The 55,313-nt window shown below is 42.2% G+C and carries 69 protein-coding genes and 3 tRNA genes (2 of these 72 only partly in view); 50 read left to right on the top strand and 22 right to left on the bottom strand.

The genetic code is table 11. From position 1 onward, the window contains the following. Window positions 1-288: the 3' portion of a CBS domain-containing protein gene (locus FGU46_RS02695; protein WP_286476260.1), read on the top strand. The gene continues 114 nt to the left of window position 1, outside the view; the window shows 288 of its 402 coding nt (coding positions 115-402); the start codon falls outside the window, past its left edge; its stop codon occupies window positions 286-288. A 167-nt stretch (window positions 289-455) separates the two neighbouring features. On the opposite strand, the gene FGU46_RS02690 is transcribed toward FGU46_RS02695, so the two are convergent. Continuing rightward, window positions 456-529: transfer RNA gene (locus FGU46_RS02690), tRNA-Gly, on the bottom strand. A 2-nt stretch (window positions 530-531) separates the two neighbouring features. Continuing rightward, window positions 532-605, bottom strand: a tRNA-Gly gene (locus FGU46_RS02685). A gap of 246 nt (window positions 606-851) precedes the next feature. On the opposite strand from FGU46_RS02685, the gene FGU46_RS02680 reads away from it, so the two are divergent. The 4 genes from FGU46_RS02680 to FGU46_RS02665 all read left to right on the top strand — a co-directional run bounded on the left by FGU46_RS02680 (window position 852) and on the right by FGU46_RS02665 (window position 4,590). Then, window positions 852-1,868 (top strand): calcium/sodium antiporter, encoded by a 1,017-nt coding sequence (locus tag FGU46_RS02680; RefSeq protein ID WP_286476257.1) that lies wholly within the window; start codon window positions 852-854, stop codon window positions 1,866-1,868. 13 nt (window positions 1,869-1,881) lie between these two features. Further along, window positions 1,882-2,313 carry a universal stress protein gene (locus FGU46_RS02675; RefSeq protein WP_286476255.1) on the top strand — a complete coding sequence of 144 codons (432 nt, stop codon included), beginning with the start codon at window positions 1,882-1,884 and terminating at the stop codon, window positions 2,311-2,313. Between the two features lie 3 nt (window positions 2,314-2,316). Then, window positions 2,317-3,732, top strand: coding sequence for a DASS family sodium-coupled anion symporter (locus tag FGU46_RS02670; protein WP_353619909.1), 1,416 nt, complete (start codon window positions 2,317-2,319; stop codon window positions 3,730-3,732). A 207-nt stretch (window positions 3,733-3,939) separates the two neighbouring features. After that, window positions 3,940-4,590 carry a potassium channel family protein gene (locus FGU46_RS02665; RefSeq protein ID WP_286476253.1) on the top strand — a complete coding sequence of 217 codons (651 nt, stop codon included), beginning with the start codon at window positions 3,940-3,942 and terminating at the stop codon, window positions 4,588-4,590. A gap of 105 nt (window positions 4,591-4,695) precedes the next feature. Here FGU46_RS02665 and cobQ read toward each other — a convergent pair whose 3' ends face one another. Continuing rightward, on the bottom strand, window positions 4,696-6,210 hold the full coding sequence (gene cobQ / locus FGU46_RS02660) for a cobyric acid synthase CobQ (RefSeq protein ID WP_286476251.1): 1,515 nt from the start codon (window positions 6,208-6,210) through the stop codon (window positions 4,696-4,698). Between the two features lie 280 nt (window positions 6,211-6,490). Between cobQ and lonB the strand changes: the two genes are divergently transcribed. After that, window positions 6,491-8,398 (top strand): ATP-dependent protease LonB, encoded by a 1,908-nt coding sequence (lonB, locus tag FGU46_RS02655; protein ID WP_286476249.1) that lies wholly within the window; start codon window positions 6,491-6,493, stop codon window positions 8,396-8,398. 180 nt (window positions 8,399-8,578) lie between these two features. Next, a complete protein-coding gene (locus FGU46_RS02650) occupies window positions 8,579-10,162 on the top strand; it encodes a DEAD/DEAH box helicase (RefSeq protein WP_286476248.1) in 1,584 nt (527 codons plus the stop codon). Between the two features lie 30 nt (window positions 10,163-10,192). Here the strand turns inward: FGU46_RS02650 and FGU46_RS02645 are convergent, their stop codons facing one another. Beyond that, window positions 10,193-11,053 (bottom strand): ribose-phosphate diphosphokinase, encoded by an 861-nt coding sequence (locus FGU46_RS02645; RefSeq protein WP_286476246.1) that lies wholly within the window; start codon window positions 11,051-11,053, stop codon window positions 10,193-10,195. A gap of 209 nt (window positions 11,054-11,262) precedes the next feature. On the opposite strand from FGU46_RS02645, the gene hypA reads away from it, so the two are divergent. From hypA to FGU46_RS02630, 3 genes are all read left to right on the top strand, one after another. Further along, window positions 11,263-11,643 (top strand): hydrogenase maturation nickel metallochaperone HypA, encoded by a 381-nt coding sequence (gene hypA / locus FGU46_RS02640; RefSeq protein ID WP_286476245.1) that lies wholly within the window; start codon window positions 11,263-11,265, stop codon window positions 11,641-11,643. Beyond that, window positions 11,636-12,286: a hydrogenase nickel incorporation protein HypB gene (hypB, locus tag FGU46_RS02635; protein ID WP_286478499.1), complete on the top strand. Its 651-nt coding sequence runs from the start codon at window positions 11,636-11,638 to the stop codon at window positions 12,284-12,286. Before hypA ends, hypB begins: the two co-directional genes overlap by 8 nt. Window positions 12,287-12,378: 92 nt before the next feature. Next, on the top strand, window positions 12,379-13,404 hold the full coding sequence (locus FGU46_RS02630; protein WP_286476243.1) for a DUF354 domain-containing protein: 1,026 nt from the start codon (window positions 12,379-12,381) through the stop codon (window positions 13,402-13,404). A gap of 51 nt (window positions 13,405-13,455) precedes the next feature. On the opposite strand, the gene FGU46_RS02625 is transcribed toward FGU46_RS02630, so the two are convergent. Next, window positions 13,456-13,528 (bottom strand) — tRNA-Ala (locus FGU46_RS02625). Between the two features lie 264 nt (window positions 13,529-13,792). Here FGU46_RS02625 and FGU46_RS02620 point away from each other — a divergent pair. The 6 genes from FGU46_RS02620 (at window position 13,793) to mch (ending at window position 18,532) form a co-directional block, all read left to right on the top strand. Further along, a complete protein-coding gene (locus FGU46_RS02620; protein WP_286476241.1) occupies window positions 13,793-14,875 on the top strand; it encodes a hypothetical protein in 1,083 nt (360 codons plus the stop codon). Window positions 14,876-14,899: 24 nt separating this feature from the next. Beyond that, complete coding sequence (locus FGU46_RS02615; RefSeq protein ID WP_286476239.1) at window positions 14,900-15,364, top strand: DUF1890 domain-containing protein; 465 nt, start codon at window positions 14,900-14,902, stop codon at window positions 15,362-15,364. Then, window positions 15,361-15,663: a DUF1894 domain-containing protein gene (locus FGU46_RS02610; protein WP_286476238.1), complete on the top strand. Its 303-nt coding sequence runs from the start codon at window positions 15,361-15,363 to the stop codon at window positions 15,661-15,663. Before FGU46_RS02615 ends, FGU46_RS02610 begins: the two co-directional genes overlap by 4 nt. Before the next feature lie 165 nt (window positions 15,664-15,828). Then, window positions 15,829-16,806 carry a methionine synthase gene (locus FGU46_RS02605; RefSeq protein WP_286476236.1) on the top strand — a complete coding sequence of 326 codons (978 nt, stop codon included), beginning with the start codon at window positions 15,829-15,831 and terminating at the stop codon, window positions 16,804-16,806. Beyond that, complete coding sequence (locus tag FGU46_RS02600; protein WP_286476234.1) at window positions 16,794-17,411, top strand: thymidylate synthase; 618 nt, start codon at window positions 16,794-16,796, stop codon at window positions 17,409-17,411. The genes FGU46_RS02605 and FGU46_RS02600 overlap by 13 nt, the downstream gene beginning before the upstream one ends. A 158-nt stretch (window positions 17,412-17,569) precedes the next feature. Next, a complete protein-coding gene (mch, locus tag FGU46_RS02595; protein ID WP_286476232.1) occupies window positions 17,570-18,532 on the top strand; it encodes a methenyltetrahydromethanopterin cyclohydrolase in 963 nt (320 codons plus the stop codon). Window positions 18,533-18,655: 123 nt separating this feature from the next. Here the strand turns inward: mch and FGU46_RS02590 are convergent, their stop codons facing one another. Further along, window positions 18,656-19,366 carry a head GIN domain-containing protein gene (locus FGU46_RS02590; protein ID WP_286476230.1) on the bottom strand — a complete coding sequence of 237 codons (711 nt, stop codon included), beginning with the start codon at window positions 19,364-19,366 and terminating at the stop codon, window positions 18,656-18,658. A 328-nt stretch (window positions 19,367-19,694) separates the two neighbouring features. Between FGU46_RS02590 and FGU46_RS02585 the strand changes: the two genes are divergently transcribed. The 5 genes from FGU46_RS02585 (at window position 19,695) to ribC (ending at window position 22,960) form a co-directional block, all read left to right on the top strand. Next, window positions 19,695-19,886 carry a hypothetical protein gene (locus FGU46_RS02585; RefSeq protein WP_286476228.1) on the top strand — a complete coding sequence of 64 codons (192 nt, stop codon included), beginning with the start codon at window positions 19,695-19,697 and terminating at the stop codon, window positions 19,884-19,886. Then, window positions 19,867-20,397, top strand: a complete 531-nt coding sequence (locus FGU46_RS02580) for an amidase family protein (protein WP_353619908.1) — start codon at window positions 19,867-19,869, stop codon at window positions 20,395-20,397. The genes FGU46_RS02585 and FGU46_RS02580 overlap by 20 nt, the downstream gene beginning before the upstream one ends. A 7-nt stretch (window positions 20,398-20,404) precedes the next feature. After that, entirely contained in the window at window positions 20,405-21,139 is a 735-nt protein-coding gene (locus tag FGU46_RS02575) for an amidase family protein (protein WP_353619907.1), read from the top strand. 177 nt (window positions 21,140-21,316) lie between these two features. Then, window positions 21,317-22,144: an alpha-amylase family protein gene (locus FGU46_RS02570; protein WP_286476224.1), complete on the top strand. Its 828-nt coding sequence runs from the start codon at window positions 21,317-21,319 to the stop codon at window positions 22,142-22,144. Window positions 22,145-22,501: 357 nt separating this feature from the next. After that, window positions 22,502-22,960, top strand: a complete 459-nt coding sequence (ribC, locus tag FGU46_RS02565; RefSeq protein ID WP_286478494.1) for a riboflavin synthase — start codon at window positions 22,502-22,504, stop codon at window positions 22,958-22,960. A 54-nt stretch (window positions 22,961-23,014) separates the two neighbouring features. Here ribC and FGU46_RS02560 read toward each other — a convergent pair whose 3' ends face one another. Next, window positions 23,015-24,130, bottom strand: a complete 1,116-nt coding sequence (locus FGU46_RS02560) for an ABC transporter permease (protein ID WP_286476222.1) — start codon at window positions 24,128-24,130, stop codon at window positions 23,015-23,017. A 220-nt stretch (window positions 24,131-24,350) separates the two neighbouring features. Between FGU46_RS02560 and FGU46_RS02555 the strand changes: the two genes are divergently transcribed. From FGU46_RS02555 to FGU46_RS02475, 17 genes are all read left to right on the top strand, one after another. After that, window positions 24,351-24,674: a carboxymuconolactone decarboxylase family protein gene (locus FGU46_RS02555; protein ID WP_286476219.1), complete on the top strand. Its 324-nt coding sequence runs from the start codon at window positions 24,351-24,353 to the stop codon at window positions 24,672-24,674. Between the two features lie 289 nt (window positions 24,675-24,963). Beyond that, on the top strand, window positions 24,964-26,346 hold the full coding sequence (locus FGU46_RS02550; RefSeq protein WP_286476217.1) for an MATE family efflux transporter: 1,383 nt from the start codon (window positions 24,964-24,966) through the stop codon (window positions 26,344-26,346). A 197-nt stretch (window positions 26,347-26,543) separates the two neighbouring features. Then, window positions 26,544-27,089 (top strand): 50S ribosomal protein L15e, encoded by a 546-nt coding sequence (locus tag FGU46_RS02545; protein ID WP_286476215.1) that lies wholly within the window; start codon window positions 26,544-26,546, stop codon window positions 27,087-27,089. A 74-nt stretch (window positions 27,090-27,163) separates the two neighbouring features. Beyond that, window positions 27,164-27,598, top strand: a complete 435-nt coding sequence (locus FGU46_RS02540) for an RNA-binding protein (protein ID WP_286476213.1) — start codon at window positions 27,164-27,166, stop codon at window positions 27,596-27,598. Continuing rightward, window positions 27,588-28,292, top strand: a complete 705-nt coding sequence (rnp3, locus tag FGU46_RS02535) for a ribonuclease P protein component 3 (protein ID WP_286476211.1) — start codon at window positions 27,588-27,590, stop codon at window positions 28,290-28,292. Before FGU46_RS02540 ends, rnp3 begins: the two co-directional genes overlap by 11 nt. A gap of 41 nt (window positions 28,293-28,333) precedes the next feature. Beyond that, window positions 28,334-28,711, top strand: a complete 378-nt coding sequence (locus tag FGU46_RS02530; protein ID WP_286476209.1) for an Rpp14/Pop5 family protein — start codon at window positions 28,334-28,336, stop codon at window positions 28,709-28,711. A 76-nt stretch (window positions 28,712-28,787) separates the two neighbouring features. Then, a complete protein-coding gene (psmA, locus tag FGU46_RS02525) occupies window positions 28,788-29,546 on the top strand; it encodes an archaeal proteasome endopeptidase complex subunit alpha (protein ID WP_286476208.1) in 759 nt (252 codons plus the stop codon). Window positions 29,547-29,549: 3 nt separating this feature from the next. After that, entirely contained in the window at window positions 29,550-30,245 is a 696-nt protein-coding gene (locus tag FGU46_RS02520) for a ribosome assembly factor SBDS (protein WP_286476206.1), read from the top strand. Window positions 30,246-30,278: 33 nt separating this feature from the next. Next, entirely contained in the window at window positions 30,279-31,004 is a 726-nt protein-coding gene (gene rrp4 / locus FGU46_RS02515; protein ID WP_286476205.1) for an exosome complex RNA-binding protein Rrp4, read from the top strand. 2 nt (window positions 31,005-31,006) lie between these two features. Further along, complete coding sequence (gene rrp41, locus FGU46_RS02510; RefSeq protein ID WP_286476203.1) at window positions 31,007-31,732, top strand: exosome complex exonuclease Rrp41; 726 nt, start codon at window positions 31,007-31,009, stop codon at window positions 31,730-31,732. A gap of 1 nt (window position 31,733) precedes the next feature. Further along, window positions 31,734-32,531 carry an exosome complex protein Rrp42 gene (rrp42, locus tag FGU46_RS02505; protein ID WP_286476201.1) on the top strand — a complete coding sequence of 266 codons (798 nt, stop codon included), beginning with the start codon at window positions 31,734-31,736 and terminating at the stop codon, window positions 32,529-32,531. A 64-nt stretch (window positions 32,532-32,595) separates the two neighbouring features. After that, on the top strand, window positions 32,596-32,865 hold the full coding sequence (gene rpl37A / locus FGU46_RS02500; RefSeq protein WP_286476199.1) for a 50S ribosomal protein L37Ae: 270 nt from the start codon (window positions 32,596-32,598) through the stop codon (window positions 32,863-32,865). A 1-nt stretch (window position 32,866) separates the two neighbouring features. Continuing rightward, window positions 32,867-32,998 carry a DNA-directed RNA polymerase subunit P gene (locus FGU46_RS02495; RefSeq protein ID WP_286476198.1) on the top strand — a complete coding sequence of 44 codons (132 nt, stop codon included), beginning with the start codon at window positions 32,867-32,869 and terminating at the stop codon, window positions 32,996-32,998. 3 nt (window positions 32,999-33,001) lie between these two features. After that, window positions 33,002-33,523 carry a Brix domain-containing protein gene (locus FGU46_RS02490; RefSeq protein WP_286476195.1) on the top strand — a complete coding sequence of 174 codons (522 nt, stop codon included), beginning with the start codon at window positions 33,002-33,004 and terminating at the stop codon, window positions 33,521-33,523. After that, window positions 33,504-33,755, top strand: a complete 252-nt coding sequence (locus tag FGU46_RS02485; protein WP_286476193.1) for a KEOPS complex subunit Pcc1 — start codon at window positions 33,504-33,506, stop codon at window positions 33,753-33,755. Before FGU46_RS02490 ends, FGU46_RS02485 begins: the two co-directional genes overlap by 20 nt. A gap of 82 nt (window positions 33,756-33,837) precedes the next feature. After that, the gene (locus FGU46_RS02480; protein WP_286476191.1) at window positions 33,838-34,203 is read left to right on the top strand and encodes a prefoldin subunit beta; all 366 of its coding nucleotides are present in this window, start codon (window positions 33,838-33,840) and stop codon (window positions 34,201-34,203) included. After that, window positions 34,200-34,463, top strand: a complete 264-nt coding sequence (locus FGU46_RS02475; protein WP_286476189.1) for a DUF3194 domain-containing protein — start codon at window positions 34,200-34,202, stop codon at window positions 34,461-34,463. Before FGU46_RS02480 ends, FGU46_RS02475 begins: the two co-directional genes overlap by 4 nt. A gap of 397 nt (window positions 34,464-34,860) precedes the next feature. On the opposite strand, the gene FGU46_RS02470 is transcribed toward FGU46_RS02475, so the two are convergent. Further along, complete coding sequence (locus FGU46_RS02470; RefSeq protein ID WP_286476184.1) at window positions 34,861-36,186, bottom strand: glutamine synthetase family protein; 1,326 nt, start codon at window positions 36,184-36,186, stop codon at window positions 34,861-34,863. Between the two features lie 192 nt (window positions 36,187-36,378). Between FGU46_RS02470 and FGU46_RS02465 the strand changes: the two genes are divergently transcribed. Beyond that, the gene (locus FGU46_RS02465; protein WP_286476182.1) at window positions 36,379-37,074 is read left to right on the top strand and encodes a HisA/HisF family protein; all 696 of its coding nucleotides are present in this window, start codon (window positions 36,379-36,381) and stop codon (window positions 37,072-37,074) included. A 33-nt stretch (window positions 37,075-37,107) separates the two neighbouring features. After that, window positions 37,108-37,968 carry a PfkB family carbohydrate kinase gene (locus FGU46_RS02460; RefSeq protein WP_286476180.1) on the top strand — a complete coding sequence of 287 codons (861 nt, stop codon included), beginning with the start codon at window positions 37,108-37,110 and terminating at the stop codon, window positions 37,966-37,968. Window positions 37,969-38,036: 68 nt separating this feature from the next. On the opposite strand, the gene FGU46_RS02455 is transcribed toward FGU46_RS02460, so the two are convergent. The 5 genes from FGU46_RS02455 to FGU46_RS02435 all read right to left on the bottom strand — a co-directional run bounded on the left by FGU46_RS02455 (window position 38,037) and on the right by FGU46_RS02435 (window position 41,685). Next, a complete protein-coding gene (locus FGU46_RS02455) occupies window positions 38,037-38,234 on the bottom strand; it encodes a hypothetical protein (protein WP_286476179.1) in 198 nt (65 codons plus the stop codon). 90 nt (window positions 38,235-38,324) lie between these two features. After that, window positions 38,325-39,872, bottom strand: coding sequence for an ATP-binding protein (locus FGU46_RS02450; protein ID WP_286476176.1), 1,548 nt, complete (start codon window positions 39,870-39,872; stop codon window positions 38,325-38,327). Window positions 39,873-39,891: 19 nt separating this feature from the next. Next, window positions 39,892-40,572 carry a TIGR02253 family HAD-type hydrolase gene (locus FGU46_RS02445; protein WP_286476174.1) on the bottom strand — a complete coding sequence of 227 codons (681 nt, stop codon included), beginning with the start codon at window positions 40,570-40,572 and terminating at the stop codon, window positions 39,892-39,894. 92 nt (window positions 40,573-40,664) lie between these two features. Then, entirely contained in the window at window positions 40,665-41,324 is a 660-nt protein-coding gene (locus FGU46_RS02440) for a DNA polymerase domain-containing protein (protein WP_286476172.1), read from the bottom strand. Beyond that, entirely contained in the window at window positions 41,305-41,685 is a 381-nt protein-coding gene (locus FGU46_RS02435) for a 30S ribosomal protein S8e (protein ID WP_286476171.1), read from the bottom strand. Before FGU46_RS02435 ends, FGU46_RS02440 begins: the two co-directional genes overlap by 20 nt. Before the next feature lie 288 nt (window positions 41,686-41,973). Between FGU46_RS02435 and hypE the strand changes: the two genes are divergently transcribed. Next, window positions 41,974-42,984: a hydrogenase expression/formation protein HypE gene (gene hypE / locus FGU46_RS02430; protein WP_286476169.1), complete on the top strand. Its 1,011-nt coding sequence runs from the start codon at window positions 41,974-41,976 to the stop codon at window positions 42,982-42,984. A gap of 14 nt (window positions 42,985-42,998) precedes the next feature. Further along, window positions 42,999-43,415, top strand: a complete 417-nt coding sequence (locus tag FGU46_RS02425; protein WP_286476167.1) for an RDD family protein — start codon at window positions 42,999-43,001, stop codon at window positions 43,413-43,415. Between the two features lie 93 nt (window positions 43,416-43,508). On the opposite strand, the gene FGU46_RS02420 is transcribed toward FGU46_RS02425, so the two are convergent. Next, window positions 43,509-43,772 (bottom strand): DUF5654 family protein, encoded by a 264-nt coding sequence (locus FGU46_RS02420; protein WP_286476165.1) that lies wholly within the window; start codon window positions 43,770-43,772, stop codon window positions 43,509-43,511. A 315-nt stretch (window positions 43,773-44,087) separates the two neighbouring features. On the opposite strand from FGU46_RS02420, the gene FGU46_RS02415 reads away from it, so the two are divergent. The 5 genes from FGU46_RS02415 (at window position 44,088) to FGU46_RS02395 (ending at window position 48,452) form a co-directional block, all read left to right on the top strand. Continuing rightward, on the top strand, window positions 44,088-44,711 hold the full coding sequence (locus tag FGU46_RS02415; RefSeq protein ID WP_286476163.1) for a cobalt-precorrin-8 methylmutase: 624 nt from the start codon (window positions 44,088-44,090) through the stop codon (window positions 44,709-44,711). 5 nt (window positions 44,712-44,716) lie between these two features. Further along, window positions 44,717-45,982, top strand: a complete 1,266-nt coding sequence (gene hemL / locus FGU46_RS02410) for a glutamate-1-semialdehyde 2,1-aminomutase (protein ID WP_286476161.1) — start codon at window positions 44,717-44,719, stop codon at window positions 45,980-45,982. Between the two features lie 197 nt (window positions 45,983-46,179). Continuing rightward, a complete protein-coding gene (gene mtxX, locus FGU46_RS02405) occupies window positions 46,180-46,899 on the top strand; it encodes a methanogenesis marker protein Mmp4/MtxX (protein WP_286476159.1) in 720 nt (239 codons plus the stop codon). Between the two features lie 15 nt (window positions 46,900-46,914). Next, the gene (gene uppS / locus FGU46_RS02400; RefSeq protein WP_286476157.1) at window positions 46,915-47,682 is read left to right on the top strand and encodes a polyprenyl diphosphate synthase; all 768 of its coding nucleotides are present in this window, start codon (window positions 46,915-46,917) and stop codon (window positions 47,680-47,682) included. Between the two features lie 5 nt (window positions 47,683-47,687). Then, a complete protein-coding gene (locus FGU46_RS02395; protein ID WP_286476155.1) occupies window positions 47,688-48,452 on the top strand; it encodes a TatD family hydrolase in 765 nt (254 codons plus the stop codon). A 45-nt stretch (window positions 48,453-48,497) separates the two neighbouring features. Here the strand turns inward: FGU46_RS02395 and FGU46_RS02390 are convergent, their stop codons facing one another. Further along, on the bottom strand, window positions 48,498-48,872 hold the full coding sequence (locus tag FGU46_RS02390) for a carboxymuconolactone decarboxylase family protein (protein ID WP_286476153.1): 375 nt from the start codon (window positions 48,870-48,872) through the stop codon (window positions 48,498-48,500). A gap of 108 nt (window positions 48,873-48,980) precedes the next feature. On the opposite strand from FGU46_RS02390, the gene FGU46_RS02385 reads away from it, so the two are divergent. Next, a complete protein-coding gene (locus FGU46_RS02385; protein WP_286476151.1) occupies window positions 48,981-49,244 on the top strand; it encodes a hypothetical protein in 264 nt (87 codons plus the stop codon). Between the two features lie 14 nt (window positions 49,245-49,258). Next, entirely contained in the window at window positions 49,259-49,909 is a 651-nt protein-coding gene (locus tag FGU46_RS02380; protein ID WP_286476149.1) for a 2,5-diamino-6-(ribosylamino)-4(3H)-pyrimidinone 5'-phosphate reductase, read from the top strand. 119 nt (window positions 49,910-50,028) lie between these two features. Here the strand turns inward: FGU46_RS02380 and FGU46_RS02375 are convergent, their stop codons facing one another. After that, window positions 50,029-50,694 (bottom strand): histidinol phosphate phosphatase domain-containing protein, encoded by a 666-nt coding sequence (locus FGU46_RS02375; RefSeq protein ID WP_286478492.1) that lies wholly within the window; start codon window positions 50,692-50,694, stop codon window positions 50,029-50,031. Between the two features lie 72 nt (window positions 50,695-50,766). Here FGU46_RS02375 and FGU46_RS02370 point away from each other — a divergent pair, with 72 nt between their 5' ends. After that, on the top strand, window positions 50,767-51,645 hold the full coding sequence (locus FGU46_RS02370; protein WP_286476147.1) for a pantoate kinase: 879 nt from the start codon (window positions 50,767-50,769) through the stop codon (window positions 51,643-51,645). A 95-nt stretch (window positions 51,646-51,740) separates the two neighbouring features. On the opposite strand, the gene FGU46_RS02365 is transcribed toward FGU46_RS02370, so the two are convergent. The 6 genes from FGU46_RS02365 to recJ all read right to left on the bottom strand — a co-directional run. After that, window positions 51,741-52,439 (bottom strand): ABC transporter ATP-binding protein, encoded by a 699-nt coding sequence (locus FGU46_RS02365; protein ID WP_286476145.1) that lies wholly within the window; start codon window positions 52,437-52,439, stop codon window positions 51,741-51,743. Further along, a complete protein-coding gene (locus tag FGU46_RS02360; RefSeq protein ID WP_286476143.1) occupies window positions 52,432-53,553 on the bottom strand; it encodes an ABC transporter permease in 1,122 nt (373 codons plus the stop codon). The genes FGU46_RS02365 and FGU46_RS02360 overlap by 8 nt, the downstream gene beginning before the upstream one ends. 116 nt (window positions 53,554-53,669) lie before the next feature. Beyond that, window positions 53,670-54,002, bottom strand: coding sequence for a hypothetical protein (locus FGU46_RS02355; protein ID WP_286476141.1), 333 nt, complete (start codon window positions 54,000-54,002; stop codon window positions 53,670-53,672). Window positions 54,003-54,037: 35 nt separating this feature from the next. Further along, complete coding sequence (locus FGU46_RS02350; protein ID WP_286476139.1) at window positions 54,038-54,328, bottom strand: ArsR/SmtB family transcription factor; 291 nt, start codon at window positions 54,326-54,328, stop codon at window positions 54,038-54,040. Window positions 54,329-54,395: 67 nt separating this feature from the next. Continuing rightward, window positions 54,396-55,193, bottom strand: a complete 798-nt coding sequence (locus FGU46_RS02345; RefSeq protein ID WP_286476137.1) for a DUF7839 domain-containing protein — start codon at window positions 55,191-55,193, stop codon at window positions 54,396-54,398. 57 nt (window positions 55,194-55,250) lie between these two features. Continuing rightward, a protein-coding gene (recJ, locus tag FGU46_RS02340; protein WP_286476135.1) for a single-stranded-DNA-specific exonuclease RecJ crosses the window boundary here: on the bottom strand, window positions 55,251-55,313 show its end. Its footprint extends 1,356 nt past the window's final position; the window shows 63 of its 1,419 coding nt (coding positions 1,357-1,419); the start codon falls outside the window, past its right edge; its stop codon occupies window positions 55,251-55,253.

The raw sequence follows: 55,313 nt of genomic DNA, 5'->3' as shown, positions 1-55,313 counted from the left end.
GATGAAGAGGATATTGTTTTGGGAGTGGTGTCCTATTCTGATCTTATCGGGGTGCTGGGGGCCATAAAACCAACCATACGGAAAGAAGTGTCCCTTAATCTGCTGGACATCATGTCCAAAGACGTTATAACCATATCTGCCAATGATGGTATTGAAGACGCAGCTAACCTGATGTTGCGGGCCGATATATCCGGGCTACTGGTTCTGGATGATAAAAAGCCAGTGGGAGTAATTAGTAAAACAGATATTTGTCGGCTGGTAGCAGCTGAGATACTGGTTCCTTCGTAATTAGATGGCTTGATCACGGTCAAGTAATAGAAATAAGATTACTAAATATTTTTTTTATCTTTATTCAATTCCTATTTCTTAATCTATTTTAGAATAGCAGTTTTTTTAGAATACAGTGTGAAATTTTGAAGAATTAAGGTCTTTGATTTACAAAAAGTAGTTTTAAGTGCGGCTGCCGGGATTTGAACCCGGGTCGTAGGCTTGGAAGGCCCAAGTCCTAACCAGACTAGACTACAGCCGCAATGCGGCGTCCGGGATTTGAACCCGGGTCGCTAGCGTGGCAGGCTAGAGTCTTAACCAGGCTGGACTAACGCCGCTTGTTGCCGAATTTAACAGCATACCATGGTTGTAGGATTATTGTATATAAGTTTTTAGGTTTAAGATTATATTGAATTTAAATCAGGGAAATCCTATTCAATTATTCACGTATTAAGTATATCGATTAACCAATCTAGCTTGGTCTAAAACATTCAATATAAATAGCGGCTGACCAAAACATTACTGGAATAATTTGAATAGAAAACTATATATGCGGAGATAGGAAACCTCTTTCCGGTGAGAGTATGTTCGATTTGATATTGTTAATCGCTATATTAGTAGTATCCTTAATTATCGTAATTAAAGCTGCTGACGTCTTTGTTGATAATTTAGTTGAAATAGGTGCAGCTTTAGGTATATCTCAAGTAATACTGGGAGTGACCGCCTCGGCCATCGGTACTTCTTTACCTGAATTTGGTTCGGCATTAATAGCCTCTTTATCTGGTAGTGTGGACATTGGAGTTGGCACGGTCATTGGATCCAACATCTGGAACATTGCCGGTATTTTGGGAATATCAGCCACCTTTGCGGGGGTAATTCGGGCGGATACTCGGGGAATTAATCGTGATGGTGCAGTAACTCTTATAACTGCTTTTATTCTTCTGGGATTCATGTTTATGGGATCAATTAACAAATTCGCAGCTATTGTTATGGTTGCAGTTTACGCTGTTTATTTATGGATTTTAATTAAAGATCAAAAGAAAGAAACCGCTGTTAACATCGAAAATAAAGATAAAGAAGAGAGTAACACTGAAAATGATCCTAAGTCTGAGGTCACAGAATCAGGAGCCACTGAGAAACCCAATGGAATAAACAGAAAAACCCTGGCCTGGACTTTAGTGGGACTAGCTGGTCTGGTTATTGGTTGTAGACTTCTGGTATATAGTGGGGTGGAACTGGCGCGTATAGCAGGCATTCCCGAGATGATTATGGGACTTTTCACCCTGGCCATTGGCACCAGCATACCAGAATTGGTGGTCACATTTTCTTCGGCAATGAAGGGTCTTCATGATCTCTCCATTGGAACGGTGCTGGGTAGTAACACCTTCAACATCATGATTGGTATTGGTATCCCCGCACTCATTATGAACATCCCTGTAGAGCCATTATCTTTGACCTTTGATGCTCCGGTTATGATCTTCGTAACCATACTTCTGCTTCTTTTGATTAAACGGGGAATGAAGCTAACCAGGACAGATGGTCTCATCTTGATGGGAACTTACCTTGCCTATGCAGTCATTAGATTATTTATATTAGCTTAAATAGGATGATACTATGGTTTACCAGAAAATATTAGTTACCAGTACAGGCGAATACCTTGATCAGATGGCAAACGAGGCCATGCAACTTATAGCAGATTGGGACACAGAGATAATTGGGCTCTATGTTGCGGAAACCTCTGCTCCATTCCTTACTCCTCGAAAAATAAAGGAAATGATGAAAGAAGAACTAACTGAGAGGGGAAAGAAGGTCCTATCGGATATGGAAAAAAAGTTCAAGGGACCTAACATAAAATTCAGGCCTATTCTGAAGGAAGGCAATCCTGCCGATGAAATTGTGAAAACAGCCGAAGAAGAAGGTGTGGATCTGCTTATTATGGGTACAGGGAAAAGTGTAGTGGATAAACACCTATTAGGCAGCGTTTCGGAAAAGGTGGTACACACCTCTCCCTGCACTATTCTCCTGATCCAGACCACCAAAGAGTGAAAAATAATTTTTTATATATTTATTAATTTTTTTACGGAGGAATTAAATACGAATTTCAAAAGAATAGGAATTCCTTTAGCAATTATTGCAGGACTTATAATATTTTTAATCCCCATGGAAGGTCTCAGTAGTTCGGGACATGCTGCTCTGGCTCTATTGGTCTTTGCCGTAATAATGTGGGCTACGGAAACTGTCCCGTTACCTGTAACTTCCATGATCATCCTGTTTGCTCAGCCCATAATAGGTGTCGAGAGTTTTGAAAACGCGGTGATTGGATTTGCCAACCCCATTATTTTCCTGATGATCGGTGGTTTCATCATCGCCGAGGCTATCCGTAAGAGTGGGCTTGCCCAACGTCTTACGTATAGTATGCTAAATCGAGTGGGAACTAGTTCTAGCCGGGCTCTTTTGGTGAGTGTATTTTCTACTGGGATCATGTCCGCTTGGATCGAGAATGTGGTAGCCTTTGCCATGCTGGTCCCGGTGGTAAGGGAGATTGTCGCCCTTATGGGATGTCATCAGGCTGAGAAAGGTAAAAGCAACTTTGCCAAGGCGATGATTTTAGGTGCATCATTTGGTTCCTTGGCCGGTGGTTTTGGCACTGAGATAGGTACTGCGCCTAACTTAATGGCAGCGGCTTATACTAATATACCCTTCGTAGACTGGATGATTTTCGGATTCCCATTGGCCATTATGCTCATGCTGGTTATCTGGAAACTTTTGGGTAGAGTATTTCCCTCTGAAGTTAAGGGTATAGTAGGTGGCAAGGAAGTAGTATCATCCAAACTAAAATCAATGGGTCCTCTCTCTAAGGATGAGAAGATAACGGCAGTTATACTTCTATTTACGATAGGGCTGTGGGTCACTGCCCAGTTCACAGGCTTAAACAGCTATTCCATTGCTCTTATAGGGGCCACCTTATACTTTATTGCCGGCGTTATAAACTGGCAGGATGCTCAGAAAAACATTGACTGGGGCCTCATAATATTCTTCGGAGGAGCTCTATCACTGGGATATGCCCTACTCAATACTGGTGCAGCGGCCTGGTTGATACAGGACTTACTGGCCCTGATGGGAAGTGATCCCTCCACCATCTTAATTATGGTGGTGCTGATGGTAATAGCGGTGGTAATTACCCAGGTGATGTCCAACATAGCCCTTTCTGCTATTCTAGTGCCTCTTTCGGTGACTTTGGCCAATGCACAGGGTCTTGCTGTGGGCACCTATGCGGTGCCAGTGGCTATTGCATGTTCATTATCATTCCTGCTCCCCATGGCCGATCCAACAGTGGCCATGGCCTATGGAAGTGGATACGTTAATATTAAAGAAATTTTCAAGGCAGGATTGCCCCTGGTAATTATAGGTCTAATTCTAACCATTGTGGTGATTCTTACCATAGCCCAACCATTCCTGGGCTAGAGAATAAATGAGGGTATTTAATCCAATAAAATTCATTTTTCATTTATTTTCTTCAATTAAAGACCTTTGAATCTTTTTTTACCAATTCCCAAAACTATATAATGTCCTACATGCAAAGTTTAACGTCGATAGAATAGTTATAATACATCCAAATCTTCTATAATTCATGAATATTATGCATAAATTCCGATTAATTGTGGTGAACAGATGTATGTGGTAATAATGGGTGGCGGAAGGGTTGGTTTGCACCTGGCCCAATCTTTGGTGACTACTGGGCATGATGTAACTCTTATCGAAAGCGATGAGAATCTATGTGCTACTGCTGCCGGGGAAATAGATGCCCTGATAATCTGTGGTAATGGAACTGATATTAAAACCCTGGAAGAATCCAACATAGAAGATGCTGATGTCTTTGTGGCAGCCACTGGTAACGACGAGGCCAATCTGTTATCAAGCATTCTTGTAAAGGAATATAAAATCCCTAAACTCATAGCCAGGGTGAGCAACCCCGATCACGAGGATGCCTTTCATAAGGTGGGTATTGATGTCGTGGTCAGCCCTGAGCTAACAGCTGCCAGTTATCTGGAAAAACTCATAACCCGGCCTAAAATAGCTGATCTTATTGTGGTGGGCCGCGGAGATGCTGAACTTCTGGATATAAGCATCCAGAATCCTAAAGCCATCGGAAAACGAGTAGGAGATCTTAGCCCCACCAACGATTACATTATTGCAGCCATTCACCATAATGGCCAGATCACCATACCCCACGATGATACGGTGCTGGCCAAAAACGAGAAAATATCGGTTCTGGTAAAAACCGGGGCAGTTAAGAAGGTTACTTCTTTATTCACAAAATGATTAAGGGTTTTTAGTTAAATAAATTGCTAAAATTTGCTATTTCTATTCTGTTCTATTAATGCACACTCACATCCTAATGCACTCTCATATGGAAAAAATATCTTTTTAGGAATCAATACTCAATATTTTATCCATTATCTTCATATCCACGTTTTCTTCGAATATTTGGGCCAGACGTTCCAGTGAAAAGCCCTTGCGCACTTCAAAGTGGTCCACTTCAAAGCCTATTTTTTCCAGGCCATTTTTTTCTCTTAAATAGTCGATGAAAAATCTCCGGAAGCTAAAGTTATGGAATATTCCATGGAAGTAGGTGCCGGTGGTCATTCCCTGCACCGCTCCATCGAATTGGGACTGAGGATGATTTCCACAACCCTTGATGACGCGTGTGAGTGGTTTGGAACCTTTGATATTAGTCACTCCTTCGTGGAGCTCATAGCCCCTAATTAATTCCCCTTCCAGTCCCTTAAAAATTCCATTTCCCATTATCTGTCCCTGGCTCTGGCTGATGATTTTTTTCACATTACCAAAGGATGTTTTAACATTCAGAAGGCCTAAACCATCTACTGTTCCCTGTTTAGACTCTTTTAAAGAGGGATCCATAATTTTCTCTCCCAGAATCTGATACCCTCCACAAATACCAACTAAAGGGATTTCAGTGGCAATCTGTCTGATTTCATCACTGAAACCAGCTTCATTTAAAGCTACCATGTCACTGATGGTGTTACGAGTACCCGGTATGATGAGAGCATCTAACTGGCCCAACTCATCTCCCATCTCCACCAGACGAATTCCTATATCGGGTTCATACTCCAGAGGATCCAGATCCGTGAAGTTGGATATTCGTGGCAACCTCATAACTCCCACTTTAATCTGGCCTCGGTTAAGGTATTTATGTTCTGATAGGGATGCTGAATCTTCTTCTGGTAGTTTCAGTTGTTCGTCATAGGGTAACACACCCAAAACAGGCACTCCCACAATTTCCTCTATCTGACGGATTCCGGGAACTAAAATGTCCAGGTTACCCCGAAACTTATTAATTACAATTCCCTTGATCCTAACCCGATCTTCGGGTGGCAAAAGCTGAAAAGTACCAGCTATAGATGCAAAAACCCCTCCACGATCTATATCTGCCACCAGGATCACATCTGCATCAGCCAGACGGGCGATGGGCATGTTGGCCATGTCACGATCCAGCATGTTGATTTCAGCCGGTGAACCAGCTCCTTCCATAATGAGTATATCATAATCTTTTTCTAATGAATCTAGAGATTCTTTAATCGCTTTTAAAGCTTCATGCCGAAAATTATTCTGGTAATGGTAAAAATTCATATCACCGGCTGGTAGACCATGGACAATAACCTGGGATGTGAAGTCTTCCTTGGGTTTCAGCAGTATAGGGTTCATATGGTGATGAGGTTCCAGACCAGCAGCTTCCGCTTGGAAAACTTGTGCCATGGCTATTTCTCGGTTTTCTGGGGTGGTAAATGAATTTAGGGACATGTTCTGGGATTTGAAAGGAGCCACTTTGAATCCTCTTTTAGACAGTATTCGGCATAGAGCAGCGACAACTACGCTTTTCCCTGCGTTGGATGATGTTCCCTGGACCATGAGGCACTTCATTTTATCACTAACTTGTATATAATCATATTGTACTAAAATTGTACTCATCTATTAAATCAATTGCATCATTGAAGATACTCTTCTACTTCGCTACCTATATTTTTTATAGGTTTTACCACATCCTACTTATAAGAAACATAAGAAACATTAAGAAAATTCAAGACAAATGTCCTTAGGCAAATGTTCTTATATAAGATACCATATACCACCTAGTGTATATCAAACTAAAAAAAAGTTTTAATTTTTGCTTAATCCAAATTTATGGAGGTTTAAAAAGCCCATGGCAATTCATAACCCGGAAAAAGGTTCTGAGACAGATGAGACCTTAGAATTTAGTGGTTACAAGACTTCCGAGGATATTGATGTCCCGGAAAGAATCATCGATCAAATAATCGGCCAGGAAGAGGCCGTGGAGACCGTCAGAAAAGCAGCTAAACAACGCCGTAATGTTCTTCTAATTGGAGAACCTGGTGTAGGGAAGTCTATGCTGGCAAAGGGGATGGCAGAGCTCTTACCACCAGAAGAACTACAAGACATACTGGTATATCCTAACATGGATGACAATCACAATCCCCTCATTGGCGTTATGCCTGCTGGTGAAGGTAAGACGGTGGTTACCAATTACAAATTAAAGGCTAAATCACAGGATGAGCGAAAAAACATCTTCATGATAGCCATTATCAGTCTGATAATGGTCATTGGATTTGTGCTCCAACAGTTCCTGGCGGCCATCATCGCTGCTGGTATTGTTTTCCTAGCATTGCAACAGATGAAACCCCGCAGTACCTTAATGGTGCCTAAACTGCTGGTAAATAATGAAAAAAATAAGATGGCCCCATTTGTGGATGCTACTGGAGCTCATTCCGGAGCTCTTCTAGGTGATGTGAGGCACGACCCCTACCAATCCGGTGGATTGGGCACTCCTGCCCATGAGCGGGTGGAAGCTGGGATGATTCACAAGGCCAGTAAGGGAGTACTTTATGTGGACGAAATGGGAAGCATGAAAATGAAAACCCAGCAGGAACTTCTAACTGCCATGCAGGAGAAGAAGTATTCCATTACCGGTCAGAGCGAGACCAGCAGTGGAGCAATGGTCCGTTCCCAGGCTGTACCATGTGATTTTGTTTTGGTGGCTAGTGGTAACCTCCATATTCTGGAAGGCATGCACCCGGCCTTAAGATCCAGAATACGGGGTTACGGTTATGAAGTGTATATGAAGGACACCATGCCTGACAATAAGGAAAACCGTGACAAACTGGTCCAGTTCGTGGCCCAGGAAGTTAAAAAAGACGGTAGAATACCTCATTTTGGAAGAGAAGCCGTGGAAGAGATTATCAGGGAAGCTCAACGTAGAGCTGGAAAGAAAGAATCATTAACCTTAAAACTTCGTGATCTGGGCGGCCTGGTACGGGCCGCTGGTGACATAGCCAAAGGAGAGCAGAAAGATGAAGTGGACTTAGACCACGTCATCAGTGCCAAAAAGCTGGCAAGAACCCTGGAACAACAGATTGCCGATCGTTACATTGTCCAGAAGAAACGTTATCGAGTTTTCAGATCTGAAGGTGGAGAAGTGGGTCGGGTAAATGGTCTGGCTATCATCGGTGACCGAAGTGGTATCATAATGCCGATAGTGGCTGAAGCTGCTCCAGCTCAGAGTAAAGAGGAGGGCAAAATCATTGCCACCGGAAAATTAGGAGAAATTGCTCGTGAAGCTGTTCAAAACGTCAGTGCTCTTATTAAAAAGCACACAGGGACAGATATAGCCAGTTACGATATTCACATCCAGTTCCTTCAGTCCTACGAGGGAGTTGAGGGTGACAGTGCCAGTGTTTCAGTGGCAACAGCTGTGGTATCTGCTCTGGAGAACATCCCTGTTGATCAGTCTGTGGCGTTAACTGGATCTTTAAGTGTACGGGGGGATGTGCTTCCTGTCGGTGGTGTCACCGGCAAGATAGAAGCTGCAGCCGAGGCAGGTATCAAAAAGGTTCTCATACCCCAATCCAACATGGAAGATGTGTTCATTGAGGAACGCTACCAGAAAGAAATTGAAATTATACCTGTGGAAACACTCAGTGATGTCTTGGAGCACACTCTGGTTGGTAAGGGCAAAAAGAGCCTCATGGAGAAAATGAAGAAGATAGCCGACATTGTTCCTCATGGAATACTGAAACAACCAGCAACCCACTAAAACCTCTGTTTTTAGTGGAGTGATACTTTTTTTTTATTTATTTTTTTAAGTTTTAGGATCATTATAAGTAGTACAACCTCCCAATAGGTATTAGATTAAGATTTTTGATTATTTTAAGCTGATTTTGAGTTTAGTAATTAATGGTCTAATATTAGATTAATTCGGATAAGGAAGATTATTATGAATAGTTTATTATTTGAAGACATGGATTTATCTCCTAAGATTAAAAAAGCTATTAAAGACCTGGGATTTGAAGAAGCAACTCCTATTCAGTCTTTAGTAATTCCTCCCATTTTGGAAGGAAAAGATGTAATTGGCCAGGCTCAAACTGGCACTGGAAAAACCGCTTCATTTGGGATACCAGTATTAGAAATGGTCGACCCTAATGATGCTAGTTTGCAAGCTGTAATTCTCTGTCCCACCAGAGAACTGGCCATTCAAGTGGCAGAAGAACTTAAAAAACTTTCAAAATACAAAAAAACCAATGTTCTACCAATTTATGGCGGGCAACCCATAGAAAGACAGATTAAAGCCCTTAAAAAAGGGGTCCAGATTATTATTGGGACTCCGGGTCGTGTGATGGATCATATGTACCGGCGCACCCTTTTCATGGGAAAGGTTAAGATGATAATACTGGACGAGGCGGATGAAATGCTGGATATGGGTTTCCGGGAGGACATTGAATTCGTCCTGGGTAAAATGCCGTCTGAAAGACAGATGCTTCTTTTTTCTGCTACCATGTCCAAGGCAATACTGGCTTTAACTAAGAAGTATCAGAATGACCCCCAATTTTTGAAAGTTGCCCATCAGGAACTTACTGTGCCCCAAATAGAGCAGGTCTATTTTGAGGTGCGGGAGAAGAATAAACTGGATCTACTGTCCCGACTTATAGACTTACACGACCTTCAACTGTCCCTGGTATTTTGCAATACTAAAAGAAGAGTTGATAAACTGGTAAATCATCTACAGACCAGAGGGTACATGGCTGGAGGTTTACATGGTGACATGAGTCAGAATCAACGTGACAGGGTAATGGCAAAATTCCGAAAGGGACAGATAGAGGTTCTGGTGGCTACTGATGTAGCGGCCCGAGGAATTGATGTGGATGATGTGGAAGCGGTTTTCAACTACGATGTTCCCAATGATGACGAATATTATGTGCATCGTATTGGTAGAACTGGTCGGGCTGGCAAAACTGGTCAAGCCTTCACCTTCGTGGCTGGAAAGGAGATTTACAAGTTAAGGGATATCCAACGATACACTAAGGTCCGAATTAAGCAGTTACAAATTCCATCACTACAAGAGGTGGAGAAACTTAAGAATTACCGGTTCCTGGAGAATTTAAAACATCTAATCAACAATGAATATCTGGGCCAGGAAGTTCAGATGGTTGAAAAGCTGATGGAAGAGGATTACAGTTCTCTAGACGTGGCTGCAGCTCTTATGAAAATGTTACTGGACAAAAGGAACAATTCAGAATCTAAACCTTCCACTGATTTTGGTGATACGGGAGCTCAACCAGGTAAAGTCAGATTTTTCGTTAACTTGGGTCGCAAGCAGAATGTGAAGGCAAAAGATATAGTAAAAGCCATTCATGAAGTATCCGGATTATCATCAACCAGTATAGGCCGTATTGATGTTCTGGACAAGTTTTCCTTCATAGAACTTCCACTGGAACATGCCCAGGAAATATCCGAAGCACTGGAAGGGACCAGAATTAAGGGTAAAAGGGTGAACCTGGAGCTGGCTAATAAGAAGAAATGAGCATAGAATCAAAAAGAATAAAAAATCTAATTAACTCTTCAAGGCATCCGCCACCAGCCCGGCCACGGACACCACACTAACCTCTGACTTTAAAGTATCGGTACCAACTACTTCGTCAGCACCAGATGCGAAGATTTTCAGAAGAGCATCATCCACCAGCACAGGATGTACACATCCAACTGCAATCCGGGATGCCCCATGCTCTTTGAGCATCTTAATAGCGTTGACTATGGTTCCGCCGGTACTGATAATGTCGTCAATAATAACCACTTCCCTTCCCTTAACATCCAGGTTTTTTGTTTTGGTTTCAACTAATTCTGGTGAAATACGTTTTTTTTCAAGGTGGTCACATTCACAACCTAATATATCGGCAATTTCCCGGGCAAAATTGATGGCCCCATGATCCGGGGCTAGTAGTAGTGGTTTATCCATGCAATTTTTTAAATATTCAGCAATAGCAGGCATAGCCGACAGGTTGTGGGTGGGTACGTTGAAGAGGTCACATATGCTCTCTTCATGGAGGTTAATGCAGAATACCTCGGAAACGCCGGAAAATTCGATTAAATCTGCTATCACCGAGGCAGAAATAGCTTCACCAGGATTAAAACTTCTTTCCTGTCTTCCGTAACCAAAATAGGGAATAACGACCCTTATATTTTCTACGTCCATGTTCTGCAGTGTTTTGAGGATTAAAAAAAGTTCCATGAGGTTTTCGTCCTGCGGGTAACCGGTAGATTGCACCACAGTCACTCTATCTTCCAATTTTCCGTTAATGCGTATGTAGCGTTCACCATCAGGAAATTTACGTGTTTCCAGTGGGCAGAGGGGTTCACCCATCTTTTTTGCAATTTGGGCTGCCAGTTTCTGTGATGCAGATCCGCCTATGATCAATAAAACCACCTTCTCTCCTTGACTAATCATTATGGGAGTTTAATGTCTTAAAGTTATTCATGGTCCTTTATTAAAACCATTAAGCTCATAAAGAGATATTAAAGCATTATATTTCAACTATTTGTTAACTTTATTAATAAGCTCTCTTTAAACCATAGTAAGTCTTTAACCATAGTAAGATTAAGTTAGTACTAAATAGAGGTAAAGCTATGCACGAACTTTCCATGGCACAGGCCATAGTGGACACCGTCCTGGACGCTGCCCAGAAGAACGAAGCCCAGGATGTTCTGGAAATTACCATTGAAATTGGACAACTCACCATGCTCAATCCGGAACAATTGAAATTTTTGTTGGGTGTCATAACTGAAGGAACCCTCCTTGAGGGTTCTGAGATAATCATTGAAGAAATTCCAGTGGAGATAGAGTGCCAAGCTTGTGATTTTAAGGGACAAGCAAATACTGAAGGTTCTGATCACTATTTAACCATAGTTCTCTGCCCGGAATGTGGGGGTGGAAATGTGGAAGTTACCAGGGGACGTGAATGTAACGTCAAGAATATTAGAATAGAGAAGGTTGATGAGGATGCATAAAATCGCCGATGTGGAGATTCAACACGATATAATGGTGGCCAACCGAAAACTGGCCCGTAGGAATCAGAGAATAATGGATCAAAATGGAATTTTTGCTGTGGATGTTCTGGGCGCCATAGGATCCGGAAAAACATCCCTTATTGAAAATTTAATTGATCATTTGGACCATAAAGTGGGGGTTATAGCTGGGGATGTCATCAGCAAGTACGATGCAGGACGTTTTGAATCGCATCATGTACCTGTGGTAGGCTTGAACACTGGGAAAGAATGCCATCTTGATGCTCATCTGGTTAAACATGCCCTTGAAGATCTGCCTTTGGAAAATATCGATTTGTTGTTCATTGAGAATGTAGGAAACCTGATTTGTCCAGTGGATTTCGATCTGGGTTCCCACCTGCGCATGGTAGTTATCAGTGTTAGTGAAGGGGATGATACAGTGGAAAAACATCCCCTAATATTTCAGGACGCCGAACTGGTGGTAATAAATAAGGTGGACATAGCAGATGCTGTAGGGGCCAGTGTGGAAAAGATGGTTGATGATGTGAAGAAACTCAATCCTGATGTACAGGTTATAACCAGCAGTTTAAAAACTGGAAAAGGTCTAGATGAGATCATGGTGGCTATAGAGTCGTACATGAAATAAGTTATTTAGTTTCTAACCTTTCAAAGCTGTAATCAAGTTTGATATTATGGTCTGAAATTTATTAGTGTCTAAAATTACCAACCGGTGATGAATTGAAGGTCTGGATTGATATTGTAAACGCCCCCCATGTGAGGTTCTTCAAAAGTATCATAGAGCATCTTGAACAGGAAGGTGAGGAGGTCTTTATCACCGCCAGGAAGTTCGGGGATGTGCACCGTCTTCTAGACCTTTTTGACATAGAATATACTCTGGTCGGAAAGCATGGGGCCACACTGGAGGATAAACTGCTTCGCAGTACCAGCCGCGTTTTTGAACTTTCCAAACTCATCGCCCGGGAGAAACCGGATGTATCTGTTTCTAAACATTCCATTGAACTCCCCCGAATCTCTTTTGGATTAGGAATTCCCAGTGTGTACGTATTGGACAATGAACATGCGCTGGCAGCTAATAAACTAACTCTACCCCTTTGTGATCAGATTATACTACCCCAGATCATTGACGTATGGCGTGTGTTGGAGTGTGGGGCTGATCCCAACAGTCTGGTGCGGTTTAATGGTACTTGTGAACTCAATCACCTTCAGGATTTCCACTACAATTCCAAAATTTTCCAGGAACTTGATCTGGTTCTGGAAAAGGATAAAACAATTCTCATGCGACCTGAACCAGCATTGGCGTCTTATCTTCAGGCGGACTGTCGTAAATCGGTGTTATCACCCATCGTAGAGGCTCTGGAGGGTCATGCTAATATACTTGTCATTCCCCGCTTCCAGGAGCAGGAGGAGATCTTCGCAGATGACGGGAAAGTTACCATAATACATCCACCGGTGGATACTTTTAGTTTGATGAAGGCCTGTGACTTGGTAATTGGAGCAGGAGGCACTATGAACCGGGAGGCCGCACTTCTGGGCACTCCAGTAATATCCTGCTATCCTGGTAAATTACTGGCAGTGGATAGTTATTACATTAAAAAAGGTCTTATGAAGCGTTCTACAGATCTGGATGAAATTGTGGACATCTCCCTGGGGCAGATATTAGGTGAAAGGAAAGAGTTAAAGATCGAAACTGATGATCTATTCCAGATGCTTCTGGAAAACATATACCAAGCAGCTTCAGGTTAAATATGTGCTTTTCTTCAAACTTTTATTCACATCAAAAATAGCTATGGGGAGTGGACTGGCCGGGATTTGAACCCGGGGCCTCCGCCATGCCAAGGCGACACTCTACCGACTGAGCTACCAGCCCTTATAGCACATAGGACTTAGGGGTATTTAAACTTAATGTTGATGTTTAATTGAAAACACTCGCAAAGCTTTTAAATAGGTACCTTTAAATAACTAGCTCTGAAGTATATAAAAAAAGGTTGGACCTAATGAAGCGCCAATCTTAACATAAAGAAAATCTGGATTTTGAACTGTTATTATAGAAATTACGTATAAATTTTTTTAAGATATTAAAGTAAGCTGGTTCTTTAAAGGACTCACATATAACAAATTGGAGAATACTGGAATGGCCTTAATCGCTGAAACTCATCTTCAATACATTATCGAGGTAGCAATAATGCTGCAAGTTGGGGTAATTTTCCTCTTAAACCTGGCCCCACTCTCACTGAGCCTAGTCATGATGGGCGCCCTTATTGTGGGAACTGGTTTCGCTGCCCTGTTCGGTTTTGATGCATTGTTCCTGTTTTTACCCGGTTTTAGTCACTCTGAATTCACACACCCATTTGGCTCTTTGGCTCTTGTGGCCATTGTAACCGCTCTGGCAGCTCTTCCCACCATGAAAGAGGCAGGTATTAATATTAAGAATTTAAGAAACTACGTGCTATTACTTTTGGTCGTAATAACCATAGCTGGGGGTTTAATGCACCGTTCTTTCCTTATTTTATGGATTTTGGGGTTGTTGTTAGGCTTTTTTTTAATATCCAAGTCTTTCCGACAAAAATCAGTATTCACCCTCAAACGGATAGTGATGGTGGGGGTGGTGGTGATAGCTGGATTTGGGTCCCTCGAGATCCTATCAAGGGTACTGGACATGAGCATTTTAAGTCCCTTGCTTCGTTTGACTCGTATTGATACCTATGCCATGCCCAGCGTTAAAATGGTTATAGAAAACGCTACCCTAACCGGTCACCAACTAGGCGCCTGTTACTGGGGTGATACGTGTTTAGGCGGTTCTGATGGATATATGTCTTTGCCCATATCTCTGATAACCCTTTTCGGTTTGCCATTTCCATTATTTTTTGGAATACTGGTTTCCAAGAAGGATATCATTGACTACATGTTACCGGGAATATTTGGGGTAACCTTTGACTTTGGCTATTTGGTCCTGTTCTTCTTACTCATGTGGTGTGCGGGAGTGGTCGTTGTGGGTACTATGATGCTTCGAACTTACCGTAACAGAAGAGAAAATGGTGATAAAAATTGTCTCGGACGGGAGGCACTTCTGATAGGTTCTCTAACGGCCTTTATTGCCCAGGCTCTGGTGGGATTATTTATTATGAACCGTTCCATTAACGGAACTGCCATGTTAACCTTTTTGGTCTTGAGTGCCATGGTGGTAGGGCATTTAATTTTCATAAAAAATAAATAGAATTAAAACAATAGGAGAAAGCAGATGAAAAAGGCGCTTATACTTTTAGGATGTCCAGAATCACCTTCTCAAACTCCCTTAGCCATGTACACTGCGTATAAACTTGATAAAATGGGCTTTGAGGTCACTCTGGCAAGCACTCCCTCAGCCATGAAACTCCTGGAAGTTTCAGATCCGGAAGGGTACTATATAAAAAATAAAATTGATTTAGAATCTTGCCTGGATACAATTAAAGAGGGAGATTATCACTTATTAATTGGTTTTGCACATAAAGATGCTGCAGTTTCCTACTTTGTCACATTTTATTACATACTTAATACTAAAAGCATAGCTCTGGTATTCCATCGTGACGCTGAAAAGTTAGAATCCTTCGAAGAAACCATAAAATCTAGTACCAACGCAGATATAGTATCGGCCCGGGCTTACCACAACCCCACGCCTATCAGGGTTCGTCTGGACCGGGCTTTAAAAGCACTGGAGGCGGTGTGATGTTCTGTCTGGATACCTATCTGCGAGAATCTGAAGATTACACCATACATCTTAACCGGTCTGGTTTTAAGGACTGTGCTAAATTCATAGAAAAAAATGCTAAAAGGGTGGTACATGTACCGGCCGGTGCCAAAATAGTAGGAGCCAGAATAATAGGAATTCCCCCAGTCCCTATAGGTGTAGATGATGAAAAGGGCACCATAATGTTACCCTACACCAAACCCTGCTATGGAACTGCGGTGGTAGAGATACCAGTACCTGAAGAGGAAATTCAAATCATAGAATCCATGGCAATATAGCTATTCTTGGGATATTGAGTCCAGTTTTACAGTTTTTTAATCCACATGTCTTTTTTTTTGATATTAAAGTTAAAAATAGGTTTTTATAACTAAAGTGCTTTTGAAATCACCGTTAATTAATTTTTTATAGTATGGTATCTTAATATTAACACTAAAGGAGATATCATGTTAACAACTGTGGTTGGGAGTTATCCGGCAAATACGCACGCTCCATCGTCCTGGGGCCAAAAAATATCCAGTTTTTTTGGATCATACGATCCATATCATCGTGCATTAGAGATAGCAGTCCATGATCAGGTGGAAGCAGGAGTGAACTTGATATCAGATGGTCAAGTGCGGGGTAGTATGGTGGAACTTTTCGCCCGGTCCATTCCGGGAATGGAGTATGAGGAAGGTATTTCTAGAATAACTGGAAAAATAAATCCTACCATTAATTCTATTGGTGTTTCAGACCTGAAAAAGACTCTTCAAATTGCAAATAGGCTGGAACCTAGTTTTAAAAAATCTGTAAATGTATTTAGTGGAAACCAATTCTCAAAAGACGTTTATGGAGTCAAGGGGATCATCACCGGGCCCACCACCATGGTCCTGTCCTCCCGAATAGACGGATTTTACCGTCAGGAAGATAGATCTCGGGCGATACTGGATATGGCAGTGGTCATGAAAAAAGAGGCCCTGGATCTGCAAAACGCAGGAGCTGCTTATATTCAGGTGGATGAACCCTTCCTTTCCACAGGAATGGCTGATCTCAACATTGCCCATCGGGCCATGGGATTAATTAATGAGGAACTGCAGATACCCTTGGCCATGCACGTCTGTGGGGATTTAAGCAACGTATTTCCCGAAATACTTAAATTTCCTGTGGATATATTGGACTTTGAATTTGCGGGTAATCCTATCAATCTTGCTCTTTTGGAAAATGTAGACCTGGGAGGAAAGAAGATAGGGTTTGGATGTATCGATACCAAAACCATACAGGTGGAAAGCACGGAAGAAATTTATAATCTAATTAGCAGGGGTATGGATACGATTGGAGATAAAAAAATTATTATCGACCCTGATTGTGGTATGAGAATGCTAAAACGGGAGTCGGCAATGCAAAAACTGAAAAACATGACGGAGGCAGTAAAATGGCTATCCTAATAAGAGCCCCCACCATAAAATTGGGTTGGGAGAGCCTGGTTAAGAGAATTATAAATAATGGAATAGAAATCAATGATGAACGTGGTTCTTTGACATTAGAACTTCTAAACACCGTGGTTAACATCCAGAAGCCCCTTAAACTTGATATACCTGAAGGTTACTTCTGGCGAGGAGAAAAGCTGGAAAAATATGCAGAACAGTTTTTATCCGACGATCAACAGGGATTCATATATACTTATGGTAACCGACTTCGAAAACACTTTCAGGGCATTGATCAGATACAGGAAGCAATAAATCGTCTAAATAACTGTAAAGAGTCCCGTAGGGCCATATCCATAACCTGGGATCCTCTCACTGATACTCAAAATGATGAGGTGCCCTGCATGATCATCGTCGACTTCAAAATCAGGGATGGGAAACTCCAAACTACAGGATTATGGCGTTCCCATGATATATACGGGGCCTGGTTCCCCAATGCAGTAGGATTAACCCATCTGGCCAGTTACGTTGCGGAGGAGGTGGGGGTGGATGTGGGAACCCTTACCATTCATTCTATCAGTGCCCACATCTACGAGGTTAACTTCGACGAAGCAAGAAGGGTCTAAGAAGGGTTCAATTCTCTAAAAATAGGGTCCAACTCTCTAAAAATGGGTCTGAAGACTATGAAATCTATTTTTTTTGGTAAGGAAAAATAAAAAAACTTAAAAATTAGCTGGAATAATGAGAAATAAGGTGATTATTACTTTCATTTAGAGGTGAACAAATGTTAAGTGTCAATCTGGAAGCTAAGAAAACTGTTGATTTAATGATTGAAAAGGCTGAAGAACTTAATCTGGCCGTAGAGAACTTGGAGAACGGTTCAACCATCATAGATGCAGGGGTTAATGTAACTGGAAGTTTCAAAGCCGGTGAAATGTACACCAAGGTCTGTCTGGGCGGTCTGGCCGAAGTGGGCATATCCATCCCAGGTGACCTTTCAAAAACATTGGCCCTTCCTGCTGTGAAGATTAAAACTGACTTCCCATCCATCTCAACTTTGGGATCCCAGAAAGCAGGCTGGTCAGTTAGTGTAGGTGACTTTTTCGCCCTGGGATCAGGACCTGCTCGTGCTCTGGCTCTTAAACCGGCTGAAACTTATGAAGAGATCGGATACAAGGATGAAGCAGACCTGGCCATTCTCACCCTGGAAGCAGACACCTTACCGGGTGTGGAGGTAACAGAAGCCATTGCCCAGGATTGTGGTGTGGATCCAGAGAACGTTTATTTACTGGTAGCGCCCACCTCATCTCTGGTGGGATCCATCCAGATATCAGGACGAGTGGTAGAGAATGGTACCTACAAAATGTTGGAAGCACTTCATTTCGATGTGAACAAGGTTAAATACGCGGCTGGTATAGCACCTATCGCTCCAGTTGACACCGACGGTTTGAAGGCCATGGGGAAAACCAACGACGCTGTACTGTTCGGAGGAAGAACTTTTTACTACATAGAATCTGAGGAAGGTGATGATATTAAATCAATAGCTGAGAAACTACCATCATCTGCTGCCGATGGCTATGGAAAACCATTTTACGAGGTTTTCAAAGAAGCCAACTTTGATTTCTACCAGATCGACAAGGGCATGTTTGCACCAGCCGAAGTAGTCATAAACGACCTTAGAACTGGCGAAGTATTCCGGGAGGGATACGTGAACATAGAACTTTTAGAGAAGTCATTTGGATTCTAGAATCCAAACTTACTTTTTTACTTCTTTTTTAATTTAAAATTAATCTAAATTTAATTAATCAGCTTATAATCAAATTTATTCTAAATGGAATTAAAAAAAGAAAAGATGGGAAAAATGGGTTTCTTAGGTAATTTGTTTGATGCTACCAGCCCCATTTATCTGCTGGTTCAATTGAGGATTACCAAGGTAGTTGATTTCTCCCCCACCATTAATAATGGCGTTAAGGATCCCACTGACATTTAGAGTTCCTTTACCAGCTCCGTTTATGGTCATGGTGGCAGTGTTACTCTGAAGTTCCCTGGCGAAGTACTCTCCTGCTCCAGATATGGTGACGGTCTGCTCAGTGGTTTTCCCGGCCATGACCACTCTACCTGCTCCAGATATGTTCACCGTCAGTTTACCAAGATCCAACCCGCTCATGTTACCTTCACCCGCACCATTAATTGAGAGTGTCAGACTGCTAGTTTTAAGTCCCGTGGATTCTACTTTTCCCGCACCAGAAAGAGAAATGGTATTTGGGTCCTTTAGAGTTAGATAAAACTTCACAGTTTTAGTAGGGGAAGGTGTGTTGGTGTCGTATTTGAGTTCCAGCCTGTCGCCATTCACATTGCTCTGTATATGTGGCATGATGTTATCTTCGGCTTCAATGGTTAGTGACTCCTGGTCACCCTGTTGAATGATTAAGGTCCCTATTCCATCTAAAGACACCTGATTTACTCCACTTACACTTTTAGTCTGATTGACCAATTTTCCTGATCCAGTGCCCTGCATGGAACATCCTGACGCTGCCACCACCACACACAGCAGTATGATGGCCAAAAAATACTTTTTCAAGTTAAATAACCCCCTATTTTATTAAATTAACTTTTTTCATGGTATAATATGTTTTTAGGGATTAATAAAAATTTCATTCATCATAAGCTGCTAGGTAGTTAGCATAGGGGAGTTTAAATTCATCAAAAACACACGCTTATCCGACCCTAACGAAATGATTAACTAATTGAAAGAGACTTTGAGATAAAATGATAATAGGATGGGTGTTTGCCAAGAGATGAGAATAATTTATCATTTCTGGATTTCAAATTATAATTGAATATAAAAAATTTAAATGTGAAATGGGTAGGCTAAATACATGAGGCAAAAATAATGAGGAGTACCTTGTATGGACTTGTTAGAGTATTCTAAGCTTGAAAGTGTTGCAATAGCTGATTTAGTCACAAGGGGGGAGGTTTCACCGAAGGAACTTGCACAACTTTTTTTGGAAGCATTTGAAAAGGTCAATCCAAGAATCAATGCTGTCATAGAGGCATACTTTGACCGTATCAAATTTTTGGATGATAAAAAAAATCTCTGATGGTCCATTCGCTGGGGTGCCGTTCTTGATGAAGGATATTGGCGCCGGCGAAAGAGGACGGCATCAGGAGAGCGGATCTAAGCTCATGAGAGGACACGTTGTAGACAATGACTCATTCTTGACAGGGCTTTTCAAGAAAACGGGTTTGACCCTGTTGGGCCGCACAACAACGCCTGAATTTGCGTTGGGAATCTCAACGGAATCTGAATTGGTTGGTGTGACTAACAATCCCTGGAATCCGGATATCATGAGCGGCGGTTCCAGTGGTGGGGCTGCAGCGAGTATCGCAGCGGGTATTGTGCCGATGGCACATGGTAGTGATAATGGTGGCTCGATTCGCATTCCAGCAAGTGCTTGTGGACTGGTCGGATTGAAGCCCTCTCGTGGACGCGTGACACTTGGTCCGGATATCGGGGAGTTGTGGCCGGGAATGTTACAGGAGTTTGTTTTAAGTCGAACTGTCCGGGATACTGCTCTGATGTTAGACGCGGTGGCAGCCTGTACTTGGTGATCCTTTTATCATAAGGCAGCCCGTTCGACCTTATGCGCAAGAATTGAATGCTCCAACTGAGGCCCTGCGAATAGCTTGGACCGTGGACTCTTGGCAACCTGAAGGTTCCGTGGATTCAGAAATAGTCCGCTGTGTGGAGCAAGTAGTTTCCGAATGTGAAAGAGCAGGTCATGAACTGGTTCAGGCCAGCCCAGTTTTTGACTATGAGGAATACCTACATGCGGTATGTGTAGCGTGGGCATTCGGAATGGATGTGGGGCTTGATATGTTCGCAGCAGTGATGGGGCGAAAAATAAGCGAAGAGACTGTTGAACCGGTGCTATTGTCGTTTTATCAGTACTCCAAGGGGCTTACAGCCGCTGACATGTTCATGGCAGAATTCGTCTTGAACAAATTCCGACGAACCTTTGGGAAATTCTTCGAAAAATATGACATGTTGCTCACACCCACCTTGAACAAATTACCAGAGCCACATGGAAAGTACTCGAAAATGCGGACAGACGTTGACTATGAGGGTTATATGCGTCTCTGCGAGGAAACCAAAGTGCACACAACCGCTGCGAATGTGACTGGACAACCGGCGATTACATTGCCTCTCGGACAGAGCAAGTCTGGTTTACCCATAGGGATCCAGTTCATGGCTAGGTTTGGGGAGGAAGATGCACTAATACGTATAGCAAGTTCGCTTGAAAAAGAAATGCCCTGGTGTAATCGAATCCCACCCGTCCATGTAAGCCGGTAATAAAACTGCCACCAGAAAAGAAATTGGCCGAGAGAACATATTGGCCGAGGACCAAGATTAAGTAACTAATTTCAACCAGAGAAGTTCTATTGCATTGTACTGACCATTGATGAGAAAATACTTTTCATCAAGGTAACTTGAATATCCTAAAATATCCTAATATAGATACGAATAATTTTGAAGGTGGTTAAATTTATTTACAGAAGGATAGTATCAATTCTAGTACTATTTATTTTGACATTAGGTTTAAATTCTGGATGCGTAGCTGCAGCAGGGAATTTCACTACTACAAAGACCATTAACATAAGTGAAGTACCGGTACCTTACACCAGCACGGTAACCTCTTGGTATAATATCCCATTGATTGAGACTGGTTTTGTCGTGGGCTATTTTATAAACCCCCGGGTCACGCCCATATCGGAAATCAATTTTACCGCTTTAAAAAGTGTTGGAATTACAGATATATACGTTTTAGTAACAAATGATAATTATTTATCAGTACTATCCGAAGCCAAAACAAAGGGCGATGCTGTGGGAATAAAAACCAACGCTTGGGTATACCCAGGGTTTAGTCACGCCTCACAGGTCTCTCAAATGAAAATAGGAGTTCTATTAGATGTGGAAACCCATAATATGTCAGCATATATTCCACAAATTAAATCCATGAGATTAGCCACCAGGGGGGTAACGTTTTACGTTTGTGTTAAACCTGAGTTATGGGATGGAAACCAATACTACTACCTGATAGCACCATACTGCGACTACATAGTCCCCATGCTATATGAAGGCGACTACGGACAGGGAATAACCGGATTAAGAAACTGGGTTAAAGTATTCAACTTCATATACCCGGGAAAAATCATAGCCGGACTTGAAACCTATCAATCCGACAAAAATCTAACTCCTAAGAGTGCAAGTACCATATTAGCAGAAATCAAAGCTGTACAACCCAATACACATGGAGTAATCCTATTTAGGCACGGATTATCCAACTTCGAGGGGTAACTCCAGCCATCAGCATCACCACCATTAATTGACATAATCTTTCCAATATTGAATTACCCTCCCGCATCCTGAAATTAAAGGAAAACACACATTTTTTTCATCTATCCCATCATCTTTACTGGGGGGCAGAGAGGGAATGTAAATCGTTCAATCATACTTAAGAAAGTTTCATTGTGAGTAGGGGTGTTGCCGAGCGCACCAGAGAAGCTCCACTTCCAGTGTAGACCAACCCACTGATTCGAATGATGTATATTTTTAACCAACTAACAAGAAACATAACCTCATAGAAAATGTTTCAAGATTTTCAGTAAGAAAATGACTAAAACCGGAGTAATTGAAGATTCTCAAGTGATAGATATGAAGATCGGAATATGTGACACCACATTTGCACGCTATGACATGGCATCTGCAGCTATAAATGAAATAAAACAGCATGTGGGTAATTTAAAGATTATTAGGCGCACTGTCCCTGGTGTTAAGGACTTACCGGTAGCCTGCAAGAAACTTATCGACGAGGAAGGATGTGACATGGTCATGGCCATGGGAATGCCGGGTCCGGAGAAAATGGATAAAACTTGTGCCCATGAAGCATCTACCGGTCTCATTCAGGCCCAGTTAATGACCAATACTCACATCTTAGAGGTTTTTGTCCACGAGGATGAGGGTGTGGATGAGAAGGAGCTCAAATTCCTGGCTGATAACCGGGCACGAGAACACGCCCAGAATTTGGTTAAAATGCTTTTCAAACCAGATAAATTAAAAAGAGAAGCAGGAATGGGTATGAGGGAAGGACATCCTGATAAGGGACCCCTTTAACATTTTTAATTTATTTTCCATTCGTCTTTAAAATTACTTTAAATTAGGATTTTTTTATTCATAACGTAGAGCTTCGGTTGGTGGTAAACGGCTGGCACGATAGGCGGGGTAAAATCCTCCAATCAAACCCACGGTCAGTGCCACTCCCAGGGCCTTTAAGAATACTGAAGGAGAGTATACGGGCTTAATGAAGCTACCCATACCCAGGGCTATTAAGGCTTGGATGGCCACCAGGCCCAGGAGGATTCCAACTATACCTGCTAAAAAGGTTAAAACGATTGATTCACCTAAGATCATGGAAAGTATTCTCCGGTCTTTCCATCCCACGGCTTTCAAGACACCAATCTCCCGTGTACGCTCATATACTGACATTATCATGGTGTTTATCACTCCTATACCTCCAATTACAATGGCCAGAAGTGATATTGCCCAGGAAGCGGTGTCGATTGTGTTTAAGCCCTGATCAACATTTTGTAAATCTTCTAGGGAAGAAATGGTGGTAACGTTCTCCCCATATTGGTCTTCTACAGTTTCAGTCACTTCTTCCACTTTAGCATCCTTTTTGATCTTAACGTAGATCATGGTGACCTTACCCGGTTGATCTTCAATCTTCTGCGCATTCTCCAGGGACATGAAGGCCCCTCCGTCCTGTTGCAGGTCACCGGTCTCAAAGATTCCGACAGTTTGGTATTCTTCTTTTCCAACTGTCAAAGCATCTCCCACAGTTTTATTCAACTTTTCAGCAGCTACTTTGCCAATAATTATTTCTTTGGCATCTCCCGTAGAGAACTGAGCTCCTGAAGTGATTTTCATGCCGCTCAGAGATAATTTCTCGGGTTCGATACCTATCACCACGAAATAGGGATTTCCTCCCACGGGTTGCACCGAGGTTAACACCCCTACTGCGTCTTCCACCCCACTGACATTTTTAATTTTATCGGTATAGTCTTCTTCTATCTTTGAAAGGAACATATCAGACACGTTAGCCTCTACCACAGTGAAATCGGCGCCCCCTGCCTTAAGAGTTTCCTCAGTTGATACCTTGAGCCCGTCAGTGATAATACCCAGGGCCACGATGGTGGCTATGCCGATGGCTATGCCTACCACGGCTAGTACGGTTCTGGTCTTATTCCGGAAGGGATTTTTCACGATGAGGCTTAAAAATGACATTAGAAAACTCCTATTATGATTAATCTCTCCATGATGGTTCAGTGAAGTTAATTACAATCTAACTAAACTAATCGTTGCTTTCTATGTTTATGAAACTAATTTGTCATTTTTCAATCATTATTCTATGGGATTAAAGCTTTAGAAATTTCACATTAAAAAATTATATAAGAGATATAGAACATAAAATAAGATTAGTAGATATATTTGGGGAGGTAATGAGATGAAAGAAGACGTTTTCTACGGAAAAGGCATACATCATGCTAAGAAGGATTATCCAGATATTTATCAGGCCGTGGTTGCTCTTAATGAAGCAGCATATACTGGTAGAGTTCTGGATTACCGTACTCAGAAGCTAATAGCCCTGGGTATCACTGCAGCAGCCTCTGATGACCGGGCTATGAAGAAACAAATGCAGAGTGCCATGAAGGAATTTGACATCACCAAGGATGAGATTGTGGATGTTCTGAGGGTGGTTTTGTTAACCTCAGGTAATCCTCCCTTCACCAAGGCCATGCGCACCCTTTACGAAATAATCGGGGAATAAAGAATATTTAAGGTAAGTATAAGCCTTATCAATTTTTTTATTTTTTTAGGTCGGATTAGTATTTTGGCGCCTTTTTTATTCTAAAGAGTCGCTACCACATATTTATATACCATGTTATCTAACCATTTTAAGGTGAATTTGACCTTTTTTCTTCTATTTTTCCCATTATGGGATATAAAAGTGGCTGAAATAACTTGAAGTAAAATACGTCTTAAAGTAAATACGTCTTTAAATATCCCTTTTAGAGGAATGGAACCATATCTTATTTCAATTTAAGTAGGTAATAAACGTGCAAAATGAAAAATCTGATGATTCTCCTTCTCCCGAAGTAACCGAAGGAATTTCATTAATCACTGGAGACCCTAAAAAGGCGGTTTTAAAACTATCCGGCCCTTTGATTGTGGCCATGGTTTTATCCTCCATGTACAATCTGGTGGATGCCATCTGGGTTTCGGGATTGGGTGGAGATGCCCTGGCAGCTGTGGGTTTTGTAACCCCCTTATTCATGATATTGATTGGCCTTTCCAACGGTATCGGTGCCGGGGCCACTTCTGCCATATCCCGTTGTATAGGTGCCCATGACAAGAGGGGTGTAAACAACACCGCCATGCACACCATAATCATCACCATCATTGTTTCTATTGTCCTGACCATAGGGCTGGAAATATTTCTCCAATCTACACTTCTAACTCTGGGAGCCGGGAAAACCATTGAATTGGCAGTTAATTATGGCCAAATCATCTTTGCGGGTACCATACTGATGCTCTTTACTGGCGCGGCCTATGGAATTCTCCGTTCAGAGGGAGATACTAAGAGGACCATGTATGCCATGATCATATCTGCGGTGGTTAACATAATTCTGGATCCCATCCTGATTTACCCGGCAGGACTGGGCATTGCCGGGGCGGCTTGGGCTACGGTGATATCTCAGGCCATGGTTTCCGGGGTCCTTTTATACTGGTTTTTCAAAAAGAAGGACACCTACGTTACTTTATCCTGGAAGAATTTCATCCCTGATTTTAAGGTTGTTAAATCCATTTTGGGGGTGGGATTACCTGCTAGTGTGGAGTTCCTGGTCATGTCCTCGGTGGTGGCTATTTTAAATGGACTGCTCGTAAATGTGGCTGGTACCGATGCCGTGGCCATTTACTCTGCCGGGTGGAGGGTGGTGATGATGGCCATCTTACCCATCATAGCAGTGGGAACAGCGGTGGTAGCGGTGGCCGGTGTCTCATATGGGGCCCGAAATACTAAAAACCTGTCTATCACTCACACCTACTCCATAAAGGTGGGTCTAATCGTGGCCCTTCTTACCAGCGTTCTAACCTTTGTTTTTGCACCATACATCGCCATGATATTCGCATACTCACCAGAAACAGCCTACCTGGCACCCACCATCGCTGCCTTCCTTCAAGTGATGTGCTTCTTTTATATCTTCGTGCCACCAGGGGTTATGTCTGGGTCCATCTTTCAGGGAGTGGGCAAAGGGATTAATTCACTTATATTAACCGTATTAAGACAGTTAATTTTTGTAGCCGTATTTTCATATTTTTTAGCGATACCTCTAGGATGGGGACAGCAGGGAGTATGGTGGGGGATAGTTGCAGGAAACACCGCAGGAAGTGCAGTTGCCTTTACCTGGGCACGTTTATATATAAAAAGACTTGGATGATAATCCGGTGGCTTCTGAACTCAGATTATGATGATCACTTATATTATTGGCATAAACTGATCTGATTAACAATTCCTAAACACAACCTTTTTAAATACTCCTGACCTAATAACAATACTCGCTATTTCTAGCAGCGAAACTCTTTTTGGGATAAATCCCGTGGATGTGGCGAAAGCTGAACAAAAGAGGTGTATTATATGTATAAGTATATTAGTGAAGCTTGGAATAACCCTGACGATTCTTACGTCAAAGAACTGATGCAGAAACGCGCTCCCCTGTGGAGAAAGGAAAGTGTAATCGAAAGGATAGACAAACCTACCCGAATCGACCGGGCACGGTCTCTAGGCTACAAAGCCAAAAAAGGCTATGTGGTTGTCAGAACACGGGTCCGTCGTGGTGGAAGAAGAAAATCTCGTTTTACCGCCGGTAGGAAACCTAAGAGGATGGGTGTAAAAAAGATCACCCCAAAAAAATCCATTCAGCGTATAGCTGAGGAACGAGTATCCCGCCATTACCCTAATCTAGAAGTTTTGAACTCCTACTGGGTTTGGGAAGATGGAAAATTCCAGTTCTACGAAGTCATACTGGTTGATCCCCACCATCCGGTCATAAAAAATGACCCTAAAATAAACTGGATCTGTCAATCTAACAAGAAAGGTCGAGTTTTCAGGGGCCTTACCAGTGAAGGGAAGAAAAACAGAGGACTGAGCGGAAGAGGTAAAGGGAAAGAAAAGGTCAGGTAATTACCTGCCTTATTTCCTTAAGCCAACAATTCCCTTATGGGAATATTCAAACCTTATTATAGGGATGAAGGGCAGTGATTCATAACATAGCCTACCGAACCCTAGTTTATGGAACTGAAGATGAGGATAGAGTGCGTACTGCACTTTCAAACATTCTTCCATTTTCTAAACCTGAGAAAGAAATCATAGAAGGCCACCATAAAAACCAAATTATTATTCTTAAGGGTAAAACTGATAAAAAAAAGGATATTAAATCTTTTTTACAAAGTCTTGAGAATATTAAAACTTCCGACAAGAAAAGAATTTTAAGAGGCCTTGAAAGTAAAATCGATGATAAGGGTAACTTCTTTTTAAGATTCGACAAACAAAGAGCCTATCTGGGTGAAATTAAGGTAGTGGAACATGGAGATGCTATCCATCTTAAACTGAAGTTAGCCGCATATCCAGCCCGTAAAGATCCTGCCCTAAAAATCGCCCGACAGATATTTGGTGAAGAGGATGTTCATTGATCTTCACGTTCATTTTTACCCAGGAATAACCAAGGATGCTTGGAAAATGGGTTACCAGGGATTGGTTCTGGTAAGATCATCTGAAGAATCATCTTCTAACCTTAATGGGCATAAAGACCAATTTAAAGCTTATAAAAATTCTGACATCCCCGGTAAGATTTCTACTTTTCAAGGTGTTGAGATCAGAGCTAAAAACCCGGAAGACCTCAGAAGAAAGATTCAAAAGTTTAGGAAAAAGACCGATGTCCTCCTGGTGCATGGGGGAGATATAAAAATTAATCGAGCAGCTGTGGAGGATGCTAGAGTCGATGTATTAACCCATCCCTACCAGCGAAGAAGGGACAGTGGCTTTAACCATGTACTTGCCAAAAAAGCAGCAGAAAATAACGTAGCTGTAGAAATTAATATTGGATATTTCCTCCACAACCGAAATCATCGTCGTCAGAAGGTTCTAGCACAATTCAGAGAACTTTTAAAATTGAAATCAAAGTTTGATTTCTCTCTGGTCATAACCAGTGGAGCCCGTTCCCTTTATGACCTTCGTAGCCCTAGGGATTTGATGGCGTTGTCATCCTGTTTTGGGATGGATAAAGAAACCGCCTTTTCTGCGTTATCAAATGTTCCAGGGGCTATTATTGAGAATAATAAATTCAGACATCAATTAATATCATCCGGGGTACGTCTTCTGGATTAGTCTCCAGTAGCTCTTCCCAAAGCCATTCGATAAGAGGATCCATGAAGCTGAAGATACTTCCCACTCATCTTCGAGAGAAGAAAAGATACCTGGCCTTTGAAGCCATATCTCAACTCCCGCTAAAAAGGGAGGATGTTATTTCCCTATTGTGGGACACATCCCTACATATGTATGGAGTCTGTGGGACCAGTAAATTTGATTTATGGGTTGTTAAAATATGGAATTGTCCTGATTCAGATTATAATAGAATTCGGGGCATAATTAGATGTCGAAGAGAATCTTTAGATGAAGTAAGGGCTATATTGCCAGTTGTAACCCGATTTAATGGAAAAAAGGTGGTTTTTTACACCAGAGGAATTTCGGGTACCATTAACTCTGCAGTAAAAAAGTTTATTAAATTAAAGGAAGAAGATGAATGAATGGATAGTTTTATTCTTACCGAAACCAAATCTTGGTAAGGTTCATTTCTTCATTCAAAATAGAGAGGTATAAACCATGCAACCATTAGCAGGAGCAGCAGGATACGATAAAGGTATATCTATTTTCAGCCCTGACGGAAGGCTATTTCAGGTTGAATATGCCAGAGAAGCTGTCAAAAGAGGTACCACCTCGTTGGGGGTAAAATCAAGTGAAGGAGTAGTACTGGTGGTGGATAAACGACCCTCCAGTAAACTGGTAGAACCCCAATCTATAGAAAAAATATTCCAGGTCGACGATCATATTGGGGCCGCCACCTCTGGATTGGTGGCTGATGCCCGGGTCCTAATAGAAAAAGCCCGGTTGGAATCACAAGTAAACAAGATAACCTACAACGAACCCATAGCAGTGGAGATACTGGCCAAAAAGATCTGTGACATGAAACAGTTGTACACCCAACACGGGGGGGTTAGGCCTTTCGGTTCTGCCCTACTCATTGCGGGAGTCAACGATAATGGGTCCCGTCTTTTCGAGACCGATCCCAGTGGTGCTCTTATAGAATATAAGGCCACGGCCATCGGGGCGGGAAGAGCAGTGGCTATGGAAGTCTTTGAAAAGGATTACACCGAAGATATAACACTCGCCGATGCTATGGAATTGGCCTTAGATGCTGTTTACGAAGCAACTGAAGGTAAAACAACCAACGAAAGTGTGGAAATAGCCGTCATTGAGAAAAAAACCCACGGGTACCGTAAACTAAGTGATGATGAGATTTCTGAACATGTAGAAGAACTCCTCATCAGAAAGTCCAAGGAGGACGAGGAAGAAGAGGAATAAAATATGGTAACCCTGGAAGATGCTGTTATAGCCCGATTAGAATATTACGGGGAGAGATTTGAAGTTCTGGTAGATCCAGATCTGGCATCTGACTTAAAAAGGGGAAAACCAATCAATATTGATGAAATACTGGCCGTGGAAGAGGTTTTTAAGGACGCCAAAAAAGGGGATAAAGCTTCAGAAGAAGCTATGATGAAGGCCTTCCAGACTGCAGACCCCCTGGAGGCGGCAGCCACCATTATCCGGAAAGGAAATGTACAGCTCACCGCCCAACAACGAAGGGATATGCAGGAAGAAAAAAGAAGGAGTATAGTGGCTAAAATATCTAGAGAAGCTATAAATCCCCAGACTAAGCTTCCCCATCCTGCTAGAAGGATAGAAATTGCTATGGAAGAGGCTAAAATTCATGTTGATCCCTTTAAAAGCGTGGACGAACAGGTTAACACGGTTTTAAAGGCCATCCGTACTAAGATCCCCATAAGGTTCGAAAAGGTGAGGGTGGCCATTAGGATACCTGGAGATGCCACTGGGAAGGTCCATGGCGTAATACTTGAATACGGAGAAACCAAGAAAGAAGAATGGCAACAAGATGGCTCCTGGATAGCTGTGGTAGAGATACCAGGCGGTCTCCAGGATAGTTTCTACCAAAAACTGAGTGAGATTACCCATGGACAGGTGGAAACTAAATTAATGAAATAAACTTCTTTTTAGGCCTGATAAAGGAGGCACAAAGTGATACTAGTAGAAGATAAAGATATAGTGGTTCCAGGGGAGGTTCTGGCAGAAGGAGAATACTACGCAGGTAGGGGGACTTTTAAGGATGACACTAAAGTCTGTTCAGCCCTGGTAGGTCTGGTGGCCATACGTGATGATAAAATAAGTGTACTACCCCTGCAAAGCAAGTACATTCCCAAGAGGGGAGATGTGGTCATTGGGAAAATCACAGAAGTAAGATTCTCCATGTGGAATGTGGATATTAACTCTCCTTATTCAGGAATCCTACCTGCTTCAGATGTCTTTGGAAGAGAAAAACGTGACATGAACAAAGCCTTCGACGTAGGCGATATACTATTCATGAGGGTCGTGGACGTGGATGAGGTTAAAAAGGTTAAACTGGGTCTTAAAGGACGTGGCCTGGGTAAATTTAGGGGAGGAATACTGGTGGAAATAACTCCCACCAAGGTGCCCCGCCTGATCGGCAAGAAGGGATCCATGATTAACATGATCAAAGACCACACCAAATGTGAAGTGGTGGTGGGTCAGAATGGCCTGGTATGGGTAAAAGGAAAACCAGAGATGGAAAGGGTAGTGGAAAAGGTTATAAAAACCATTGAAGCAGAAGCACACACCTCTGGCTTAACCGACCGGGTTCGAGAAATGTTAAACCAGCTACTGGGCATTGAGGAAGAAGCAGAGAAAGAAGAGGAAGAAGATTACAAAGAGGAATTAATTCAATAGGGGTGATTACTATTATAACCAATCGCGATTTAGAAGGAAAAAACTCCGAAAGGTCAGATGGGAGGGCTTATAATGAGTTAAGGCCCTTAAAAATAGAAGCTGGAGTCTTAGAAAGGGCAGACGGATCTGCTTATCTTGAATTCGGGGACAACAAAGTCTTAGCCGCTGTTTATGGGCCACGAGAATTCCATATACGACGATTTTTAAAGCCTAATATGGCCGTATTACGCTGTCGGTATAACATGGCTCCCTTTTCAGTGGAAGATCGGAAAAGACCTGGTCCAGACCGTAGGTCCCTGGAAATATCTAAACTCACGTCTGAAGCATTATCTCCAGCAGTATTCCTGGAAAAATTCCCCAGATCATCTATTGACGTATTCATAGAAGTGCTCCAAGCAGAAGGAGGAACTCGATGCGCGGGTATAACTGCGGCATCGGTGGCCTTGGCTGATGCAGGAATACCCATGCGAGATATGGTGGCGGCCTGTGCTGCCGGAAAGGCTAATGGCCAGATAGTAATGGATCTTTCTGAATGGGAAGATAAGGAAGGAGAGGCCGATGTTCCAGTGGCCATCATGCCACGTACTGGTGAGATCACGTTGCTGCAGATGGATGGTCAACTGACCAAAGACGAATTTGAACAGGCCCTGGATCTGGCTAAGGAAGGCTGTATGAAGATTAGTGAAGAACAGAAAAAGGCCATTAAGAACAGGTATGGTGGTGATTAAGATGCAGCCTGTAGTTCCTGAAATTACAAGAGTAAGTGTAACTAACCTCATAAACAAGGGTGAGAGAACCGACGGCAGGGCTTTAGACCAGTACCGGGAAATATCCCTGGAAACTGGGGTAATTAAGAAGGCAGAAGGTTCTGCCAGGGTTAAAATAGGTAACACTCAGATAATGATTGGTATCAAGCCACAAATTGGTGAACCATTCCCGGACACTCCTAACGTGGGAGTTTTCATGACTAATTCTGAACTGGTTCCCATGGCTGCTCCTAACTTTGAACCAGGGCCTCCTGATGAACGTTCAGTAGAACTTTCCAGGGTAACTGACCGTGGTATAAGGGAAGGTAAGATCATTGACCTGGAGAAACTGGCCTTAATTCCTGGAAAGAAGGTATGGATGATCTTTATCGACATGCACATCCTGGACTACGATGGTAACCTCATGGACGCCGCCGCCCTGGGAGCTATGGCTGCTCTAATGGACACCAAGATCCCTACAGCTACTGTTAAGGATGATGAAGTGGTAGTTGATCACGAAAATATGCAACCTTTACCACTCAACGGGAAGACCGTAATGTCTACTATGGCCAAGATAGGTAAAGAACTAGTATCCGACCCATCCCTTGAAGAAGAAAGTATTATGGGGGCTCGCATATCCATAGGTGTCCGCAGTGACGGCACCATCTGCTCCATGCAAAAGGGTGGTGAAAGGCCTTTTGAAAAGGAAGAAATCCTTAAGGCCATTGATATTGCTCAAGAAAAGACCAAAGAACTTTTCAAGTACCTCCCTAAGTCTTAAACAATAGTTACATTAAAAAAGTTACATTAAAAAAGTTGAATAATTAAAAATCAAGGTGATACTAATGGCAAGAACCAAAAAAGTCGGTATAACCGGCAGATTCGGTCCTCGTTACGGTAGAAAAGCTAAGAAAACCGTTAAGACCATAGAAGAAAATATGAAGAAGAAGCACATCTGTCCTCAATGTGACCGACCCGCTGTTAAGAGGGTTTCTCGAGGAATCTGGAAGTGCAAAAAGTGCAACACCGTATTTACGGGTGGAGCTTACATGCCATCCACCCCAATGGGTAAGACTGCTGCTCGTAACATAAAAAGGATAGTTGGAGGACTATAAGTTGTACAAGTGCTCTAAGTGCGGTACTCTGGTGGATGTAAAAGGATACACAGAATCCAAGTGTCCCAGTTGCCGTTATAGGATACTATTTAAGGAAATACCTCCAGTTAGAAGGTCAGTAAAGGCCCGATAAGGCATGTTGATAACCACCTCCCGGAAACCATCACAAAGAACCCGAAGCTTTGGTCGTGCCCTGGAAAGGGTTTTACCAGCTCGATATCTTAACCGGGGGAAGATGAGCCTACGCGAAGTTTTCCTGAAGGCTAAAGAACTTGGCTTCGATTCAGTGATGGTCATTTCGGAGAGGTATGGAAATCCCAGCCGTCTAGAATTTTTCACTGGTAATGAAGAACCAGAAGCATACATCTTAATCAGCACGGACCTTTCTCAACCTTCGGGTAAGATTCATACCGAAAATTTGACTCTTCAATGTGAAGAACCGGCACTATCCGACTTCCTGAGTAACTTCCTAAAGATTGGGTTGGATAGTAATGAAATTTCCAATTACAAAAGTTCCAATCTAATCTGCATAAAAAAGACCGGCCAGACTCAAAGAACGGTAATGGAGTTTTTCGATAATAAAGGGAACTTGATACGACCCAGAATATATCTGAAAGACTGGAAAGGGGTTGCTTTTAGTGATTCTTCAGGGAGTTGAGATTCAACTTGAAGTTGAACTAGATAGCCGGAAAGAAGCCGAGATAATCTATGAAGCTTTGAAACCTGAAATAAAATTTTCACATTCATCTCGAACCAGGAGTTGGATGAAGATAAAGGATAAAAAACTCATCCTGGAAGTACAGGCCAGAGACTCCACCTCGTTAAGAGCATCTGTTAACTCTTATTTAAGGTGGATAAATTTATCCTGCCAGGTATTAGAGTTAAGCTAGTTTGGTTAATGGGATTATTTAATTTATATGGTCATTAAAAAACGTAATAGAGCACGGAACATCTAATAATTGAGGTGATAAAATGGAGATACCCCAAAATATTCAACATCAACTGGCTCAGTTCCAGCAAATGCAGCAACAGGCCCAGGCCATATCCATGCAGAAGCAGAACGTGGATTTACAAACCCGTGAAACAGAAAAAGCCCTGGAAGAGCTGAAAAAATCTGAAGATGAGGCTGATGTTTACAAAACTGCTGGTAACCTGCTTATAAAGGTCGAAAAGGTTTCTTTAACCGAGGAACTGGAGGAAAAACTGGAAACACTCCAACTTAGAGAGAAGACCATAAAGCGTCAGGAAGAACGGGTCATGAAAAAACTTCAGGAAATGCAGGAATCCATACAGGAAGCCATGCAAACCACCGGGATGCAACCGGGGATGGGTAATTGAGGAAACTTACCGAAAATGAGTTGGATGAACTTTCCACTAGGGCGGCGCAGGCCGCCCAGGATCACATCCTGTCCATGGTATCCAAGAAAGAAGTTATAGATATGGATATAAATGTTGAACTTACTTTCAACAAGGGTTTGGATGTGGATGTGACTGTGGAACTATTTTTAGATGATCTATCAAAGGTTAACCCCGAAAAACTTGCAGATGAAGCGGTTGAACAGGCGCTTCTGATTACTGATAGATTTATGGAAGATTAATTTTCTCGTGTTAATAGCATTTGTAATTGGATCCGTTTTAGTTAGACATTTAGTAATAAAATTAAAGGCTATTTTAGTATCATAGTAATACTAAAATATAAAAAAGTATTTATAAGGTCAGATACAACTAATTTTGTCAGACACCATGGCAAATCCCGGGAATAATGGCTCTTTTTTGGGCCATATATCCCTTTATATTGAACCAGGGCATCTAAATCAACATTTAAGCTCAAACGTACTAAGAGATGCCCTGCTTACAGTAATCAATTATCTAAATAATATAACCTCCTTGCTGGAAGTGGGGATCTGGCCATTGGTTCCCTACTTCCCTATTAAGGGCTTTAAAGAGCTTATTTTTATTAAATTATTAAAAAATTAAATAAAAAATTTTTTTAAATTATAGTATAGGATAATATTTTTTTATCTCATAATCTGTTACCTGGCGGTTGTATTCTTCACATTCCAATTTTTTGAGGGTTATGAATCTTCGGAAAGAATGTGGACCCAGAGTTTCCTCCACCAAATCAGACTCTTCAGCATATCTTATGGCCTCTTCTAAACTGGAAGGTAAAATTTCTATTCCCTTTTTAATTCTTTCTTCATCATTGAGTTCATAGAGATTAAGTTCCATTGGTTCTGGCAGGGGACATTCCTCTTCTATTCCTTTCAGTCCGGCCATGAGCATCACTGCTAACTGTAAGTAGGGATTTCCAGAAGGATCTGGGCATCTAACTTCGATTCGGGTGGCATACTCCCGGCCTGGTTGGTATTGGGGAACTCTAATCAGGGCCGAGCGATTGTTTCGTGACCAGGCCACGTAAACAGGAGCTTCGTAACCAGGAACCAGTCTTTTGTAGGAATTCACCCAGGGAGCCAGGATGGATACCATTTCCTTGGAGTACTTAAGAACTCCGCCCAAGTAAGACTTGGCATAATCTGAAAGGTGGAATGAATCATCAGAATCAAAGAAAACGTTTTTGTTCCCCTTAAAAAGGGATTGGTGGGTGTGCATGCCGGATCCATACTCTCCGTAGATGGGTTTGGGCATAAAAGTGGCATATACTCCGTGGTTACTGGCTATTTCCTTCACTGCCAGCCGGTAAGTTACCATGTTGTCGGCCATTTTCAGAGCATCATCATAGCGCATGTCTATCTCGTGCTGGGAGACCGCCGCCTCGTGGTGAGAGTACTCCACCTTAATACCCAGGTTTTTAAGGGCCAGTACGGTATCTCTACGGAGATCGGAAGCCATGTCCCGGGGAGTTAGGTCAAAGTATCCACCATGGTCCAGTGGTTCTGGTCTTTCGGGCGATTTGAAGTAGAAGTATTCCAGTTCAGGACCTACATAAAAGTGGTCAAATCCCATTTTTTCCATCCGTGCCAGAGCTCTCTTAAGAACGTATCGGGGATCTCCTTCGTAAGGATCACCACCTGGCTGCAGTACATCACAGATCATACGACCCACAGCTTTTTCTCTGGGCCTCCATGGTAAAATGGCAAAGGTGTTTAGGTCGGGCATGGCGATCATGTCTGATTCCTCTATATCCTGAAAGCCAGTAATACTGGACCCATCGAAGCCCATACCCCTTTCTAAGGCATTTTCAAGTTCATCATTAGTTATGGCAAAGCTTTTCAGTATACCATTAAGGTCGGTAAACCACAGTCTGATGAACTCCACATCATTTTCCAGAACAGTTTCCATTATTTCATTCTTACTAATCATCTTAACACCCTTACCTTAATATGATATTAAACTGTACACATATATGAATATTTCTTACTACTATTTCTATTCTAAGACCGTTCTCTAATATAAGTATATTAAAAACTCTTTATAAAACTATATAATTAATCTTCTGCAAATGTTTATGTGTCATCTGCTAAAGGATTATTATTGATTAAAATAGAGGGTACAATGATTATACCAGTACTGGATTTAAAGGATAAAATAGCAGTTTCAGGCCAATCCGGGAAAAGAGACACCTACCAGCCACTTAAAACTATTTTCCATAAATCTGCAGACCCAGTTAAAATTTCGGAAAAAATCTCGGCATGCGGTTTCAAACGTATATATATTGCCGACCTGGATTCCATAGAGAGTAAAGGTTCCAATCTGGAATTAGTGTCAATGATAAATCACTTTCTTCCGGTTATGTTGGACTGTGGAGCAAATGATCTTGAAACTGTGAGAGAAGCTCTTAACTATTCCAGGGAGGTCATTGTGGCCACCGAAACATTGAGAAACCTGGAGGATCTTAGTCAAATCTTCCAGTCCCTAGACCAGGACCGAATAGTACTAAGTGTGGATGTGAAGGATGGAAAAATCCTGAGTCAAATGGTATCTATGGAATTTGAAGATTTATTTAGCTGGATTGATGAATTTCAACCTAAAGAAACCATATTACTGGATATATCACGGGTAGGAACGCTAAAAGGTATCAACAAGGAGCTTATTATAAAATTTAATAAAATTAAAACTTCGTTAATAATTGGTGGTGGTGTTCAGGGGGATGAACTTCCACTAATTCGTGATCTGGGGGCGGATAACGTTTTGATTGGTTCTGCTCTCCATAATGGAAAAATAAAACCTGATTCCACATTGTCTTGGTAAATATTTATTTGTTTTTAAATCAAAGAGTTTTGTATGGCTAATTTCTTGCTACTGGGTCCAGTTACCCGAGATACCATCATCAGGCAGGGTTCTACCTATCACTCTACTGGAGGTCCGGTGTACTACCATGCCGGTGTACTGGACGCTCTGGGAGTAGATGCCACCGCTCTGGTGACTGTTGGTAAAGAAGATAAAGGCCTTCTTGATTCTTTTCCCTCATCGTTAAGGGTTATCCCTTCTTTTAGAGAAAACACCGCCAATTTTGAGAATTATTACCCCTCCTCAGATCCTAATCAGAGGAAGCAGAGAGCAAATTTACCCTGCAACCCACTTAGAAAAGAAGATTTCAAGGATTTAGATCTGCACAGTTTCGATGCATTTCTAGTTTCTCCCTTATCGCCAGCGGACATTCCACTGGAAATACTTCGATATCTTCACCAAACAGAAAAACCCATCTATATGGGTATTCAGGGTTATATGAGGCATTTAGAAAATTTTGAAGTCGTTCTAAAGCCCTGGAAAGATCATCATAAATTTCTTCCTTTTTTAAAGATAATCTTTATGGATGAGTTAGAGGCCAGAATGGTACTGGGTATCGGATATTCTGAGCTGGAGATCATCGCCCAAAAACTGGCTGCAAATGGGCCGGAAGAGGTTATCATTACCCTGGGAGATAGGGGATCACTTATCTATTCAAGTAGGATGAACAAAGTCCATAGAATCCCTGCTGTCCCGCCTCATAAAACGGTAGATCCCACTGGTCTGGGTGATAGTTACATGGCGGCCTATGCTTGTAAAAGACTTGAAACTCCTGACCCAGAAAAGTGTGGTATTTTCGCATCCCAAATAGCATCTCTAAAACTGGAAAAACAGGGTGCCCTAAAGCTTTTCTGATACTAGATGTGTCAAAAATTAGTTTATTTTCTTTAAAAGAAATCTTATCTCGGCATCTTTTTTTTTGACTAGGTCCCCAGTACCAGCGGGAGGATCAGGAAAGGTAACAAGCCGGCCAGCATAAATAAAGCCACTCCAGCTAGCGTGTATTTGGTTTTCCTATCCATTATCCCACTGCAGATGAGAATAATGCCGATAAAGCCCATTAAGGGCGGTATTATGTGTGAGTAAATTAATGAACCCGCAATGAAGGTTGAATCTGCCATATATTCACCTCAATAATTTCTTATGCATCACTTTTAAAAGCATTTCAATAATTTAAGACAAGCATGAATCAGAAATACTTGTTAACTAATTTACCATCCCAGTATGGTTCTTCGAAGTTCTTTTTCTGATTCAGCAATCACTTCGATTTTTTTAATATCAATATTCTTTTTTTTCAGGTAATCAACTAGTACCACCGGGGTGATGTTCTCTTCCAAGTCTGCAATTAATGAATCTTTCTCATTGGCTATTACAATAGATCCAAAGTCGGATAGTGCCTGTGAAGCTGCCTCTAAATCCTGGGTTTTTATGCGGAAAGATCGGGTTTTATTGGCGATTTGACTGATGTCTATTCTCATACGTTGCAGCACAATGAGGACGTGCTTTTCAAGCGCCTCTTCCAGTACTTCAATATCTATAATGTTTTTGTCTTTGTTAATACGCACCGCTTGACATATCTGGGCCACATCACGGGCGTGGGCAAAGCTGGGTTGCAGGCCTTCGCCTCCTTCATTAATATTTTCATAGACCTTACTGAATCGGTCCAGAACATCCTTTTCATAATCTTCCTGCAGTTGTTCCAGATTCCGACGGAAAACCTCTTTTACTTCCTCTACATCAGGATTTTTAAGGAAGATGTGCAGCGGAGCGCGACGGAGGTGGGCTTCATCCATGATGCTGATGTCCAGGTTGGTGGAGAATGCCGGGATGAAGTGGGAGTGCACCACAACCGGTATTCCCCGCACGTAGATCATGTCTTTGTTGTTTTCCATAGGCACTATGAGACGGTTAAGGATGAGTTCATGATCATCCCTCTGCCTACCCAGGTCGTCAATTAATAAAATTCCACCATTAGCTTTAATAATAGGTGAAGTTTCGTAAACTCCCTTATTAGGATTATAATTAGTCTCAAGTTTGTTTAGATTTAGTTCTGCACCGGTGAGAACGAATGGGGCAAATATCTTAACCCATCGAGGGTCTTCTGGTTGTTCTTCACATTTTTTGTGGAAACTGGAGTCGTAGATTTGGATGATTCGTCCCCCAAATTCTATAAACTTTGGAATTATCAGGGGCGGTAGTAAGTCAGGCATTTTACTGACTACAAATGTTTTACCGGTACCAGGAGGACCGTAAACAAAGATACCCTTACCAATAATGCAGGACTCAATTATGGACTCTTTCGCATAGGCAATACCTACCACATCTTTGAAAGTATTCTCCACCACTTTGGATGGGATTTTGAGGGGGTAGCGTCCCTTCATTTGCACATCCATTATTTCATAGTAATCTTCATAGGATACCGGGGCCATTCCGATGTAGGGATTATCTTCATTAATACCCCTGGCTTTTTCACGTCCCTTGGGGGTTATACTGTATTCCACACTTGAAAATAGAAATCCTCCTCCGACCGTGGCGCAAAGGCCACTTTTTTCCAGTTCAGGTAATATTCTTTCCAGTATGTCCCAGTGTATGCCGGTTATTTCGTTAATGGTGCTGGTTTTCACGGTTCCATACCCAGCCACGATCTTCAAAAAGAGATCGGTTATAAAAGATTCGGAAAGCTGTAAGTTTTCTATGGTTTTGGGCTGTTCCAGGGCTTCAAAGATTTTTTCCATTTTATAATCATGATAATAACTCATAAAAACCACTTCCAACCTTTTACAGAATTTCTTGAATTAACCCAATGTGAGATGCCACGTCAATTTCTAGGTTGTTCTTTCTTAAATAATCTTCTTCTTCTGCAGTGAGTCTGGAATTAACCAGTATGGCTGACATTCCCACGTTGAGGGCACCTAAAATATCCTCAGAAAATTTGTTTCCGATCATTATGGACTTATCCGCCCGACAACCCATTCTTCTCAGGGCCAGGTTAAAAATCTCGGGCTCAGGTTTTTCACATCCAGCTTCCTCAGAGGTGACTACTGCATCGAAAAAATGGTGCAAATCCAGCCTGATAAGTTTTTCCCATTGTTTAATTACCAGACCGTTAGATACGACTCCCAAATGATATCCCTGTTTTTTTACATGGATGAGTGTGGACATGGTGTCCGGAAAAAGCCTTAGTAATGCAAATTTAACATTATGATAGGTTATCATTCCCAATGCAATTAGATAAGGATTTTCCTCCCCAAAAACTCGTTGAGTTAGCACGTTGAAATGCTTGTTATAATTGGAACCTTTTTCCTTGATTATAGATCTTAAAAGAGAATAAGATTCTTCATTGGACAAGGGCAGTCCTGCGTCAATCATGGCTGAAAGGGCTGCTTTTCGAGCTAATTTGGCAAAACCAGAAGTGTCATATAGAGTATCGTCAATATCGAAAAAAATTGCTTTCCCCATATTGCAGCTCCTTGGTTTTCAACTACTTTCGGATAATATTTGAATCTTATTTTTATCAACAATTAAGTTTATCACAGGTGATAATTAACTTTTCAATTGAAGAAGGCATCTAAGCTACTCTGTCTTTCCTGATGCATTACTTCTGAGGGGGAATAACCGATGGCTTCAATAATTCGGGATATTGCCGGAAGAACCTGATTTTCAATGTAATAAGTGGGATCGTAATCACTTATATCCACATCTTCCACGGGTTCTGCGCGCTGACTTATGGGTGATTTCCCTTTTACCACAACGTAGCGCATTATTGAGCCACGAACAACTTTTCTACCCCTTTCGATGGCCTTTTTTGCTGCCATTACGTGAGGTGCGTTTTGCTGGTAACTTTCCGGGTTTCTGGTAATCTGGGTGTTGATCACCAGGTCTTCCAAGTCTAAATTACCCTTCTTAATATCTTCGATGACATCTCGCACTATTTTTGTTGCCTTTTTGGGTGATCCATCTTCTAGGATGGCTCGCAATACTTTCTCTTGTGTTTTCCTGGCTACTGGCGCCCAGTCTCGGCGCACCAGCTCCAGGCCCTTTACAACAATTTTTCCTTCTTGTATGAGGGCGTATCTTTTTTTGGTTACAAAGAAGCCTCTTTCGAAGAATCCTTCGAATTCCAGTTCCATCCCTTCAGGGAGTTCCTGGTTAACGGCTTTTAGAAACTTCTCCGCCTCATCTTTTATGGTATCACGCAATAAGCACACCATTAACCATGCCGTCCTGTCCGGGTCGGGAGGTAATTTTAACCTGACCTAAACTGGTTTCCACCACGGCGCCTTTGGTGATAATGTTACGTCGCACAAAGTGATCGTTGGCATGGTTTTCAATGACACCCATGATCTCCGCAACTTGCATCTTGTTGTTTTCAGGGTCAACCACGTTTATCTTAAGGTCGTTGGTTAGTCTGAGTTTCTTTCCACCACCCTTGGTACGGATGGTTTTTATCTTACGTTCTCCGATCTTGGTCTCAGCGGGGTCGCGACCAAATTCTACTTTTCTCTTATTCCGGCTGCTCTTGGAGCGTCCGCCGGTTAATTTTCTAACAGATTTTCCTTGCCATATTGCCATTATTTCACCTTTATTAACTTGATCTTACAAAATATTCTGCCTTTAATTTTTTTAAAAAAATGCAGTAAGGAAATAAACAGTATTTCTACAGGGTGGTTTTGTTTCGAGACTTATATAATACTTTTCTATTCTGACTGTATGGGGGAGCAAGGATTTAAATATTTCAAACTCCAACTTCAGCAACAGAGAAAACATCCCATTATTTTCTCGCCAACTAATTTCAACGAATTTGAAGTATTAAAAAATAATTTTAGACTAATTTATCAAATAAATAGTACTGGTGAAGCCATGAAAATTGGAATGTCACATGGGGCCGGCGGAGAGATAATGCAGGGCCTGATTTCGGATATAATTCTAAAAAATATAAGTAACAAGCAAGTTGAAGATGGAGTGGGACTACAGGACCTTGACGATGGTGCAACGATACCCCTGGGTGATTACGAAATAGTGGTTAGCACAGACAGTCACACCATAGACCCTTTATTTTTTCCAGGCGGTGATATTGGGCGTATATCAATGGCTGGTACTATAAATGATGTTTCAGTCATGGGTGCCCAACCACTGGCCATTACCAACGCAATGGTAATCAGTGAAGGATTTTCAGGAGATGAACTGGAACGCATTATACAGTCCATGGATGTGGTCAGCCAGGAAACAGGGGTGGCTATCGTAACTGGAGATACCAAAGTCATGGAACATGATCAACTGGATAAAATGATAATTTGCACCACCGGAATAGGACTTGCCCCTCGTGGACGTATCACCAGGGATTCAGGATTGGAGGTGGGGGATAAGATCATACTCAGCGGTAGTGTCGGTGACCATGGCATAGCCCTGATGTCCTACCGGGAAGGATTTGGCTTTGAAACTGATTTAAAATCCGATGTAGCTCCAGTATGGGGCATGGTAGAAGCCGCCCTGGAGGTGGGTGGCATCAGTGCCATGAAGGATCCCACCCGGGGAGGTATAGCCAATGCCTTAAACGAGCTAGCTAGCAAATCTGTGGTGGGGATGCTTCTGGATGAAGAAAAGATCCCGGTAAAACGTGAAGTTCATGCTGCTTCAGAGATGCTTGGTATAGATCCCTTTGAGGTGGCCAATGAGGGTAAGGTTATAATGGGTGTGAAGCCAGATCAAGCCGATGAAGTACTTGGTGTGATTCGCAAACAAAAATATGGACAAGATGCTCAGATAATTGGTGAAGTAACATCAGATGGCCCAGTTATACTAGAAACCCTTTTAGGAGGTAAGAGGATACTGGAAGCACCTATTGCCGATCCAGTTCCCAGGGTATGTTAACAGATGGTGTTTATATGGACGATGAGAGACCTGGCCTGTGGGGAAAAAGATTTTTGGCATTTGCAATAGATGCCCTAATCGTAACTCTATTTTTATGGGTTCTAAGTGCCCTGATCAATCCCCTGGTGGCCCTCACCAACAGTTATAGCTTGCTAAATTACTGGCCCTTACTGGCTGGAGTTATAATGGTGGCCTATTTCACTTACTTGGAAGGAAAACATGGAGTTACCATTGGCAAAAAATTAATGAAAATTAAAGTAGTAAACCTGGAAGGAAAAATAGATTTGAAGAAAACTTTTTTAAGAAATATTTCCAAGTTTCTGTGGCTTCCTCTTTTGGTGGATTTGATCATTGGTCTGGCCATGGGTACCCGGGACCGTTACTTGGATGGGCTGAGTAAAACCCATGTAACCACATTAACTGATTCATAAAGAATTAGTGAAATTAATAGAAAATAATGATTTAACAGATATTTAATGGAAAAAAATTAATTTAATTAAAAAGGAAAATAGGAATAGAGGAATCTATTCCACAATCCTTACTTCTTGTACTGGAGGTTTGCCCAAGGCCCAGCCAATGATTAAAGTTGCAACAACAGCAATTATGGTAATTAAAACTGCATAAACCAGTAGACCGGTCATTCCTTCTCCCTGTGCAAAAAATTCGTTTATTATGGCTTTAATAGCTTCGTTCCAAGCTAAAGCTGCGATTAACCCAAAGGCAGTTGTCATCAAAGTGGCGATGGTCTGCTTTACCTGGCCACCCACTTCACTTGCTTGTTCTTTCATTTTTTCCCCTCCTAACTAAAAATAATACTTGTTAGTAATTATTCTCCTACACCTATATAAAGGTTCGGGAGAAGACGAACGATGTTTGTAAAACAAATTACTCGTGCTGATTTATCAAAAATATAATAAAATTACCTCAATATGATGATCATATCTTCAACTGATCTAAAAAAAGATGTAATTCGTTTAAGGAGTAGGTGTAAACAATTTGGTGAGAAATCTATAAAGAACCAATCCCATAATAACTTTACAATAGAATGAAAGATTTTTAGAATACATTCTTTTGATACATCAAAGTTTGAGGTATGTGAAATCATGTTTATGGGTGCATCCACCAAAGAGGGCCATGAAATTGCCGTGAAAAGTCGGGAAATAGTTAGATCACTTATTTCTGAGCAGATTAAACACTTAAAACCCGATGAACAGGCCGTTGTGGAACGTATTGTACATTCCACTGCAGATCCAGAATATGCAGAGTTAACCAAAATTAGTGAAAATTTTCTGGAAGAGAGTTTAAAGTCCATAAAAGGGAATGGAGATATCTTAACCGATATAAAAATGGTTAAGGTAGGCATCACCTCTTATCCGGGTAAAGTTAAGTGTTACATTGACCATCCCCTAGCCTACAAAATCGCCAGAGAAAGGGAAATCACCAGAGCTGCTGCTGCCATGGAAGTAGCCCTTAAAGAGGGATTTCATGGAATGGTGGTCATAGGGAACTCCCCCACTTCTCTAATGAAAGTAATCGAACTTCAAGAACAGCATCCAGACCGAATAAGATCAGTGGTCGGTGTTCCAGTAGGATTTGTCGGGGCAGCAGAATCTAAAAAGTCTCTCCAGGAGACATCAATCCCCTATTTGATAACCGAGGGACCAAAAGGTGGCACTCCTGTTGCCGTGGCTGCTACCAATGCATTAATTAATTTATCTAAGGAGTGAATAAATTGCGATCAGAGGAACTCTTCAAGGAAGCAAAAAAATACCTGCCCGGTGGAGTTAACTCCCCAGTGAGGGCCTACCAACCCTATCCTTTCTTTGCCACCGAGGCCGAAGGTTCACATATACAAGATGCCGATGGAAATTCTTACCTGGATTACTGTCTGGCCTATGGTCCGCTGGTTCTGGGTCATGCCAATCCCGTGGTCCTGGGGGCCGTTTTAAACCAGATGTCCAGGGGGACTGCCTATGGAGTCCCCACTGAAAAGGAAATAGAACTAGCCCGGGAAGTAGTGGATCGGGTGCCCTGTGCCGAAATGGTCCGTTTCGTGAGCACCGGAACCGAGGCTACTTTGAGCGCCATTCGTCTATCCCGGGCCTGGAGTGGTCGAAAAAAGATCATAAAATTTGAAGGTGCCTACCACGGGGCCCATGACTATACCCTGGTTAAATCGGGATCTGGTGCAGTGGGATTACCGGATTCTCCCGGTGTTCCTGAAGACACCACAAAAAACACTGTACTGGTGCCTTTCAACGATGAAGAGGCCATGGTTGAAATCTTTAACGAGATGGGGGATGAAATTGCGGCCATTATATTGGAGCCGGTTATGGGTAACGTGGGATGCATAGAACCTCAAGAGGGTTACCTGAGGTTTTTAAGAAAACTTACTCAAGAAAATGATTCTGCACTAATATTTGATGAAGTTATAACCGGATTCCGACTCTCAAGGGGTGGAGCCCAGGAATATTATGGTGTCAAACCCGATCTGGTTACTATGGGTAAGATATTGGGCGGAGGGTTTCCTATGGGAGCTTTTGCTGGGAAAAAAGAGTTAATGGAAATGATAGCACCATCTGGTGATGTTTATCAGGCAGGAACCTTCAATGGAAACCCTATTTCAGTCACTGCCGGTCTGACTACCCTGGAACTACTGGACGATACCTTCTACGATGATTTGAACAGCAGCGGCAATCAAATGCGCAGGGGAATCCAGGATATTTTGGACGAAAAATCCTTAAATTACCAGGTAGCAGGGTTGGCCTCCATGTTCCAGATTTACTTCACCGAAAGGGAGGTTTGGAACTATGCGGATGCCAAAACCGCCGATACTGTTAAGTTCTCCCGTTACTTCCATCAGCTCCTAAAGGAGGGAGTTTTTATACCTCCTTCCCAATTCGAGTGCTGTTTTTTAAGTACCGCTCACTCATCAGAGGATATCAACACCACTTTAGAGGCAATCGAGAATTCTATTGCCATGGCTGAAAAGATTTAAAGTATTTTTTAGCTTTTTTTATCTTTTAGATTTAAAGAAGGTCCGAAATCTCTGAAAGTACCTCAAGCTTTGAATGAAAAAGATATTATGCCTGGATAGGGACTTAATAACTTAGTTGTGAAAATGATATTAAGAAGAAATTCTAAACTATTTTTAGACTTTAGATATTGCTGTAAATTAACTATTTCTGGTGAATTATGAGACTGGCGGCTGGAATGGGAGAAAACCGTGCCATTAAAGATGCCCGGGATGAGGTCGATTTCGAGGTGGTCTTAACTGAATCAGAAAATGAACTGATGGACCTACTACTCAGTGGAGAGGTTGATGCCGCGGTACGAGGTTCTCTAAATGCGTCGGGAATAATGGGCCAGCTACAAGAAACGTATCCTGAAATGAATAGGGCTTCAATTATCGAGGTAAAGGGACATAGATTCCTCCTTACGCCGGTGGGGATAGATGAAGGCGACACTCTGGAACAGAAAGTACAAATTATAAGTCAGGGAGTTGAATTTTTAAAAAAAATAGGACTAGAACCTAAAATTGGGATTTTATCAGGTGGAAGGCCACAAGACCGGGGTAGAAGCACCAAAATAGATGCTTCACTGGATGAAGCGGAAGAACTTACCAGAATCACAATGGATAAATACCCGATTAAACATTACTTTATATTAATCGAAGATGCTGTGGCCGACGGTGCTAATCTTATTTTAGCTCCAGACGGTATCTGCGGAAATTTAATATTTCGCAGCCTGGTTTTAGTGGGATCTGGAAAAAGTTTCGGTGCTGTTACTCTGGGGATTGATGAAATATTCATTGATACTTCCAGATCTCAAAATAAAGAAGGATATGTAAGGGCTTTAAAATTAGCAGCTTATTTAGTTAAACTTAGAGATAAAAATAAAGATAAAAATAAATAATCACTGGAGTTAGATATGGAATTTCTTAAACCAATTTATAGATTGTACGAATGGTACATTTCCCGGAATCTGCGTCCTGAGAATATGCCTAAACACGTTGCCATCATTATGGATGGAAATCGAAGGTTTACCAAGGTACAAGGTAATATAGACACTATTGAGGGTCATAAGAAAGGTGTGGGCACCCTAGAGCGAGTGCTGGATTGGTGTGTTGATTTGGGTATAGAGATTGTAACCGTTTATGCCTTTTCCACGGAGAATTTCAACAGACCGCCTGAAGAAGTGGAGGGTCTGATGCAACTGTTTAAGAAAAATTTTGAGGAAATAACCAGCAACCAGAAGATCCATAAAAATAAGGTGCAAGTTAGGGCGGTGGGAAAGTTAGAACTTCTGCCCGAGGATGTGAGGGAGGCCATAAAGAAAGCAGAAGAAAGCACAGCCTCTTATAACCAACGCCGTTTGAACATAGCCATTGGCTATGACGGTCGAATGGAGATAGTGGATGCTATCAAAAAAATTGTTAATGAAGTGGAGTCCGGGAAACTGGACGTAGATGACATTGATGAGAACATAGTCAACCGCAACCTTTACACCGCAGGGATGGAAGACCCCAATCTCATCATAAGGACCAGTGGTGAGGAAAGATTAAGCGGATTTCTTCTATGGCAATCATCATATTCTGAACTGTATTTCAGTAACAGTTTATGGCCTGCCCTACGTAAAGTAGACTTTTTAAGGGCTTTAAGATCATATCAACAAAGAGAAAGACGTTTTGGAGTGTAAGATCCTTGATTGATGCTCACTGTCACGTTGATTTTAAGGAGTTTAACAAAACCCGTGACGAGGTTATGGAAAGAGCTCAGAATAAGTTAAAGGCCATAATAAATTCGGGCGCTAGTCTGGGAGGCAACCGTCGTACTCTGAAAATGGCTCAGGATTATCCAAATTTTCTCTACCCGGCTCTGGGATTCCATCCCCATTATGCTCCTAAAGCAGACCGAACAATAATAGAAGAAGCATTAACCGAAATTAGGTCAAATTTACACCTTGCTGTTGCTCTGGGCGAGACTGGGCTTGATTTCCATACCTTAAAAAGCCAGGAAGCTCAAAAGAAACAGGAAAAGCTCTTTAGATCCTTCTTAGGCATGGCATCAGAACAAGAGATGCCCCTTATTGTCCACGCCCGTGATGCCGAGAAAAAGGCCCTGGAAATGTCTAAAGAGTATAAAGGGATACCCAAAATCATATTTCATTGTTATGGGGGGGATTTAGAAACCGCCCAGCTTATAATGGATGAGGGGCATCTAATCTCCCTATCCACTCTGATATGTTTTTCACCCCACCATCAGGAACTGGCCCGTGAACTTCCATTATCCCACCTTCTAACAGAAACAGACAGCCCCTATCTTTCTCCATTTAAAGGTCAACGGAATGAACCATCTTTTGTGGAGGAAACCGTTAAAACCATAGCGAATTTGAAGTCTATGGATGTGCAGGAAGTTGCGGATATTACTGAAGAGAATGCCTGTCGTGTCTTTGGTATTAAGAATTAATTACAACATTAAATTCATTTTCTCTTTGTATTTCATTCACAGGAACTATTCCCACTCCTCAAAAACTTCTTTTGCGGCTAAAACTCCATTTATCGCCCTGGGAAAACCAGCGTAAACTGCCATTTGTATTATTACTTCCAAAATCTCTTCTTTAGTACAACCCACATTCAGTGCACCACGTATATGGCTTTTGAGCTGTGTAGATGCGCCGCCCATGGTGGTTATAGCGGCGATGGTTACCAGTTCTCTGGTTTTTAAATCAAGTCCCGGGCGATCGTAAATATCGCCATAAGGGAATTCAACTACATATCGGGCCAGGTCGGGGGCTATATCAGCTAAGCTATCCTCCAATGTCCGGAATGATTTAGGGTTCATGACTTTAAGATTTTTCATGCCTTTGTGGTACCTATTTTCGCTCATTTTCTCACCAAATATCTCTTTACTTCTTTTGAGGTAATATCTTTTAAAAACTAATATTTTAATACTAACTTTATTGTATATTTTAAGTGAAGTGAACCCGGTGATGTTATGATAAAAAAATTCACGCGTATCATGTTGGTACTGGGACTGGTTTTGGTAACCTTACCTGTTTTAGCAGCCCAGACACCCTCCGTGGGAGAGGTAAAAGACACTGCGGATCAGGCACTGCAAAATGCCAGTGATGCTACAAATCAGACGGCTCAAGAGATACAGCAAACCCTGGATCCTATACAAAGTATATTAAACACCATAAACTCCATAATACAGCAAATACAGCAGATATTTTATTTGCTTAACTTCGGACAACAGTAATTCAAATGATCTAAATGAAGCCTAGAGTTATTTTAAATGCAGCCATGACTCTGGATGGTAAAATAGCCACCAAAAGGGGTAGTTCAGAAATATCTGGTAAAGAAGATCTTTTAAGGGTTCATAGGCTGCGAAGGGACTCTGATGCCATTTTGGTGGGTATTAACACTGTGCTGGCCGATGATCCTCGCCTAACCATCCACAAAATCTCTGCAGATTCATCTGATAATCCCGTGAGGGTGGTGGTAGATAGCCAGGCTCGCACACCCCTATCTTCACGGATTTTATCCAAAGATGCACCCACCATCATTGCCGTGAGTAAAAAGGCACCCCAAGATAGGTTAGATAAACTAGGCCAGTATGCTAAGATAATCATTTGCGGGGATGAAAGGGTTGACCTGGAATGTTTAATGGAGAATTTAGGAAGCCAGGGGATAGTTAACCTCATGCTGGAGGGTGGTTCTACCCTGAATTATTCTATGCTCTCTCTAGGACTGGTTGATGAGGTAAGGGTGTGTGTGGCTCCTATGATTGTGGGTGGAAGTGAGGCCAAGACTCTGGTGGATGGTGATGGCATGGATTATATGTCACAGGCTGTGAAGCTAAAATTAATAAAGTCATACCCCTTGGCTGAGGATCTAATCCTGGAATATGAGGTTATAACCTGATTTGCTAATTTACAGTTATTTATATATTTAAGAATTAGTGTTCTTTTAAGAATTAGTGTTCTTTTAAGAATTAGTGTTCTTTTAAGAATTAGTGTTCTTTTAAGAATTAGTGTTCTTGACTAAATTATACCTTTTTTTCGGAGAATACTTTGAGGATTGTCTATAAGAACATTGGATAGCATTTTTTTGGGTAACCCTGCTCCCATAGCTATTTTACTAGCCATTTCATAGTTTATCAGGTCTCCAGGGGCGTGGGTGTCGGTGTTAACCACCAGATTGGTTCCTACCTCCAGGGCCACCTGGACCACATGGCCATTACCCAGACTGTGGCCCCGCCTGGCACTGATCTCCAGAGTTATATCATTATCGCGGGCAATTTCAGCTTCTTCCCTGGTAATAAGTCCGGGATGTGCCAGAACATCCACGTCTCGACAGTTAACAGCACTCCAGTTGGTGCCTTCGATTACCGGTTCCACCAGGGTTTCCCCATGAACCACGATGATCTCTGCTCCTTTTTCTCGGGCCATACGGGCCAATTTAGGAATTATCTCGGCAGGGGCATGGGTTATCTCGGCGCCGGGTATGATCTCAATATCCCAGTTATCCCGAATATCCATCACTGCATCTATCACCTTTCCCACACAGTCGATGTTGGAGGCGTCCACATGGTCGGTAATGGCTAGGGCCTGGTGACCTAAAACACTGGCACGTCTGGCTAATTCGGAGGGTAAGAGCTCTCCGTCGCTGAAAATGCTGTGACTATGCAGATCAATTCTTTTTTCTATACGGGGTCCCCCTTGGGTTTGTAACTTGATAGATTATTTTAGATGGAAGCACATAATAAAGGTAGTGATACAATGCAATGTTCTGTTTTTGCCCCGTCCCACATAACTGGCTTTTTCGTGATAAAAAAACATACTGAAGCAGTTTTAACTGGCTCCCGGGGAGCAGGAGTTACCCTGGACCAGGGGGTGCTGACCCGGGTTGTGGTGGAAGACGGGGAAGGTAGGTTGAAGATAGTTGTTAATGGCCAGATCCAGAACAACCAGAGGTTTATATCAAGTATAGTAAGGGATATGCTGGAAAAAAGGATTTCCCCACTCAATCTGGGACCTTTCGATATTAGGATTGAACATGAACATAAAATACCTGTAGGCTTTGGCTTTGGAGTTTCAGCAGCCTGTGCATTGGGAGCTTCATTAGGGATATCAAGTTGTCTTAAGTTACCTTTAACCTTTAACCAGGCATGTGAAGTGGCTCATCTGGCCGAGTTGGAACTGGGGAGTGGACTGGGTGATGTCATGGGTGAAGTTCATGGCGGAATAGTTTTAAGACTTAAAGAGGGTCCTCCAGGGTGGGGTCAGGCGGATCATATTCTGGCGGATCAGGAGCTTTATGTGATATCCCGAACCCTGGGGGAAATTGATACTGCCGATATCATCAACAGCCCCCAATATCAAGATATAATTAATCGGGCTGGGTCAAAACTTCTAAAGTTACTTTTAAAAAATCCCACCCCCGCCCAGTTCATGCTCCTATCACGGAGATTTGCCGATGAAACTCAACTAATGGATGAGGAGCTTAGAGAAATGGTGGAAATAATGGAGGAGGAAAGTTTAGGTGCTTCCATGGCCATGTTAGGCCAAACTGCATTTTCGATATCTCCGGATCCGGACTCCAGTGTTGAGAAGGCTTTGGTGACTAAAATAGACAATCTGGGGTGCCGATTCCTGTAATATATTTTTGTTATTGATTTTGAATAATTATTTGAATAATATTATTCAAACCGAGACAATTTTGGTCATTGCTTAAGATAAGGAACAACTGAAGCTTAATTTAATTCTGAGACCATAATTCGGTCCCCTTCGTCGGATACTTTACCATCCCGGACGTATACAATCCGGTCCGCCATTTTTGCCACGTAAGGTTCGTGGGTGACCATCACCAGTGTCACATTCTCCTGTTCATGAAGATCTCGTAGTAACTTTAATATAATATCTCCGGTTTTTGAGTCCAGGGATCCGGTGGGTTCATCAGCCAGAATAATGGACGGATGGTTCACCAGAGCCCGGGCAATGGCTACTCTCTGCCTTTCACCACCGGAAAGTTTGTTCGGTGTTTGACTTATCTTATCCTCTAACCCAACTGCTTTTAAAAGCTCCAGGGCCCTCTCCTGCATTTGTTTGGAGTTCAGACTACCCTCAAACATGGGGATCTCCACATTCTCCAGGACGTTCAAGTTGGGGATGAGGTTGTGCATCTGGAATACGAAGCCAATCTCTTGGGATCTGAACTGGCTCAGATCCTTTTTAATTGTGAGATCAATACCCGCCACCCTGATCCGACCGCTGTCAGCTGTATCCAAAGCGCCGATCATATTCAGGAGGGTTGATTTCCCAGAACCGGAAGGACCCATTATAGAAACAAATTCTCCCTTTTTTATTTTAAGATTCAAGCCACTCAGGGCGGTTATTTTCCCTTCATCATACCTCTTTTTCAGATCCTTGATCTCGATTATGTAATCATTCATAGCGCAACGCCTCGGTTGGTGGGAGCCGGGAAGCCCGGTAGGCTGGATAAATTCCACCCAGCACACCCACTAGAATGGCCACTAAAAAGCCCCTTACAAACACATCTAAAGAGTATGCGGGACTTATTTCTCCGCCCAATAAACTTAATCCGGCTACAGCTGCCAGGATACCCAGGACAGTACCTACCACAGCTGCTATAAGGGTTAGAACAATGGACTCCCCCATGATCATTCCCAGGATCCTTCTACTTCTCCAACCCACTGCCTTAAGGACCCCTATTTCTCTGGTGCGTTCGTAGACCGACATGATCATGGTGTTAATCACACCTACTCCTCCAATAAATATGGCCAGTAACGAAATGGCCCAGGTTGCCGAGTCGATGATGCTTAGCCCCTCGTTGATTCTGTCGGTGAGGGCGCTGGCGGAGGTGGCTGTTAGTTCGTTGGGATAGTAGTCTTTGATGGTTTGACTAAGCTCGGTGAGGTTGGTATTGTCATTTGCCTGTACATAGATGGTTGAAACTTCTCCGGGACTGTTGGTTAGGTCCTGTAAGGTATCCAGGGAGGTGAATGCCCCCCCGTCGTACATTATATTCCCGGTTTCAAATATTCCGGTGATGGTGAAGTCCTCTCCGAATAGGTTGATGGTATCACCCACCTTTTTATCAAGGGATTCTGCAGCGGTTTTTCCTAGAATAATCTCGTTGCTACCACTGGAAAACAAAGTTCCCTCCACACTGTTAATATCCACAACACTGAGCTTATCCAGTTTGATCCCATTGACGGAAAAGGATCCAAAACCGCCCTCAGCGGTGATGTTGATGGAGGGAGTTTTCCTCAACACACCTGCTGCGTTCTTAACGCCACTGATGTTGTTCAACTCCTCCACCCGGGCCTCGTCTATGGTGCCGGACATGAAATTTGAATTAGCTTCGGTTACAGTCAGATCCGAACCTCCTGCGTTTAGGGTCTCCGAAGTGGCTGCTTTCAAGCCCCCGGTTACCAGGCCCAGGGCCACAATAGTGGCGATGCCTACCGCAATTCCCACAATTGCCAGTGCACTCCTGGTTTTATTTCTAAATGGATTTTTCAGAATTAGTGATAAGTAAGACATGTTCCTCCATATTATAGGTGTTCAATAAATGATTATGCCAAATTCATACATAAATCATGCCAAAATTTCTTAGTTTCATATTTTTTTATCAGTTATTATCAGTCATTATCAGCCTTTCACTTCCGGGTTATTCTGAAGAGTATGGATAGGGCCACTAACTGGATCAAATTAATGAAAAGAAGGGGTAAACGGGGCCTGCTAAGCTCTGAACCCGAAAATTCCAGGGGAATGACCAGGGAAATGGCTAGGAAAATGGTAGATAGAATATTCTGCAAGAGCAGGAAAGAGGCAAAATATAAAAGTCCAATGGTGAATCCCGATTTCAATTCTTTGTAGGTTTTCCAGTATGCATACAGCAATCCTAAAAGTAGGCTTACATTGGCAATCCCAGCTAATAGAGCTACGTAAGTTATGATCAGTGCGTTGTATCCCATTTCTCCTACTGCCATATTTAAACCCCTAATTCATTAAATGAGCATATAACTTATTTTAGATCACTCCAGATATCTTTGAAAGTGTCATAGTTTTCCTCCATAAGATTAGAGAGAAAATATATTTCGCCATATTGCTTTTTACCAGTAGAAGGTCCACTAGATGTTACTATCTTGTTTTCCTCCATGACTTTAATGTGGTGTCGGACAGTCTTATAATTTAATTCAAGACGTTCAGCAAGTTGATGCGCATTTAAAGGTCTTTCATGCAGTGCCATAATTATCCTGGCACGATTAGGGCCTCCAGTCGAACCTGCAATTAACCACCAAAGAATTTTGAGCATTACAAACTCCTTAACTTATCCAAATGGAGTCCTGAGTTGTTATCAAGACACGAAATATATAGTTAGCCTAGGAAATAGAAACATCCTCGATGACGTACTTTATCGCCTCTTCATCCAGTTTGCGGCTGATGCTACGAGTCATTTTACCCACTGCAAATACCAGAACATTAAGTCCCCTTCTGGAAGCTGCCACCGTTGCTTGGGGGGTTGCGAATTCAAAATCAGGCCTGATTCCAACTTTATCCACCACCGACCGAGACACGGTTCCCATGATACCCACCCGGTCAAAATCCATTTCATATTCTCCATAAATTTTGCGGACTTTATCGAGATCTGTCTTCTTGGAACCGCCCTGATTTATGGGAGGAAGTTTTACTATTACTACTGACCCTGGCTCCAGTTCTATGGTTCCACCCAGACTGCTTAAGGCCACATCTTCCCCTTTACGTGCATCGTGAAGTACTTCGGCATGGGCTGGTGATTTTTCTTTTCCAGCATATAATGTTCCATCTTCCATCTTCAGCCAGACCATCTCCCCGGCCTGCAGATCATCCCGGGCCAGTGCCGGCCAAACTGACTTGTAGGTGTTCATGGTATCCAGAACCTGGTCTGCATATTTACGAAGATTCAGCGCCTCTTTTTTAACCTTCTCAATACCCCTTTTAGTGATTTTGTATCGGGAGTGTCCACGACCAGTTTCCACCAGACCCTCATCAGACAGGCTCTTAATATTTTCTGAAACTGCCTGGATGGTTATGCCCAGTTTATCAGCGATGTCCTTCTGGCGTAGATGGGGATCCCCCCTAGCTATCTCAGCCAGTATTTGAAAACGAGTTATTTCGCCTCTTTTTTTGAAAACCTTCATCCTATCACCAAGTGATTGTGTCGGACTTTTGACTAAAGACTATTTAAGGACTTTTAACTAAATTAAACCATTAATGGTTTGATTAAAGAGTTTAAGGAAGTTTTCTTTGCTTTTGGTAGG

Source organism: Methanobacterium sp. CWC-01, assembly GCF_030323845.1.
Lineage (GTDB): Archaea > Methanobacteriota > Methanobacteria > Methanobacteriales > Methanobacteriaceae > Methanobacterium > Methanobacterium aridiramus.
Note: the sequence above shows the minus strand (reverse complement) of the source record. Positions and strands in the feature narration are given on the sequence as shown.

Bases quoted from the DNA above. Each gene is read 5' to 3' on its own strand.
- FGU46_RS02680 (WP_286476257.1), top strand. From the start codon at position 852: ATGTTCGATTTGATATTGTTAATCGCTATATTAGTAGTATCCTTAATT.
- FGU46_RS02675 (WP_286476255.1), top strand. From the start codon at position 1,882: ATGGTTTACCAGAAAATATTAGTTACCAGTACAGGCGAATACCTTGAT.
- FGU46_RS02665 (WP_286476253.1), top strand. From the start codon at position 3,940: ATGTATGTGGTAATAATGGGTGGCGGAAGGGTTGGTTTGCACCTGGCC.
- cobQ (WP_286476251.1), bottom strand. From the start codon at position 6,210: ATGAAGTGCCTCATGGTCCAGGGAACATCATCCAACGCAGGGAAAAGC.
- lonB (WP_286476249.1), top strand. From the start codon at position 6,491: ATGGCAATTCATAACCCGGAAAAAGGTTCTGAGACAGATGAGACCTTA.
- FGU46_RS02650 (WP_286476248.1), top strand. From the start codon at position 8,579: ATGAATAGTTTATTATTTGAAGACATGGATTTATCTCCTAAGATTAAA.
- hypA (WP_286476245.1), top strand. From the start codon at position 11,263: ATGCACGAACTTTCCATGGCACAGGCCATAGTGGACACCGTCCTGGAC.
- hypB (WP_286478499.1), top strand. From the start codon at position 11,636: ATGCATAAAATCGCCGATGTGGAGATTCAACACGATATAATGGTGGCC.
- FGU46_RS02620 (WP_286476241.1), top strand. From the start codon at position 13,793: ATGGCCTTAATCGCTGAAACTCATCTTCAATACATTATCGAGGTAGCA.
- FGU46_RS02615 (WP_286476239.1), top strand. From the start codon at position 14,900: ATGAAAAAGGCGCTTATACTTTTAGGATGTCCAGAATCACCTTCTCAA.
- FGU46_RS02605 (WP_286476236.1), top strand. From the start codon at position 15,829: ATGTTAACAACTGTGGTTGGGAGTTATCCGGCAAATACGCACGCTCCA.
- FGU46_RS02600 (WP_286476234.1), top strand. From the start codon at position 16,794: ATGGCTATCCTAATAAGAGCCCCCACCATAAAATTGGGTTGGGAGAGC.
- mch (WP_286476232.1), top strand. From the start codon at position 17,570: ATGTTAAGTGTCAATCTGGAAGCTAAGAAAACTGTTGATTTAATGATT.
- FGU46_RS02585 (WP_286476228.1), top strand. From the start codon at position 19,695: ATGGACTTGTTAGAGTATTCTAAGCTTGAAAGTGTTGCAATAGCTGAT.
- FGU46_RS02580 (WP_353619908.1), top strand. From the start codon at position 19,867: ATGATAAAAAAAATCTCTGATGGTCCATTCGCTGGGGTGCCGTTCTTG.
- ribC (WP_286478494.1), top strand. From the start codon at position 22,502: ATGAAGATCGGAATATGTGACACCACATTTGCACGCTATGACATGGCA.
- FGU46_RS02560 (WP_286476222.1), bottom strand. From the start codon at position 24,130: ATGTCATTTTTAAGCCTCATCGTGAAAAATCCCTTCCGGAATAAGACC.
- FGU46_RS02555 (WP_286476219.1), top strand. From the start codon at position 24,351: ATGAAAGAAGACGTTTTCTACGGAAAAGGCATACATCATGCTAAGAAG.
- FGU46_RS02545 (WP_286476215.1), top strand. From the start codon at position 26,544: ATGTATAAGTATATTAGTGAAGCTTGGAATAACCCTGACGATTCTTAC.
- rnp3 (WP_286476211.1), top strand. From the start codon at position 27,588: ATGTTCATTGATCTTCACGTTCATTTTTACCCAGGAATAACCAAGGAT.
- FGU46_RS02530 (WP_286476209.1), top strand. From the start codon at position 28,334: ATGAAGCTGAAGATACTTCCCACTCATCTTCGAGAGAAGAAAAGATAC.
- psmA (WP_286476208.1), top strand. From the start codon at position 28,788: ATGCAACCATTAGCAGGAGCAGCAGGATACGATAAAGGTATATCTATT.
- FGU46_RS02520 (WP_286476206.1), top strand. From the start codon at position 29,550: ATGGTAACCCTGGAAGATGCTGTTATAGCCCGATTAGAATATTACGGG.
- rrp42 (WP_286476201.1), top strand. From the start codon at position 31,734: ATGCAGCCTGTAGTTCCTGAAATTACAAGAGTAAGTGTAACTAACCTC.
- rpl37A (WP_286476199.1), top strand. From the start codon at position 32,596: ATGGCAAGAACCAAAAAAGTCGGTATAACCGGCAGATTCGGTCCTCGT.
- FGU46_RS02490 (WP_286476195.1), top strand. From the start codon at position 33,002: ATGTTGATAACCACCTCCCGGAAACCATCACAAAGAACCCGAAGCTTT.
- FGU46_RS02480 (WP_286476191.1), top strand. From the start codon at position 33,838: ATGGAGATACCCCAAAATATTCAACATCAACTGGCTCAGTTCCAGCAA.
- FGU46_RS02470 (WP_286476184.1), bottom strand. From the start codon at position 36,186: ATGATTAGTAAGAATGAAATAATGGAAACTGTTCTGGAAAATGATGTG.
- FGU46_RS02465 (WP_286476182.1), top strand. From the start codon at position 36,379: ATGATTATACCAGTACTGGATTTAAAGGATAAAATAGCAGTTTCAGGC.
- FGU46_RS02460 (WP_286476180.1), top strand. From the start codon at position 37,108: ATGGCTAATTTCTTGCTACTGGGTCCAGTTACCCGAGATACCATCATC.
- FGU46_RS02455 (WP_286476179.1), bottom strand. From the start codon at position 38,234: ATGGCAGATTCAACCTTCATTGCGGGTTCATTAATTTACTCACACATA.
- FGU46_RS02450 (WP_286476176.1), bottom strand. From the start codon at position 39,872: ATGAGTTATTATCATGATTATAAAATGGAAAAAATCTTTGAAGCCCTG.
- FGU46_RS02445 (WP_286476174.1), bottom strand. From the start codon at position 40,572: ATGGGGAAAGCAATTTTTTTCGATATTGACGATACTCTATATGACACT.
- FGU46_RS02440 (WP_286476172.1), bottom strand. From the start codon at position 41,324: ATGGTGTGCTTATTGCGTGATACCATAAAAGATGAGGCGGAGAAGTTT.
- FGU46_RS02435 (WP_286476171.1), bottom strand. From the start codon at position 41,685: ATGGCAATATGGCAAGGAAAATCTGTTAGAAAATTAACCGGCGGACGC.
- hypE (WP_286476169.1), top strand. From the start codon at position 41,974: ATGAAAATTGGAATGTCACATGGGGCCGGCGGAGAGATAATGCAGGGC.
- FGU46_RS02425 (WP_286476167.1), top strand. From the start codon at position 42,999: ATGGACGATGAGAGACCTGGCCTGTGGGGAAAAAGATTTTTGGCATTT.
- FGU46_RS02420 (WP_286476165.1), bottom strand. From the start codon at position 43,772: ATGAAAGAACAAGCAAGTGAAGTGGGTGGCCAGGTAAAGCAGACCATC.
- FGU46_RS02415 (WP_286476163.1), top strand. From the start codon at position 44,088: ATGTTTATGGGTGCATCCACCAAAGAGGGCCATGAAATTGCCGTGAAA.
- mtxX (WP_286476159.1), top strand. From the start codon at position 46,180: ATGAGACTGGCGGCTGGAATGGGAGAAAACCGTGCCATTAAAGATGCC.
- uppS (WP_286476157.1), top strand. From the start codon at position 46,915: ATGGAATTTCTTAAACCAATTTATAGATTGTACGAATGGTACATTTCC.
- FGU46_RS02390 (WP_286476153.1), bottom strand. From the start codon at position 48,872: ATGAGCGAAAATAGGTACCACAAAGGCATGAAAAATCTTAAAGTCATG.
- FGU46_RS02385 (WP_286476151.1), top strand. From the start codon at position 48,981: ATGATAAAAAAATTCACGCGTATCATGTTGGTACTGGGACTGGTTTTG.
- FGU46_RS02380 (WP_286476149.1), top strand. From the start codon at position 49,259: ATGAAGCCTAGAGTTATTTTAAATGCAGCCATGACTCTGGATGGTAAA.
- FGU46_RS02370 (WP_286476147.1), top strand. From the start codon at position 50,767: ATGCAATGTTCTGTTTTTGCCCCGTCCCACATAACTGGCTTTTTCGTG.
- FGU46_RS02365 (WP_286476145.1), bottom strand. From the start codon at position 52,439: ATGAATGATTACATAATCGAGATCAAGGATCTGAAAAAGAGGTATGAT.
- FGU46_RS02360 (WP_286476143.1), bottom strand. From the start codon at position 53,553: ATGTCTTACTTATCACTAATTCTGAAAAATCCATTTAGAAATAAAACC.
- FGU46_RS02355 (WP_286476141.1), bottom strand. From the start codon at position 54,002: ATGGCAGTAGGAGAAATGGGATACAACGCACTGATCATAACTTACGTA.
- FGU46_RS02350 (WP_286476139.1), bottom strand. From the start codon at position 54,328: ATGCTCAAAATTCTTTGGTGGTTAATTGCAGGTTCGACTGGAGGCCCT.
- FGU46_RS02345 (WP_286476137.1), bottom strand. From the start codon at position 55,193: ATGAAGGTTTTCAAAAAAAGAGGCGAAATAACTCGTTTTCAAATACTG.